Origin of the sequence: Kocuria sp. WN036 (assembly GCF_002287015.1) — a bacterium.
GTDB classification, from domain to species: Bacteria; Actinomycetota; Actinomycetes; order Actinomycetales; family Micrococcaceae; genus Kocuria; species Kocuria rosea.
On the sequence record NZ_NSKF01000001.1, the window covers coordinates 55,628 to 112,137 of the forward strand.

General features: G+C 74.2%; 52 protein-coding genes, 1 pseudogene and 1 riboswitch (2 of these 54 running past the window's edge). Of the genes and pseudogenes, 24 read left to right on the forward strand and 29 right to left on the reverse strand.

What is annotated here, in order from left to right; genetic code table 11:
* Positions 1-579, forward strand: the end of a protein-coding gene (gene paaZ / locus CK505_RS00260; RefSeq protein ID WP_017833095.1) for a phenylacetic acid degradation bifunctional protein PaaZ. Its footprint begins 1,512 nt before the window's first position; 579 of the gene's 2,091 nt are visible here — the last part of the coding sequence; its start codon lies beyond the left edge, outside the window; it ends in the stop codon at positions 577-579.
* Between the two features lie 144 nt (positions 580-723).
* Here the strand turns inward: paaZ and CK505_RS00265 are convergent, their stop codons facing one another.
* From CK505_RS00265 to CK505_RS00275, 3 genes and pseudogenes are all read right to left on the reverse strand, one after another.
* On the reverse strand, positions 724-1,347 hold the full coding sequence (locus tag CK505_RS00265) for a TetR/AcrR family transcriptional regulator (RefSeq protein ID WP_035927971.1): 624 nt from the start codon (positions 1,345-1,347) through the stop codon (positions 724-726).
* Between the two features lie 105 nt (positions 1,348-1,452).
* Positions 1,453-2,796 (reverse strand): phenylacetate--CoA ligase family protein, encoded by a 1,344-nt coding sequence (locus CK505_RS00270; protein ID WP_017833093.1) that lies wholly within the window; start codon positions 2,794-2,796, stop codon positions 1,453-1,455.
* 112 nt (positions 2,797-2,908) lie between these two features.
* Positions 2,909-3,301, reverse strand: a pseudogene (locus CK505_RS00275) (hotdog fold thioesterase); the annotation flags it as partial.
* A gap of 213 nt (positions 3,302-3,514) precedes the next feature.
* Between CK505_RS00275 and paaA the strand changes: the two are divergent.
* The 7 genes from paaA (at position 3,515) to CK505_RS00310 (ending at position 10,359) form a co-directional block, all read left to right on the forward strand.
* Positions 3,515-4,531, forward strand: a complete 1,017-nt coding sequence (gene paaA, locus CK505_RS00280; RefSeq protein ID WP_017833091.1) for a 1,2-phenylacetyl-CoA epoxidase subunit PaaA — start codon at positions 3,515-3,517, stop codon at positions 4,529-4,531.
* A 2-nt stretch (positions 4,532-4,533) separates the two neighbouring features.
* Positions 4,534-4,851 (forward strand): 1,2-phenylacetyl-CoA epoxidase subunit PaaB, encoded by a 318-nt coding sequence (paaB, locus tag CK505_RS00285; protein WP_017833090.1) that lies wholly within the window; start codon positions 4,534-4,536, stop codon positions 4,849-4,851.
* Positions 4,848-5,675 carry a 1,2-phenylacetyl-CoA epoxidase subunit PaaC gene (paaC, locus tag CK505_RS00290; protein ID WP_017833089.1) on the forward strand — a complete coding sequence of 276 codons (828 nt, stop codon included), beginning with the start codon at positions 4,848-4,850 and terminating at the stop codon, positions 5,673-5,675. The genes paaB and paaC overlap by 4 nt, the downstream gene beginning before the upstream one ends.
* 7 nt (positions 5,676-5,682) lie before the next feature.
* A complete protein-coding gene (gene paaD / locus CK505_RS00295; protein ID WP_017833088.1) occupies positions 5,683-6,228 on the forward strand; it encodes a 1,2-phenylacetyl-CoA epoxidase subunit PaaD in 546 nt (181 codons plus the stop codon).
* Positions 6,228-7,388 (forward strand): 1,2-phenylacetyl-CoA epoxidase subunit PaaE, encoded by a 1,161-nt coding sequence (gene paaE, locus CK505_RS00300; protein ID WP_095649813.1) that lies wholly within the window; start codon positions 6,228-6,230, stop codon positions 7,386-7,388. The genes paaD and paaE overlap by 1 nt, the downstream gene beginning before the upstream one ends.
* An 87-nt stretch (positions 7,389-7,475) precedes the next feature.
* Positions 7,476-8,252: an enoyl-CoA hydratase/isomerase family protein gene (locus CK505_RS00305; RefSeq protein WP_095649814.1), complete on the forward strand. Its 777-nt coding sequence runs from the start codon at positions 7,476-7,478 to the stop codon at positions 8,250-8,252.
* Between the two features lie 124 nt (positions 8,253-8,376).
* Positions 8,377-10,359 carry a M13 family metallopeptidase gene (locus CK505_RS00310; RefSeq protein ID WP_095649949.1) on the forward strand — a complete coding sequence of 661 codons (1,983 nt, stop codon included), beginning with the start codon at positions 8,377-8,379 and terminating at the stop codon, positions 10,357-10,359.
* A gap of 31 nt (positions 10,360-10,390) precedes the next feature.
* Here the strand turns inward: CK505_RS00310 and CK505_RS00315 are convergent, their stop codons facing one another.
* Both CK505_RS00315 and CK505_RS00320 read right to left on the reverse strand, forming a co-directional pair.
* Positions 10,391-10,747: a hypothetical protein gene (locus CK505_RS00315; RefSeq protein ID WP_017833084.1), complete on the reverse strand. Its 357-nt coding sequence runs from the start codon at positions 10,745-10,747 to the stop codon at positions 10,391-10,393.
* A gap of 90 nt (positions 10,748-10,837) precedes the next feature.
* Complete coding sequence (locus CK505_RS00320) at positions 10,838-11,644, reverse strand: carbon-nitrogen hydrolase family protein (RefSeq protein WP_095649815.1); 807 nt, start codon at positions 11,642-11,644, stop codon at positions 10,838-10,840.
* Positions 11,645-11,808: 164 nt separating this feature from the next.
* Between CK505_RS00320 and CK505_RS00325 the strand changes: the two genes are divergently transcribed.
* Both CK505_RS00325 and CK505_RS00330 read left to right on the forward strand, forming a co-directional pair.
* Complete coding sequence (locus CK505_RS00325) at positions 11,809-12,195, forward strand: YidH family protein (protein WP_095649816.1); 387 nt, start codon at positions 11,809-11,811, stop codon at positions 12,193-12,195.
* A gap of 1 nt (position 12,196) precedes the next feature.
* Complete coding sequence (locus CK505_RS00330; RefSeq protein ID WP_035927992.1) at positions 12,197-12,565, forward strand: DUF202 domain-containing protein; 369 nt, start codon at positions 12,197-12,199, stop codon at positions 12,563-12,565.
* A gap of 92 nt (positions 12,566-12,657) precedes the next feature.
* Here CK505_RS00330 and CK505_RS00335 read toward each other — a convergent pair whose 3' ends face one another.
* Entirely contained in the window at positions 12,658-13,944 is a 1,287-nt protein-coding gene (locus CK505_RS00335; RefSeq protein WP_095649817.1) for an adenylosuccinate synthase, read from the reverse strand.
* A 241-nt stretch (positions 13,945-14,185) separates the two neighbouring features.
* Here CK505_RS00335 and CK505_RS00340 point away from each other — a divergent pair, with 241 nt between their 5' ends.
* Complete coding sequence (locus CK505_RS00340; RefSeq protein WP_109221908.1) at positions 14,186-15,589, forward strand: amino acid permease; 1,404 nt, start codon at positions 14,186-14,188, stop codon at positions 15,587-15,589.
* Between the two features lie 82 nt (positions 15,590-15,671).
* Here the strand turns inward: CK505_RS00340 and CK505_RS00345 are convergent, their stop codons facing one another.
* Genes CK505_RS00345 through CK505_RS00355 form a run of 3 tightly spaced genes read right to left on the reverse strand, consistent with a single transcriptional unit; the run spans position 15,672 to position 16,945 of the window.
* Positions 15,672-16,088, reverse strand: a complete 417-nt coding sequence (locus tag CK505_RS00345) for a VOC family protein (protein WP_095649818.1) — start codon at positions 16,086-16,088, stop codon at positions 15,672-15,674.
* Positions 16,089-16,090: 2 nt separating this feature from the next.
* A complete protein-coding gene (locus CK505_RS00350) occupies positions 16,091-16,588 on the reverse strand; it encodes an SRPBCC family protein (protein WP_095649819.1) in 498 nt (165 codons plus the stop codon).
* 3 nt (positions 16,589-16,591) lie between these two features.
* Positions 16,592-16,945, reverse strand: a complete 354-nt coding sequence (locus CK505_RS00355; protein WP_095649820.1) for a helix-turn-helix transcriptional regulator — start codon at positions 16,943-16,945, stop codon at positions 16,592-16,594.
* Positions 16,946-17,210: 265 nt separating this feature from the next.
* Positions 17,211-17,317: riboswitch (SAM riboswitch) on the forward strand.
* A 70-nt stretch (positions 17,318-17,387) separates the two neighbouring features.
* Between CK505_RS00355 and CK505_RS00360 the strand changes: the two genes are divergently transcribed.
* Complete coding sequence (locus CK505_RS00360; protein WP_017833075.1) at positions 17,388-18,314, forward strand: methylenetetrahydrofolate reductase; 927 nt, start codon at positions 17,388-17,390, stop codon at positions 18,312-18,314.
* Between the two features lie 56 nt (positions 18,315-18,370).
* The gene (gene metE, locus CK505_RS00365; protein WP_095649821.1) at positions 18,371-20,776 is read left to right on the forward strand and encodes a 5-methyltetrahydropteroyltriglutamate--homocysteine S-methyltransferase; all 2,406 of its coding nucleotides are present in this window, start codon (positions 18,371-18,373) and stop codon (positions 20,774-20,776) included.
* Between the two features lie 73 nt (positions 20,777-20,849).
* On the opposite strand, the gene CK505_RS00370 is transcribed toward metE, so the two are convergent.
* On the reverse strand, positions 20,850-22,784 hold the full coding sequence (locus CK505_RS00370) for an ABC transporter ATP-binding protein (protein ID WP_095649822.1): 1,935 nt from the start codon (positions 22,782-22,784) through the stop codon (positions 20,850-20,852).
* Between the two features lie 73 nt (positions 22,785-22,857).
* On the opposite strand from CK505_RS00370, the gene CK505_RS00375 reads away from it, so the two are divergent.
* A complete protein-coding gene (locus CK505_RS00375; protein WP_035925585.1) occupies positions 22,858-23,358 on the forward strand; it encodes a MarR family winged helix-turn-helix transcriptional regulator in 501 nt (166 codons plus the stop codon).
* Positions 23,359-23,383: 25 nt separating this feature from the next.
* On the opposite strand, the gene ald is transcribed toward CK505_RS00375, so the two are convergent.
* Both ald and CK505_RS00385 read right to left on the reverse strand, forming a co-directional pair.
* Complete coding sequence (gene ald, locus CK505_RS00380) at positions 23,384-24,478, reverse strand: alanine dehydrogenase (RefSeq protein WP_095649823.1); 1,095 nt, start codon at positions 24,476-24,478, stop codon at positions 23,384-23,386.
* 75 nt (positions 24,479-24,553) lie between these two features.
* A complete protein-coding gene (locus CK505_RS00385) occupies positions 24,554-25,555 on the reverse strand; it encodes a D-2-hydroxyacid dehydrogenase (protein ID WP_095649824.1) in 1,002 nt (333 codons plus the stop codon).
* A 64-nt stretch (positions 25,556-25,619) separates the two neighbouring features.
* On the opposite strand from CK505_RS00385, the gene CK505_RS00390 reads away from it, so the two are divergent.
* From CK505_RS00390 to CK505_RS00405, 4 genes are all read left to right on the forward strand, one after another.
* Positions 25,620-26,891: an aspartate aminotransferase family protein gene (locus CK505_RS00390; RefSeq protein WP_095649825.1), complete on the forward strand. Its 1,272-nt coding sequence runs from the start codon at positions 25,620-25,622 to the stop codon at positions 26,889-26,891.
* A 115-nt stretch (positions 26,892-27,006) separates the two neighbouring features.
* The gene (locus tag CK505_RS00395) at positions 27,007-28,491 is read left to right on the forward strand and encodes an NAD-dependent succinate-semialdehyde dehydrogenase (RefSeq protein ID WP_095649951.1); all 1,485 of its coding nucleotides are present in this window, start codon (positions 27,007-27,009) and stop codon (positions 28,489-28,491) included.
* The gene (locus CK505_RS00400; protein WP_017833067.1) at positions 28,481-29,695 is read left to right on the forward strand and encodes a M24 family metallopeptidase; all 1,215 of its coding nucleotides are present in this window, start codon (positions 28,481-28,483) and stop codon (positions 29,693-29,695) included. Before CK505_RS00395 ends, CK505_RS00400 begins: the two co-directional genes overlap by 11 nt.
* 4 nt (positions 29,696-29,699) lie before the next feature.
* Entirely contained in the window at positions 29,700-30,995 is a 1,296-nt protein-coding gene (locus CK505_RS00405) for a PLP-dependent aminotransferase family protein (RefSeq protein WP_241975615.1), read from the forward strand.
* 59 nt (positions 30,996-31,054) lie between these two features.
* On the opposite strand, the gene CK505_RS00410 is transcribed toward CK505_RS00405, so the two are convergent.
* Positions 31,055-32,770, reverse strand: coding sequence for an alpha/beta-hydrolase family protein (locus CK505_RS00410; protein ID WP_095649826.1), 1,716 nt, complete (start codon positions 32,768-32,770; stop codon positions 31,055-31,057).
* 44 nt (positions 32,771-32,814) lie between these two features.
* Positions 32,815-33,213 carry a phage holin family protein gene (locus tag CK505_RS00415; RefSeq protein WP_158279192.1) on the reverse strand — a complete coding sequence of 133 codons (399 nt, stop codon included), beginning with the start codon at positions 33,211-33,213 and terminating at the stop codon, positions 32,815-32,817.
* A gap of 152 nt (positions 33,214-33,365) precedes the next feature.
* Between CK505_RS00415 and CK505_RS00420 the strand changes: the two genes are divergently transcribed.
* The 3 genes from CK505_RS00420 to CK505_RS00430 are packed head-to-tail and all read left to right on the forward strand — an operon-like array spanning position 33,366 to position 37,948.
* Positions 33,366-36,185 (forward strand): LuxR C-terminal-related transcriptional regulator, encoded by a 2,820-nt coding sequence (locus CK505_RS00420; RefSeq protein WP_255250851.1) that lies wholly within the window; start codon positions 33,366-33,368, stop codon positions 36,183-36,185.
* The gene (locus CK505_RS00425; RefSeq protein ID WP_035925572.1) at positions 36,182-36,655 is read left to right on the forward strand and encodes an SHOCT domain-containing protein; all 474 of its coding nucleotides are present in this window, start codon (positions 36,182-36,184) and stop codon (positions 36,653-36,655) included. Before CK505_RS00420 ends, CK505_RS00425 begins: the two co-directional genes overlap by 4 nt.
* Before the next feature lie 42 nt (positions 36,656-36,697).
* Positions 36,698-37,948, forward strand: coding sequence for a phosphatidylserine/phosphatidylglycerophosphate/cardiolipin synthase family protein (locus tag CK505_RS00430; RefSeq protein ID WP_051063743.1), 1,251 nt, complete (start codon positions 36,698-36,700; stop codon positions 37,946-37,948).
* 22 nt (positions 37,949-37,970) lie between these two features.
* Here CK505_RS00430 and CK505_RS00435 read toward each other — a convergent pair whose 3' ends face one another.
* Entirely contained in the window at positions 37,971-38,972 is a 1,002-nt protein-coding gene (locus CK505_RS00435; RefSeq protein ID WP_369680083.1) for an AI-2E family transporter, read from the reverse strand.
* Positions 38,973-39,066: 94 nt separating this feature from the next.
* Between CK505_RS00435 and CK505_RS00440 the strand changes: the two genes are divergently transcribed.
* On the forward strand, positions 39,067-39,804 hold the full coding sequence (locus tag CK505_RS00440; protein ID WP_017833060.1) for a trimeric intracellular cation channel family protein: 738 nt from the start codon (positions 39,067-39,069) through the stop codon (positions 39,802-39,804).
* 31 nt (positions 39,805-39,835) lie between these two features.
* Here the strand turns inward: CK505_RS00440 and CK505_RS00445 are convergent, their stop codons facing one another.
* The 14 genes from CK505_RS00445 to CK505_RS00510 all read right to left on the reverse strand — a co-directional run bounded on the left by CK505_RS00445 (position 39,836) and on the right by CK505_RS00510 (position 53,557).
* The gene (locus CK505_RS00445) at positions 39,836-40,498 is read right to left on the reverse strand and encodes a GntR family transcriptional regulator (RefSeq protein ID WP_035925743.1); all 663 of its coding nucleotides are present in this window, start codon (positions 40,496-40,498) and stop codon (positions 39,836-39,838) included.
* 219 nt (positions 40,499-40,717) lie between these two features.
* Entirely contained in the window at positions 40,718-41,137 is a 420-nt protein-coding gene (locus tag CK505_RS00450) for a DUF3151 domain-containing protein (protein WP_017833053.1), read from the reverse strand.
* A gap of 120 nt (positions 41,138-41,257) precedes the next feature.
* Positions 41,258-42,280, reverse strand: coding sequence for a class II fructose-bisphosphate aldolase (gene fbaA, locus CK505_RS00455; protein ID WP_035925569.1), 1,023 nt, complete (start codon positions 42,278-42,280; stop codon positions 41,258-41,260).
* 99 nt (positions 42,281-42,379) lie between these two features.
* Positions 42,380-43,033: a TrmH family RNA methyltransferase gene (locus CK505_RS00460; protein ID WP_035925566.1), complete on the reverse strand. Its 654-nt coding sequence runs from the start codon at positions 43,031-43,033 to the stop codon at positions 42,380-42,382.
* A complete protein-coding gene (gene pyrE, locus CK505_RS00465; protein WP_017833050.1) occupies positions 43,026-43,607 on the reverse strand; it encodes an orotate phosphoribosyltransferase in 582 nt (193 codons plus the stop codon). Before pyrE ends, CK505_RS00460 begins: the two co-directional genes overlap by 8 nt.
* A gap of 25 nt (positions 43,608-43,632) precedes the next feature.
* Positions 43,633-44,391 (reverse strand): SDR family NAD(P)-dependent oxidoreductase, encoded by a 759-nt coding sequence (locus CK505_RS00470; RefSeq protein ID WP_095649830.1) that lies wholly within the window; start codon positions 44,389-44,391, stop codon positions 43,633-43,635.
* Between the two features lie 65 nt (positions 44,392-44,456).
* A complete protein-coding gene (locus tag CK505_RS00475; protein ID WP_095649831.1) occupies positions 44,457-45,665 on the reverse strand; it encodes an acyl-CoA dehydrogenase family protein in 1,209 nt (402 codons plus the stop codon).
* Positions 45,666-45,789: 124 nt separating this feature from the next.
* The gene (locus CK505_RS00480) at positions 45,790-46,428 is read right to left on the reverse strand and encodes a sulfate/molybdate ABC transporter ATP-binding protein (protein WP_255250852.1); all 639 of its coding nucleotides are present in this window, start codon (positions 46,426-46,428) and stop codon (positions 45,790-45,792) included.
* A gap of 29 nt (positions 46,429-46,457) precedes the next feature.
* Positions 46,458-47,264 carry an ABC transporter permease gene (locus CK505_RS00485; RefSeq protein ID WP_095649833.1) on the reverse strand — a complete coding sequence of 269 codons (807 nt, stop codon included), beginning with the start codon at positions 47,262-47,264 and terminating at the stop codon, positions 46,458-46,460.
* Entirely contained in the window at positions 47,261-48,019 is a 759-nt protein-coding gene (gene modA / locus CK505_RS00490) for a molybdate ABC transporter substrate-binding protein (protein ID WP_095649834.1), read from the reverse strand. The genes CK505_RS00485 and modA overlap by 4 nt, the downstream gene beginning before the upstream one ends.
* Before the next feature lie 7 nt (positions 48,020-48,026).
* Complete coding sequence (locus tag CK505_RS00495; protein ID WP_017833044.1) at positions 48,027-48,425, reverse strand: molybdopterin-binding protein; 399 nt, start codon at positions 48,423-48,425, stop codon at positions 48,027-48,029.
* A gap of 61 nt (positions 48,426-48,486) precedes the next feature.
* Positions 48,487-50,292 carry a DNA helicase RecQ gene (recQ, locus tag CK505_RS00500; protein ID WP_095649835.1) on the reverse strand — a complete coding sequence of 602 codons (1,806 nt, stop codon included), beginning with the start codon at positions 50,290-50,292 and terminating at the stop codon, positions 48,487-48,489.
* On the reverse strand, positions 50,289-52,643 hold the full coding sequence (locus tag CK505_RS00505) for a glycoside hydrolase family 65 protein (protein WP_095649836.1): 2,355 nt from the start codon (positions 52,641-52,643) through the stop codon (positions 50,289-50,291). Before CK505_RS00505 ends, recQ begins: the two co-directional genes overlap by 4 nt.
* Positions 52,644-52,693: 50 nt before the next feature.
* Positions 52,694-53,557 carry an enoyl-CoA hydratase gene (locus tag CK505_RS00510; RefSeq protein ID WP_229587642.1) on the reverse strand — a complete coding sequence of 288 codons (864 nt, stop codon included), beginning with the start codon at positions 53,555-53,557 and terminating at the stop codon, positions 52,694-52,696.
* A gap of 153 nt (positions 53,558-53,710) precedes the next feature.
* Here CK505_RS00510 and nadE point away from each other — a divergent pair, with 153 nt between their 5' ends.
* Positions 53,711-54,535, forward strand: coding sequence for an ammonia-dependent NAD(+) synthetase (gene nadE, locus CK505_RS00515; RefSeq protein ID WP_095649837.1), 825 nt, complete (start codon positions 53,711-53,713; stop codon positions 54,533-54,535).
* A 115-nt stretch (positions 54,536-54,650) separates the two neighbouring features.
* Positions 54,651-56,510 carry the 5' portion of an HNH endonuclease signature motif containing protein gene (locus CK505_RS18985; protein ID WP_095649838.1) on the forward strand. Its footprint extends 3 nt past the window's final position, so the window shows 1,860 of its 1,863 coding nt (coding positions 1-1,860); its start codon is at positions 54,651-54,653; the stop codon falls past the right edge of the window.

Below are 56,510 nucleotides of genomic sequence, written 5' to 3' on the forward strand. Positions count from 1 at the left end.
TACATGCAGCGCACCGCGATCCAGGGACCCCCGGACATCCTCACGGCGGTGACCGGGGTCTGGCACCGGGGCGCCGCGGCGAACACCGTGACCCGCGAGGCGGTCGAGAACGGCACCGGCGAGCACCCGTTCCGCAAGTCCCTGGAGACGCTGCGGATCGGCGACCAGTTCGCCTCCGAGCTGCGCACCGTGACCCTCGAGGACATCACCGAGTTCGCCGAGAAGACCGGCGACACCTTCTACGCGCACACCGACGAGGAGGCCGCCACGGCCAACCCGTTCTTCCCGCGCCGGGTGGCCCACGGCTACCTGCTGGTCTCCTGGGCCGCCGGGCTGTTCGTGGAGCCCGCCCCCGGTCCCGTCCTGGCGAACTACGGCCTGGAGAACCTGCGCTTCATCACGCCGGTGACCTACGACGACCACATCCGGGTGACCCTCACCGCCAAGCAGATCACCCCGCGGGTCACCGACGAGTACGGCGAGGTCTGCTGGGACGCGATCCTGCACAACCAGCACGACGAGATCGTGGCGACCTACGACGTGCTGACCCTGGTCGCGAAGACCTGGCCCACCGCCTGACCCGGGCGAGACCCGCCCGGACTGCCGGGTCCCCCCGAAGCACGCGATCCCTCACGCACCGGGCGTGGGGGATCGCGTGCTTCGGGGGACCCGGCGGCGAGCGGCCTCCGCGGTCGGGGCTCGGCGGAGCGACCGGGCGAGGGCTCAGGAGGCCCGCAGCCCCGAGAAGGCGAGCGCGACCACGGTGTCGGCCAGCCCGTCGTCGGCCCTGTCCGGGTCCGGCCGGTACCAGTCGACGATCGAGTTGATCATGCCCAGGAGCAGCCGCGAGGCGGACCGGCCGCTGAGGTCGCGGCGCAGGTCGCCCTCCGCCTGCGCCTGCTCGATGAGCGCGCCGACCCGGCGGGTGACCGTGCGGCGGCGCTCGAGCGCCCTCGTCTCGACCTCCGAGTTGCCCCGCAGCCGCAGCAGCAGGGTCACGTACGGCATCTGCTCCACGAGCACGTGCACGGTCCCGCGGATCACCTGCTCGAGCCGCTCGACCGCCGGGGCCTGCGTCCGCTCGGCGGCGGCCAGGACCTCCTCGAGCGCGTCGAGGGCCCGGCCCAGCGCCTGCTCGAGGATCTCCTCCTTGGACTCCACGTGGTGGTAGATCGCGGACTTGGAGATCCCCAGGTGCTTGGACAGCGTGCCCATCGACGTGGCGTCGTAGCCGTGCACGTTGAAGACCTCCACGCACACGCCGAGCAGCGTCTCGCGGTCGTAGCCGGGCCGGCCCCGGCGCGGGGCCGCGCCGTCCGGAGGGGCGGGCGCCGGTGCGTGCGTCATGGGGACCTCGATCTCGGTGGGGACGGGCAGGACAACGATCTTATGCCGCGGCGGGCCCCCGAGCCGCCCCAGGGGCCCGCCGCGGCGCGGGTCGGCGCCGGGGCGTCACGCGTCCTTGCGGTGGTCGTAGACGCGGCGCAGCTTGCCGGAGGACCGGGCGAGGGTCCCCGGCTCGGCGATCCGGATCGAGGCCGAGGAGCCGATCTTCGTCTTGATGGCGTGCAGGAGCTTCTGGCCGCCCGCCTCGGCGGCCTCGACCGTCACCTGCTCGCGCCGCTCGATGTTGATGGTCATCTGGTCCATCCGGTGCGGGCGGGTGATCTCGAGCGTGAAGTGCGGGCTCAGCTCCGGCACCTGCAGGGCGAGCTCCTCGATCTGGGAGGGGAACAGGTTGACCCCGCGCAGGATGATCATGTCGTCGGAACGGCCCGTGATCCGGCCCATCCGCCGGTGCCCGGGCCGGTCCGTGCCGGGCAGCAGGCGGGTCAGGTCGTGGGTGCGGTAGCGGATGATCGGCAGGGCCTCCTTGGTGAGCGCCGTGAACACGAGCTCGCCGGGCCGGCCGGTGTCCTGGACCTCGTCCGTGAACGGGTCGATGATCTCGGGGCGGAAGTGGTCCTCCCAGATGTGCGAGCCGTCCTTGGACGCGGCGGACTCGCCGGCCACGCCGGGGCCCATGACCTCGGAGAGGCCGTAGATGTCGCACGCGTCGACGTCGAAGGCCGTCTCGATCTCCCGGCGCATCTCCTCGGTCCAGGGCTCCGCCCCGAGCACCGCGGTGCGCAGCGACGTCTCCCGCGGGTCCAGGCCGAGCTTCCTGAAGCCGTCGGCGATGGTCAGCAGGTAGGTGGGGGTCGAGAGGATGGCCTCGGGCTGGAAGTCCCGGATCATCTGGACCTGCTTCTCGGTCTGCCCGCCGGACATCGGGATGACGGCGCAGCCCAGGCGCTCGGCGCCGTAGTGGGCACCGAGCCCGCCCGTGAACAGACCGTAGCCGTAGGCGTTGTGCACCTTGTCCCCGGGGCGCACGCCCGAGAGCCGGAAGCAGCGGGCCACGAGGCCCGCCCAGGTGTCGATGTCGTTCTGCGTGTAGGCCACCACGGTGGGCTGCCCGGTGGTGCCGGAGGAGGCGTGGATCCGCCGGACCTCGGACATCGGCACCGCGAGGGACTTGAACGGATACGCCTTCCGCAGGAACTCCTTGTCCGTGTACGGGAAGAGCCGGAGGTCCTCGAGCTCCTTGAAGTCGCCGGGGTGCACGCCGTGCCCGTCGAAGAGCTCCGTGTAGGCGGCGACGTTCTCGTAGGCGTGGTGCAGGGTCCAGCGCAGCCGCTCGACCTGCAGGGACTCGACCTGGTCCCGGCTCATCGTCTCCTCGGGGTCCGGCTGCGACCGGTCCGCCGGGGCGGGGGCGGGGGTGTAGGGGTTCGGGACGGAGCACTCGGTCATGTCAGACTTCCTCGGGCTGCGGGGCGGACGGCTGGGCGGACTGCAGGACGGGCTGCGCGGCCGGGTCCCCGGCCGGGCGCTCCGCGGGCGTCGCCGCGCGGAGGGCGGGGTTGGGGATGGTGCGGCTGCGGCCCCGGAACTCGGCGATGAGCCGGCCGTCGGCCAGGACCTGGATGTCGTAGACGCCGCTGCGCCCCGCCTGGGCGCGCACGGTCCCCACGGCGGTGAGCTCCTGCCCGCGGTAGGCCGAGGCGAGGAAGTTGATGTCCACTCCCGCGGCCACCGTGATGGTGGTGCCGTCCCCGGCGGGGTCGTTGCAGGCGAGGGCGAAGCAGGTGTCCGCGAAGGCGAAGACCATGCCGCCGTGGGCGATGCCGAACCCGTTGAGCATCTCCTCCCGCAGGGTCATGCGGATCTGGGCGTGGCCGTACTCGGCACGGTCCACGGTGATGCCCATCCAGCGCGAGGTGTGGTCCCCCGCGAGGATCGGATGGCCCTGGGACATGTAACTCTCCTCACAGTTCACGACCGAATGTTCAGTAGACAATCCCACTCCGCCGCCCGTGTCAACCCGCACCGCCCCGGAGGAGCGCGGGAGCACTCCATCGGCGCAACCTGTTGACGCCACCCCCGGGGGGCTTATATTCTGAACGAACGGTCAGTTAGTCGCGTGCGGCCCTCCCGCCCCGCGGCGCCATCTCGTCGGAAGAGGGACACCATGACTACGCAGAACACGGGGCTCCACGCCGTGCCCGCCGCGGACGCGGCCGAGCAGGCGGAGCTGGACCGCGCGGGCGAGGAGCACTTCGACCGCATCATCGCCGAGGACTCCCGGATCGAGCCGCGCGACTGGATGCCCGCCGCCTACCGCAAGACCCTGGTCCGCCAGGTCTCGCAGCACGCCCACTCCGAGATCATCGGCATGCAGCCGGAGGGCAACTGGATCTCCCGGGCGCCGTCCCTCAAGCGCAAGGCCATCCTCATGGCCAAGGTGCAGGACGAGGCCGGCCACGGGCTGTACCTCTACTCCGCCGCCGAGACCCTGGGCACCCCCCGCTCCGAGCTCAACCAGCAGCTGCTGGACGGCCGGGCCAAGTACTCCTCGATCTTCAACTACCCCGCGCGCACCTGGGCCGACATGGGCGCCATCGGCTGGCTCGTGGACGGCGCGGCGATCGCCAACCAGGTTCCGCTGTGCCGGGCCTCCTACGGCCCCTACGGCCGGGCCATGGTCCGCATCTGCAAGGAGGAGTCCTTCCACCAGCGCCAGGGCTGGGAGATCCTCTACGAGCTCTCCCACGGCACGCCCGCCCAGAAGCAGATGGCCCAGGACGCCGTGAACCGCTTCTACGGCCCCTCGCTGCAGATGTTCGGCCCCCCGGACGACGACTCGCCCAACTCGAAGCAGTCCATGGCGTGGAACATCAAGCGCTTCTCCAACGACGAGCTGCGCCAGCGCTTCGTGGACATGATCGTGGAGCAGGCCGCGGCACTGGACCTGACCCTGCCGGACCCGGACCTCAAGTGGAACGAGGAGCGCGGCCACTACGACTACGGACCGCTGGACTGGGACGAGTTCAAGGCCGTCGTCGGCGGCCGGGGCCCGTGCAACCTCCAGCGCATGCAGCGCCGCCGCACGGCGCACGAGGACGGCGCCTGGGTCCGCGAGGCCGCCGCCGCCTACGCCCGCAAGACCGCCGCGGAGCGCGCCTCCGCCGAACTCATCGGAGCCTGAGCATGAGCGAGAACACCGTGAGCCCGATCGGCGCGCCCTCGGACGAGTGGCCCCTGTGGGAGGTGTTCGTGCGGTCCTCGCGCGGGCTCTCCCACGTCCACGCCGGATCCCTGCACGCCCCGGACGCCACGATGGCCGTGCGCAACGCCCGGGACCTCTACACCCGCCGCAACGAGGGGACCTCCGTGTGGGTGGTGCCCTCCGCGGCCATCACCGCCTCGGACCCCGACTCCAAGGGCGGGTTCTTCGAGTCCGCCCAGGGCAAGAGCTACCGCCACGCCACGTACTACACCAAGAGCGAAGGGGTGAAGCACCTGTGAGCTTCGCATCCCACGAGTCCGCGACCCGGCAGAGCGCGGGCGACGCAATCACCGCGGAGGACATCCGGGCCGGCGGCGCGAAGGCCCCCGAGGACGTGGCCCGCTACGCCCTGTACCTGGGCGACGACGCCCTGATGCTCGCCCAGCGCCTCGGCTGGTGGATCGCCCGGGCCCCGGAGCTCGAGGAGGACATCGCGCTGGCCAACATCGCCCTGGACCTGCTCGGGCACGCCCGCTTCCTGCTCACCTACGCGGGCACCGCGTGGGGGAAGACCGAGGACGACCTCGCCTACTTCCGCGACGAGGAGGAGTTCCGCTCCTGCCGCCTCGTGGAGCAGGAGAACGGCGACTTCGGGCAGACCATCGCCCGGCAGCTGATCTTCTCCTACTACCAGTACGAGCTCTACCGCCGCCTCGTCCGCTCCACCGACCCGACGCTCGCGGCCATCGCGGACAAGGCGCTCAAGGAGGTCGAGTACCACCAGGACCACGCGAGCCAGTGGATCCTGCGCCTGGGCCTCGGCACGGAGGAGTCCAAGCGCCGCGTCCAGGCCGGCCTCACCTACATGTGGCCCTACGTGGACGAGCTGTTCCACGACGACGAGCTCGTCGAGTCCCTCGGGGACGTCGCCGTGCTCCCGTCCTCCCTGCGCGCCGACTTCGACCGCCGGATCACCGCGATCCTCGACGAGGCAGGACTGTCCGTCCCCGAGGTCCTGGGTGCCTGGGGCGGCGACCGCTCGGGGCAGTTCAGCGAGCAGCGCGGCCACATCCTCGCCGAGATGCAGGTGCTGGCCCGCCGGCATCCCGGCGCCACCTGGTGAGGAGGCGATGACGATGACCGGCTCCGAGCAGACGGGCGCCACGCAGGTGACCGGCCGCGAGCTGCGCCCCCGGGACGAGGCCGCCGGCCGCGTCTGGGACATCGCCGCCACGGTGAACGACCCCGAGGTCCCCGTGCTCTCCATCGCCGACCTCGGCATCCTGCGGGACGCCCGGCTGGAGGGAGCGCGCGCCGTCGTCGTCATCACCCCGACCTACTCCGGGTGCCCCGCGATGGAGACCATCACCACGGACGTCACCCGGGCGCTCAACGCCGAGGGCTACGACGACGTGCGGGTCGACCTCGTGCTGCAGCCGGCGTGGACCACGGACTGGATGAGCGACGAGGGCAGGCGCAAGCTGGACGAGTACGGCATCGCCCCGCCCAGCGGCCGGGCCGCCGCCGGCCCCGTCCGGCTGGGGCTCACCGTCAAGTGCCCGCGCTGCCACTCCTTGAACACCCGCGAGCTGACCCGCTTCGGGTCCACCGCCTGCAAGGCGCTCCACGTCTGCAACGAGTGCCTGGAACCCTTCGACTACTTCAAGGTGCACTGATGACCGAGATCACCGCCCCCGCCCGGCGCCGGGCCACGTTCAACACCCTCGAGGTCTCCCAGGTCCGCAAGCTCACCGCGGACTCCGTCGAGGTGGCCTTCACGGTGCCCCCGGAGCTCGTGGACGACTACGACTACCTGCCCGGTCAGTACGTGGCGCTGCGCGCCCACATCGACGGGCAGGAGGTCCGCCGGTCCTACTCGATCTGCGCGGAGCCGCGGCCGGGCGAGATCCGGGTGGCGATCAAGCAGGACATCGGCGGGGTCTTCTCCACCTGGGCCAACAGCTCCCTGAGGGCCGGCGACACGCTCGACGTCATGAACCCGCAGGGCGCGTTCATCTCCAAGCTCGGTCTCACCAGCATGAACGACCCCGAACGGCTCGCCGCCGAGGAGGTCGCGAAGAACGCCTCGGTGCACCTCGTGGCCTTCGCCGCGGGCTCCGGGATCACCCCGATCATGGCGATCGCCAAGGCCGTGCTGCGCGCCTCGGAGTCCTCCACGTTCGACCTCGTCTACGCGAACCGCTCCGCGATGGAGGTCATGTTCGCCGAGGAGCTCGGGGACCTCAAGGACAAGTACCCGTCCCGCCTGGCGGTCCACCACGTGCTCTCCCGCGAGCAGCGGATCAGCCCGCTGATGTCCGGGCGGATCGACGCCGACAAGCTCCAGGACATCCTGGACCAGGTGCTCCAGGTGGACCGGACGGACGAGTGGTTCCTGTGCGGGCCGTTCGAGCTCGTCCAGCTGTGCCGGGACACCCTCGCGGAGCGCGGCGTGCCGGAGGAGAAGATCCGCTTCGAGCTGTTCAGCACCGGCCGTCCCGAGACCCCCCAGGGGCAGCAGGGACGCGTGGTCCCGGCGGACCCGTCGGGCGAGAAGTACGACATCACCTTCACCCTGGACGGGCTCTCCTCCTCGATCGAGTCCCCCAAGAACGCCCAGGAGACCGTCCTCAACGCCGCCCTGCGGGTCCGCCCCGACGTCCCGTTCGCGTGCGCCGGCGGGGTGTGCGGCACGTGCCGCGCGAAGGTCGTCTCCGGGGAGTTCGTGATGGAGGAGAACTACGCCCTCGAGAAGGACGAGATCGAGAAGGGCTACGTGCTCACCTGCCAGACGCGTCCCACCTCCGAGCAGCTCACCGTCGACTTCGACGCCTGAGCCGCTCGCTCCGGGGGCCCGGCACCGTGCAGGTGCCGGGCCCCCGGGCCGTCCCGCCCCCAGTCCCGACCTCACCGAGGAGCAGCAGTGATCGACCTGACCATCGACGGATCCGTGGCCGAAGTGGTGCTGAACGCACCCGGCAGGATGAACGCCCTGGACGAGGCCGCGCTCACCGAGCTCGGCGACGCCTACGCCGAGGCGGCGCAGGCGGGCGTCCGCGCCCTCGTGCTGCGCGGCGAGGGCCGCGGCTTCTGCGCCGGCCGGGACATCTCCGCCGTGGACCCCGCGAGCGACGACGCCCACGGCTACCTGGCCGGGAAGGTCACCCCGCTGCTGCGCGCCATGACCCGGTTCCCCGCCCCGACGTTCGCCGCCGTGCAGGGCCCGTGCCTGGGCGTGGGGCTCGGCCTGGCGATCGCCACGGACGTGGTCTACGTCGCGGACAGCGCCAAGATCGGCTCCCCGTTCGCGAACCTCGGGGCGACCCTCGACTCGGGAGGGCACGCCCTGTTCACCGAGCGGCTCGGCGCCCACCGGACCCTGGACCTCATCTACACGGCCGAGCTGATGAGCGGCCAGGAGGCCGTGCGCTCCGGGCTGTTCAGCCGTTCGGTGCCCGCCGACGAGCTGCTCGAGCTCACCCGGGCCAAGGCGGCGGCCGTGGCCGAGGGCGCGACCGGCGCGTTCCTCGCCTCCCGCGAGCTCGTGGCCCAGATCCGCGACGAGCGCCTGGGGCTGTGGGAGTCCGTCGAGAACGAGAACCGGGTGCAGGGCGAGCTGTGCCGCAGCGCCGACTACGCCGAGGGCTTCGCCGCGTTCCAGCAGAAGCGCCCGCCGCGGTTCACCGGCGGCCGGTCCTGACCCGGGAGGACGGTCCCGCCGGGTCCGGCCCCGGGGCGCACGCGGGCCGGACCCGGGACGAACCGGGTTAAGCGGTCGGGGAACAGCCCGCCCGCTCCGCCGGGAGCCGGTTAACGTGGTGGGCATGACATCCACGGTGACCTCTTCGGTGTTCGACCTCTCCGGCTTCGACCGCTCCGTCCGCCCCCAGGACGACCTCTACCGCCACGTCAACGGCACCTGGCAGCGCCGGACCGAGATCCCCGACGACAAGCCGTCCGTGGGCGCGTTCATCGAGCTGCGGGACCAGGCGGAGGCCGCCGTGCGCGAGCTCATCACCCGGGCCCGCGCCGGGGACCCGGAGGCCGTGGAGTCCAAGATCGCGAACCTCTACGCGTCCTTCATGGACGAGGAGCGGATCGAGGCGCTCGGCGCCTCCCCCCTCGCCCCGGACCTCGCGGAGGTGGACGCCGTGGCGAACGTCCCCGGCCTGGTGCGCCACCTGGGCCGGATGATCCGCCGCGGTGCGGGCGGCCTGGTCGGCGTGGACGTCGACGCCGACCCGGGCGACCCCGAGCGCCAGCTCGTGTTCGTGGGGCAGTCGGGGCTGGGCCTGCCCGACGAGGAGTACTACCGGGACGACCAGCACGCCACGATCCGCGGTAAGTACCTGGAGCACGTGCGGACCATGCTTTCCCTGGCCGGGGTCGAGGACGCCGAGGAGCAGGCCCGCGCCGTGGTGGACCTCGAGACGCGGATCGCCGCCCACCACTGGGACAAGGTCACGGTCCGCGACCTCACCAAGATGTACAACCCCATGGGCTTCGAGGAGCTCGCGGCCTCCACCGCGGTCCTCGACTGGCGGCTCCTGGCCGAGGGCGCGGAGCTGCCCGGGACGGCGCTGCGCACCGTGGTCAACGCCCAGCCGAGCTTCTTCACCGGGGTCGAGGAGCTGCTCGTCGACGAGCTGCTGCCGGCCTGGCGGTCCTGGGCCCGCTGGCACCTGGTCTCCGCGCGCGCCTCCTACCTGTCGTCCGCGTTCGTCGAGGAGGACTTCGCCTTCTACGGCACCGTGCTCTCGGGGACCCCGCGGCTCAAGGACCGCTGGAAGCGCGGGGTCGAGCTCGTCAACGGGGTCCTCGGCGAGGCCGTGGGCGAGCTCTACGTCGCCGCGCACTTCTCCCCCACCGCCAAGGAGCGGATGGACGAACTCGTGGCCAACCTCCTGGAGGCCTACCGCGTCTCGATCACGGGCCTGGACTGGATGACCGAGGAGACCCGCCAGGAGGCGCTGAAGAAGCTCTCCCAGTTCACCCCGAAGATCGGCTACCCCGAGAAGTGGAAGGACTACTCCTCCCTGCGGATCGACCCCGAGGACCTGGTGGGCAACCGGATCCGCACCACGGAGTTCCGGCTCGCCGAGCTCGTCCGCAAGGCGGGCCAGCCGGTGGAGAAGCACGAGTGGCTCATGACCCCGCAGACGGTCAACGCCTACTACCACCCGCTGCGCAACGAGATCGTCTTCCCGGCCGCGATCCTGCAGCCCCCGTTCTTCGACGAGGACGCCGACGACGCCGTGAACTACGGCGCGATCGGCTCCGTGATCGGCCACGAGATCGGCCACGGCTTCGACGACAAGGGCTCGACCTGCGACGGCGACGGCCGGCTGCGCAACTGGTGGACCGACGCCGACCGGCAGGCCTTCGAGGAGCGCACGGCGGAGCTGGTGCGCCAGTACGACCGCCTGGTCCCGGAGCAGCTCGCGGAGGAGGGCACGCACGTCAACGGCGAGCTCACCCTCGGGGAGAACATCGGGGACCTGGGCGGGCTCACGATCGCCCACCAGGCGTGGCGGATGTCCCGGGAGACCGGCAGCGCCTTCGGCCCCGGGGAGCTGATCGACGGCTACAGCCCCGAGCAGCGCCTCTTCCTGTCCTGGGCCTACGTGTGGCAGCAGAAGTCCCGCGACGAGGCGCTGCGCCACCGCATCGCCACCGACCCGCACTCCCCCAACGAGTTCCGGGCGAACCAGACGGTCCGCAACGTCCCCGCCTTCTACGAGGCGTTCGGGGTGCGGGAGACGGACGCGCTGTGGCTGCCCGAGGTGGAGCGCGTGCGCATCTGGTGACCGGGGGCCGGGATCCGTCCCAGCCCCCGGCTCAGCCGCCGGAGCTGACCAGGAACACGACGGCGACCAGCCACAGGACGAGGAACAGCACCAGGACGCCGAGCAGGACGGTGCCGACCCAGCCGAGCACCCGCCCGGGAACGGCGGGGGTGCCGAGCTTCTCGGCCTCCCGCGCCTGCCAGATCGCGAAGGGGCCCAGCAGGGGCAGCACCACCACGCTCAGGATGCCGAGGATCAGCGCGGTGTCGGCGTGGCTGCGGCCCACGGCGAAGCGCTCCGCCTGCCACGGCGGCGGTGGGCCCCACGGGGTCGTCGGGCCGCCGCCGGCGTGCCCGGACCCGCCGGGGCCGTCCGGGCGCGGCGGGGCATCGGAGCGGTCGTCGTCCACGGGGTCCTCCAGGGGTCGTCGGTGCAGTCGGTCAGACCGGTCGGTCGGTTCAGTCGGTCGGTCGGTTCAGTCGGTCGGTCGGCGGTCGCCTCAGCCCTCGTCGGAGGGCAGCAGCTCCGCCGGGCCGAACCGGCGGTTCGCGAGCACGGGCACGGTCTCGCGCACCTCGGCGATGCGCTCGCGCATGACGTCGGCGGTCAGCACGGTCTCGTCCTCCCCCGCCTCGGCGACCACCACGCCGAGCGGGTCGAGCACCGCGGAGCGGCCCACCGTGTGCTCGGAGCAGGTGTCCGCGGCCGCGACCCAGACGGTGTTCTCGATCGCGCGGGCCTTGAGCAGTGCCTGCCAGTGGTCCACCTTGTGCTCGCCGGCGAACCAGGCCGCGGGCACGGTGAGCAGCTCCGCCCCGGCGTCGACCACGGCGCGGCAGATCTCGGGGAAGCGCAGGTCGTAGCAGGTGATCATGCCGACCGCGAGCTCCCCGATCCGCACCACCGTGACGCCCTTGTCCCCCGGGCGGATCCGGTCGGACTCCCGGTGGCTGAAGGCGTCGTAGAGGTGGAGCTTGCGGTACGTGCCGAGGATCGCGCCCTGCGCGTCCACGGCCACGAGCGTGTTGTAGGGGCGCCCGTCGGCGGAGCCCTCGTAGCCGCCCGCGATCACGGCGACGCCGGTCTGCGCGGCCAGGAAGGACAGCTGCTGGACGAACCCGGACCAGCCGCGCAGCACCAGCTCCTCGAAGTCCTCCCCGAGGAGCTGCTCGGAGAACATGGCCTCCTCCGGGAACACCACCAGCTGCGCCCCGCCGGCCGCGGCCTGCTCGGTGAGCCGGCGCATGGTCCCCAGGTTCTCGGCCGTGTCGGCGGTGGGTGCGAACTGTCCGACGGCGATCTTCACGGGTGTCCTCCTCGGCGGGTCGCGGCTGGAGCTCCCACTGTATCCGCGACCGGTGCATCCGCGACCGGCCCGTGCGCCTGCCTGTGCCCCCGCCCGTGGCACAGCTCGCGGCACGGCCCGTGGCAGGATGGGGCCGACACGACCGTGCGAGCGAAGGGCAGGCGATGGGCGAGCAGTCCGAGACCCCGGGGCGACGCCGGCTGTCCGAGCGCGTGCTCGGCGGCGGGACCGCCCCCGACCCCCGGTTCACGCTGGCCAACGAGCGCACGTTCCTCGCCTGGATCCGGACCGCGCTCGCGTTCCTGGCCGGCGGGATCGCCATCGAGGCGTTCACCGCGGACCTGTTCGACGACGGCGTGCGGAAGTTCCTCGCAATCGTGCTGCTGGTGCTGAGCATGCTCCTCAGCGCGGGCGCCACGTTCCGCTGGATCGGGGTGGAGCGGAGCATGCGGCGCCAGGCCCCGCTGCCCCTGCCTTTGATCGCACCGGTGCTCGCGGTGGGCGGGGCGATCGCGGCGGGAGTGCTCGTCGTCGTCGTCCTGCAGGGCTGAGATGCCCCGCCCGCAGCTCCGCCGCCCTCCGGGGCCCCCGGACCCCCCTCGGCCGCCGCACGGGGACCCCGGGCTGCAGCCGGAGCGCACCACGATGGCCTGGGGCCGGACCCTGATGTCCTTCGTGGTGGTCTCGGCGATCTTCCTGCGCTGGCTGCCGCACCACGGGCCGTTCGTGCTGGTGCTGTTCGGCCTGGCGGTCCTCACGGCGGCGGCGATCTACGTCACGCAGCGCCCCCGCTACGTCCGCAGCGCCCGCGGCATCGTCGAGGAGGGCACGGAGCCGGAGGTCGGCGCCGTGCTGGCGACCTCGGCCGCGATGCTCGCCCTCGGCGCCCTCGGCATCTGGGTGGTCCTGGTCCTCGTCTGAGCGTTTCCCTGCCTGCCCGCGAGGTCGCACGTGCCGGCGACCGGGGCGCTCGAGGTCGCCGACGCGTGCAACCGCGCGGAGGAGAGGAGGGATCAGTTGATGAGGTCGCGCACCACGATGGTGTCGTCGCGGTCCGGGCCCACGCCGATCGCGGACATCCGGGTGCCGCTCATCGACTCGAGCGCCTCGACGTAGGCCCGGGCGTTCGCCGGCAGGTCCTCCAGGGTGCGGCAGCCGGTGATGTTCTCCTCCCACCCGGCGAAGTGCTCGAAGATCGGCTTCGCGTGGTGGAACTCGGTCTGGGTCATCGGCATCTCGTCGTGCCGGACGCCGTCGACGTCGTAGGCCACGCACACCGGGATCTGCTCGATGCCGGTGAGGACGTCGAGCTTGGTGAGGAAGTAGTCGGTGAAGCCGTTGATCCGGGAGGCGTGGCGGGCCATCACGGCGTCGTACCAGCCGGTGCGGCGGGGACGGCCCGTGTTGACGCCGAACTCGCCGCCGGTGGTGCGCAGCTGCTCGCCCATCTCGTCGAAGAGCTCGGTGGGGAACGGCCCGGCGCCCACGCGGGTGGTGTAGGCCTTGATGATGCCGATCGCCCGGGTGATGCGGGTCGGCCCGATGCCCGAGCCCACGGACGCGCCGCCCGCGGTGGGGTTGGAGGACGTCACGAACGGGTAGGTGCCGTGGTCGACGTCGAGGAAGGTCGCCTGGCCGCCCTCCATGAGCACCACCTTGTCCTCGTCGAGGGCCTGGTTGAGCAGGTAGGTCGAGTCCACGATCATCGGGGCGAGCCGGTCGGCGTAGCCCAGGAAGTACTGCACGACCTCCTCGACGTCGATGTCCCGGCGGTTGTAGAGCTTCACGAGCAGCTCGTTCTTCTGCCGCAGCGCGCCCTCGATCTTCTGCCGCAGGATCGACTCGTCCAGGACGTCCTGGACGCGGATGCCGAGCCGGCCGACCTTGTCCATGTAGGCGGGCCCGATGCCGCGGCCCGTGGTGCCGATCGCTCGCTTGCCGAGGAAGCGCTCCGAGACCTGGTCCATCGTCTGGTGGTACGGGGCCACCAGGTGGGCGTTCGCGGAGACGCACAGCCGGGAGGTGTCCGCCCCGCGCGCCTCGAGGCCGTCGATCTCCTCGAAGAGGGCCTGGGGATTGACGACGACGCCGTTGCCGATCACGGGGACGGCGTTGGGGCTCAGGATGCCCGCCGGCAGGAGCTTGAGCTCGAACTTGTCGCCGCCCACCACCACGGTGTGCCCCGCGTTGTTGCCGCCGTTGGGCTTGACCACGTAGTCCACGCGGCCTCCCAGCAGGTCGGTGGCCTTGCCCTTGCCCTCGTCGCCCCACTGGGCGCCGACGATCACGATTGCTGGCATTGAACGACTCTCCTGCCTGGATGGAACGGGACTTCTCCCGCGGGCCCCGGCGGAGGCGCGCACCGGCCGGGCACGACAACGCCCCTGCGTCGGCCCGCTCCCACCCGCGCGACCGGGACGGCGCGACGCCGGCAGGAGGAGACCCAGGGGCTCGTACCGTGCAAGTCTAGCGGGCCGTGACCCGGGACCGGCATCCGCCGCCCCGTCCGGCGGCCACCGCGGTCCGATACCCTCGATGCTCATGAGTTCCCCTTCCACGTGGACCCCGGGCGGGTCCCCGTCCTCCGCGCCCGCGGCCGCCCCGGGCACCCACCTCAAGGCCCGGCACCTCGTGATGATGGCCCTGGGCAGCGCGATCGGCACCGGCCTGTTCATCGGCACGGGCGCCGCGATCCGCACCGCCGGGCCGGCGGTGCTGCTGTCCTTCCTGGTGGCGTGCGTGCTGCTCGTGCTCGTGATGCGGGCGCTGGGCGAGATGGCCGCCGCGGATCCGTCCCCCGGCGCGTTCTCCACCTACGCCGAGAAGGCCATGGGCCGCACCGTGGGACGCACCCTCGGCTGGCTGTGGTGGGCGCAGATCGTGGTGGTGGTCGCGGCGGAGGCCACGGCCGCGGCCCAGCTGCTCGCGGAGCTGTGGCCGGTGGCCGAGCAGTGGGTGCTGGCGCTGCTGTTCATGGTGGTGTTCACGGCGATCAACCTGGTGCGGGTGCGCACGCTCGGGGAGACCGAGTTCTGGTTCGCGCTGATGAAGGTGCTCGCGGTGCTGGCCTTCCTCGCGGTCGGGATCGCCGTGCTCCTGGGCCTGACCGAGGAGCCCTCCCCGGGGCTCGCGAACCTCACCGCTCACGGCGGCTTCCTGCCCCACGGCCCGACCGGGGTGGCCGCCGCGCTGCTCGTGGTGGTCTTCGCGTTCGGCGGCACGGAGCTCGTGACCATCGCCGCCGCGGAGACCGAGGACCCGCAGCGCAACGTGGCCCGCGCCGTGCGCACCATCCTGGTCCGGATCCTCGTCTTCTACGTGGGCGCCGTGACCGTCATGGTCCTGGTGCTGCCGTGGAACGACGAGCAGCTCTCGGTCAGCCCGTTCGTGGCCGTGCTGGAGACCGCCGGGGTGCCCGGCGCGGACGTGCTGATGGCCGTGGTCATCATCCTGGCGCTGCTCTCGGCCCTCAACGCGAACATCTACGGCGCGTCCCGGATGCTCTGGTCGCTGGCCCGCCGCGGCTCGGCGCCGCGGGCCTTCGCCGACGTCTCCGACCGCGGGGTCCCCCGGAGCGCGGTGGTCGTCTCCGTGCTCTTCGGCTTCGCCGCCGTGGTGCTGAACTACCTGTGGCCCGAGACCGTGCTGCTGTGGATGCTCAACACCGTGGGCGCGACCTGCCTGGTCGTCTGGGGGCTCGCGCTGGTCTCGCAGATCGTCCTGCGCCGCCGCGCGGACCGGGACGGCACCGAGCTGCCCCTGCGGATGTGGGCCTTCCCGTGGCTGTCGTACCTGGCGCTGGCGCTCCTCGCCGGGATCGTCCTGCTCGGGCTGCTCGACGGCGCCGTGCGGGGCCAGCTCCTGCTCACGGCCGGGCTGGTGGCGCTCATCGCCCTGGCCTCGAAGGTGCTCGGCCGCCGGGCCGAGCACGCCCCGCAGGACTGATCCGGCGGAGCCGCGGCTCCGCCGGGGCCACGGGCACAGGACATGCCGCGGTGCGCGGCCGTCGCCGGCGCCGGTGACGGTGTCAGAGGCGGTGCTCCGGCGGGATCAGCGGGCGCTCGGCGCGGACCCGCAGCTCCTGGACCGCCCACGAGTTGCCGTCGGGGTCGCTGAAGCCGAAGACGGTGCCGCCGTCCCGCTCGTCGAGCACCGTGATCCCGCTCACCTCCACGCCCCGGGACAGCAGCTCCTCGCGGGCCGCCCGGGCGTCCGCGACCACCAGCTGGAGCCCGCGCAGGGATCCGGGGGCCATCTCCCGGTGGGCGGGGAGGTTGCCCACCACGATCGAGCAGCCGGACCCGGGCCGGGTCAGCTGGGCGATGTCCATCTGCTCGGTGGTGGTGTGGTGGTCGAGGTGGAAGCCGACCTGGTCCCGGTAGAACTCCACGGCCCGGTCGACGTCGCGCACCGGCACCAGCACCACCTCGAGCGTCCAGTCCACGGTCAGACCCCGCCCTGCGCGGTCCGCCCGCCCAGCAGCTCCTCGAGCCGCTCGTAGCCCTCGGCCACGCCCTTCTCCATGCCGGATCCGACCATCCCGTCGCGGGCCTCCTGGGACGCGTGGACGGTGTGCCCGCGCAGCCGGCACCGGCCGTCGCCCAGGTCCTCGAAATGCAGGTACTCCAGGTCCACGGCGTCGGGCCAGTCCTCGTACTCGAAGGTCTGGACCACGAGCTCGTTCTCGCGCACCGTGTGGAAGACGCCGCGGAAGGCGTACTCCTCGGTGCTGTCCTCGCCGCGCTGGACGAACCGGTAGGCGCCGCCGGGGCGGAACTCGAAGCCGTCGATCCGGGTCCGCAGCCCGCGCGGCCCGATCCACTGCCGGAACAGCTCGGGGTCGGCGTGGGCGCGGAAGACGTCGGCCACGGGGTGGTCGAACTCGCGCTCGAAGTCGATGAAGGGCAGGCCGTCGGGGACGGTCAGGTGCAGTGCGTGTCCCATGGTTCAGTCCTGGGTGTGCTGGCCGCGGTCCGCGGCTCGGGTGTCGAGCACGGCGTCGAGGCGGCGGAACTGCTCCTCCCGGACCAGCCGGTACCGGTCGATCCACGCGGTGAGCGCCTCGAGCCGTGCGGGGTCCAGGTGGACGGGCCGGCGCTGGGCGTCACGGGTGCGCGTGACGAGCTGCGCCTGCTCGAGGACCTGGATGTGCTTCGAGACCGCCTGGAGGGAGATCGCGAAGGGTTCCGCCAGTTCGGTGACCGTGGCCGGTCCGCGGCTGAGCCGGGCGACGATGCGGCGGCGGACCGGGTCGGCCAGGGCCAGGAAGGCCCTGTCGAGCTCGTCGTCGCCGGGGTCCACGGTGTTTGTCAACTGATTCCTTGATCAACCTGTTGGTTGTCAAAGACTAGGCCGCCCGCCCCGGCCCGGCAAGACCCGAGACCGGATCGTGACGGACCCGGACCTGCGCTCCGCATGGGCGTCGCCGCCGGTGCGTCGCCGCCGGTGCGTCGCCGCGCGTCCGTGTTGCGTCCTGTGACGCCGCGGTCGTCACAGTCGGCGCACCGGCGTCTTCTGGGCGCCCGCACTTGGCAGCGCGGCGGGGCAGCCGCTGGAATGGGTCCTGCATCTATCCAGAGCGGCCGAGAGACCTGGCTCGTCGACGCCGCAGCAACCATCCGCGCCCCCGCCACGGGGTGCACGGAACGGTGCTCCCGCCAGGACCGATGGAGCTGTCGCAGCCTCCCGGGTCCACTCCGGGACGGCTGCTGCCCTCCCTCGGGGTGACCCTTGGAGGAAGAACGTGACACCACGCCCGACCGCCCGGCCGGCGCCGCCGTCCCTGTCCTACGAGCTCTATCCGCCGCGCAGCGCGGCGAGCGCCGACACGCTGCTGCGGACCATCGAGGAGCTCGAGCCCACCCGTCCCGACCACGTCTCGGTGACGTACAGCGGGGACGAGCAGCGCCGGGACAGCTCGCTCGCCCTGCTCGACCACCTCCTGGCGCGCACGAGCCTGCGGCCCCTGGCCCACCTGACGTGCGTCGGCAGCACTCGGGCCGAGCTGGAGCAGACCGTGGCCGCACTGGTCCGCCGCGGCGTCCGGGGCGTCCTGGCCCTGCGCGGCGACCTCGACCCGGGGGCCGAGCCGGGCGAGCTGCGGCACGCCGGCGAGCTCGTGGAGCTCGTGCGCGAGGTCGAGCAGCGCCACACCGCGGCCCTGGCGGCCGGCCGGCTCGCCGTGGGCGTGGCCGCCTACCCGACCCGGCACCCGGAGTCGCCGTCCTTCCGGCACGACGTCGAGGTGCTGCTGGCCAAGCAGCGCTCCGGGGCGGACTTCGCGATCACGCAGGTCTACTTCCGCCCGCAGCGCTACGAGCGCCTGGTCGCGGCGGCGCGGGCGGCCGGGGTGACGATCCCGATCGTCCCGGGGATCATGCCGGTCACCGACCCGCGGCGGCTCCGGACGCTGTGCCGGCTGGCGGGCCTGGCGCCCCACCCGGGCCTGGCCGCCGCGCTGGAGGACGCGCCCGGTCCTGCCGAGCGGCACCGCGCCGGCGTGGCCTTCGCGGCGCGGCTGGCCCGCGCCGCCCTGGACGCCGGCGCCCCCGGGCTGCACCTCTACACCTTCAACGAGCACGGGGCCGCGCTCGACCTGCTGGAGCACGTGGACCTCCCGCGCGTCCCGCACGTGCCCGTCGCGCTCGAGGACCTTCTGCTCCCCGCCTGAGCACGCGCCCACCCACCGTTCCGCACGACCCCTCGACACCTCTTCAGGAGACCACCATGACCACTGTCCCGTTCCCCGCCGCCACCATCACCGGCTACCCCCGGATCGGCCGCCGCCGCGAGCTGAAGAAGGCCCTGGAGGCCTACTGGGCCGGGCGCTCGACCCGCGAGGAGCTCGAGTCTGCGGCCGCCGACCTGCAGCTGGCGACCCACCGCCGGCTCGTGGAGCTGGGCCTCGGCGCCCGGGACTCGTCCCTGCCCGCGGCGTTCCCCCTCTACGACCAGGTCCTGGACACCACCGTGGCCCTCGGGGCGGTGCCGGCCCGCTTCGCCGATCTCGCCGACGCCGAGGGCCGGCTCGGCCTCGACGCGAGCTTCGTGCTGGCCCGCGGCGACGCCGGGCGCGCTCCCCTCGAGCTGACCAAGTGGTTCGACACCAACTACCACTACCTCGTGCCCGAGATCGGCCCGGAGACCCCGCTCCGCGCCACCGCCGACCGGCTCGTGGCCGACGTCCGCCGTGCCGCCGCGCACGGCTTCACCGTCCGCCCGGTCCTCGTGGGCCCGGTGTCCTTCCTCCTCCTCGCCAAGGCCGACGACGACGCCCCCGCGGGCTTCGACCCGCTGCAGCGGCTCCCCGAGCTGCTGCCCGTGTACGCGCGGCTGCTCCAGGAGCTCGCCGCCGCCGGCGCGGACTGGGTGCAGCTGGAGGAGCCGGCCCTCGTGGCGGACCAGGACGTCACCGGCGAGCAGCTCGCCTCGTCCGTGTGGGACGCCTACACGGGCCTGACCGCCGTGACCGGGCGCCCGCAGCTGTTCGTCACCACGTCCTACGGCTCCCCCGGGCCGCTGCTGCACCCGCTGGCCTGCTCCGGGGTGGAGGCCCTGCACCTCGACCTCGTCAAGGGCGCCGCCCCCACCGCCGAGGAGCTGGAGCTCTTCCGGGGCGAGGACTCCGCCGTGCTCGTGGCCGGCGCCGTGGACGGGCACAACGTGTGGCGGGCCGACCTGGCCGGCCGGCTCGACCAGCTCGCGGAGCTGGCCCGCGGGGGCGCCCAGGTGTCCGTGGCCTCCTCCACGTCCCTGTTCCACGTCCCGCACGACGTGGCCGAGGAGACCCGGCTGGACCCGCAGCTGCGGAGCTGGCTCGCCTTCGCCGACCAGAAGGTCGGCGAGATCGTCACCCTGGCCCGCGGTCTCGCCGCCGGGACGGAGGCGGTCGCGCCGGAGCTGGCCGAGGCCGCCGAGGCCCGCCGCACCCGGCAGGACGCCGCGGGGGTCCGGGACGCGGCCGTGCGCGAGCGCGCCGGGTCGCTGACCGCCGCGGACATCGGACGGTCTGCCGCGGAGGTCCGCCGGAGCGCCCAGGACGGCCGGGCCTTCACGGCGTCCGGCCCCCTGCCCCCGCTGCCCACCACCACGATCGGATCCTTCCCCCAGACCGCCGAGGTCCGTGCCGCCCGCGCCCGGCACCGCGCCGGCGCCCTGACGGACGCGCAGTACGACGCCTTCCTGCGGGAGGAGATCGAGCGGGTCGTGCGGCTGCAGGAGGAGCTGGGCCTGGACGTGCTGGTGCACGGCGAGCCGGAGCGCAACGACATGGTCCAGTACTTCGCCGAGCACCTCGACGGCTTCGCGACCACCGTCCACGGCTGGGTCCAGTCCTACGGCTCCCGCTGCACCCGCCCGTCGATCCTGTGGGGCGACGTCAGCCGGGAGGGTCCGGGCCTGCGCGGCGAGGCGTTCACGGTGCCGTGGATCGGCCACGCCCAGTCCCTCACCGACAAGCCGGTCAAGGGCATGCTGACGGGCCCGGTGACGATCCTCGCGTGGTCCTTCGTGCGCGACGACCAGCCGCTCGGCGAGACGGCGAACCAGGTGGCGCTCGCGCTGCGGGACGAGGTCGCGGACCTCGAGGCCGCCGGGATCGGGATCATCCAGGTGGACGAGCCGGCGCTGCGGGAGCTGCTGCCGCTGCGCCGCGCGGACCAGCCCGCCTACCTCGGCTGGTCGGTGGACGCGTTCCGCCTGGCCACCTCGGGGGTGCGGGACGAGACCCAGATCCACACCCACCTGTGCTACTCGGAGTTCGGCGAGGTGGTGGGGGCGATCGACGGCCTGGACGCCGACGTCACGAGCATCGAGGCGGCCCGGTCCCGGATGGAGGTGCTGACCGACCTCGAGGCCGCCGGCTTCTCCCGGGGCATCGGGCCGGGCGTGTGGGACATCCACTCCCCGCGCGTGCCCTCCCAGGAGGAGATCGAGCAGCTGCTCGAGCGGGCCCTCGAGCACGTCCCGGCGCGGACCCTGTGGGTCAACCCGGACTGCGGCCTGAAGACCCGCGGCTACGAGGAGACGAGGGCGTCGCTGGAGCACCTCGTGGCGGCGGCCCGGACGGCGCGCGAGCGGGTGGCGCAGCCCGCCGGCCGGCCGCTGATCGTCCAGCACGGCACGCGCGGCTGACCCCGGGCGCACCGGCCGACCCGCGGGAGCCCGCGTGACCACGGACGTCCGTGGTCACGCGGGCTCCCGCGGGTCAGGAGGCGGCGCCGGGGCGCGGGCCGGCGCCGCCGGCCGGGCCGGTCCGGGCGGCCAGCCGGGCGAACGGGCCGCCGGCCGCGCGCAGCTCCCGCGGCGCGCCCCGCTCGACGATGCGTCCGCCCTCGAGCACCACGACCTGGTCGGCGTTCTCGACCGTGGAGAGCCGGTGCGCGATGGTCAGGGTCGTGCGGCCGGCGGCCAGCCGGTCGAGGGCCTCCTGGACCTGCGCCTCGGTGGTGTTGTCCAGCGCGCTGGTGGCCTCGTCGAGGACCAGCACGGGCGGGTTGCGCAGCACGGTCCGGGCGATGGCCAGGCGCTGCTGCTCCCCGCCGGAGAAGCGGTGGCCGCGCGCGCCGACCACGGTGTCCAGCCCATCCGGCAGCCCGGCGACGGTGTCGGCGACGCGCGCGGCGCCCAGGGCGGCCCACAGCTCGGCGTCGGAGGCGTCCGGATCGGCCAGCAGGAGGTTCGCGCGCACCGTGGCGTGCACCAGGTAGGTCTCCTGGGAGACGACGCCCACGATCCGGGCGAGGTCCGCCGGATCGATCTCCCGCACGTCGACGCCGTCGATCGTCACCCTGCCGTGGGCGACGTCGTTGAGCCGCGGCAGCAGGGAGCCGAGGGTGCTCTTGCCCGAGCCGGTGGGTCCGACCACCGCCGTGGTGGTGCCCGCCGGCAGCACCAGGTCGAGCTCGTGCAGGACGTCGGCCCCGTCGTCGTAGGCGTGGCGCACGCCCTCGAACCGGACCTCGCCGCGCACGGCGGCCGGGTCCAGCCGGACGGGCGCGGCGGGCGGGACGATCTGCGGCTCGAGGTCGAGGTACTCGAAGATCCTGCTGAAGAAGGCCAGCGCGGACACCCACTGCACGCCGATGTTCAGCAGACCCATGACGGGCCGGAAGATGGTCCCCTGCAGGGCGGTGAATGCCACGAGGGTGCCGATGGTCATGCCGCCGCTGGTGGCCGGGAAGCCGGCGGCCAGGTAGATCACGGCGGGGATGGCGGCGAAGACGATCTGCATGGTGGCCATCCGCCAGCGCCCGGCCAGCTGGCTGCGCAGCTCCAGGCCCACGAGCCGGTCGGAGCGCTCGGTGAAGCGCTCCGCGTCCCGCGCGGTGGTGCCCAGGGTCTTGGCCAGGCGGACCCCCGAGACGGACAGCCCCTCCTCCACCTGGGTGTGGAGCGCGGCGAGCTCCCGCTGGCGCTCGTCGGTGACGTCCCGGCGGATGAGGGCCACGCGGCGGGAGAGCCAGATCGCCGGCGGCAGCACCACCAGGGAGACGAGGCTCATCGCCGGGGACAGCGCCACCATGGCCACGGCCGTCGCCACGGCGGTGGTGAGGTTGGACGCCATGCCCGTGGCGGAGCTGGTGACCACGGACTGCATCCCCGCGATGTCGTGCGTGAGCCGCGACTGCACCTCCCCGCCCCGGGTCCGGGTGAAGAACCCCAGCGACTGGGCCTGCAGGTGGGTGAAGAGCTGCACGCGCAGCGCGTGCATCACCTGCTGGCCCATGGCGGTGGCCATCCAGGTCTGGACCACGCCGATCACGGAGGTGAGCGCCGCGACCCCGACCATCGGGGCGGTCAGCAGCACCAGCAGGCGGGTGTCGCCGCTCGGCAGGGCGTCGTCGATCACGCCGCGGACCAGGAACGGCTGGGCGAGGTTGACGACCGAGGACGCGGTGATGAGCACGACGACGAGCGCGATCGTGCCCCGGTGCGGGGCGAACAGCGCCGCGATCCGGCGCGGGCTGACGGGGTGCCGGGCGAGCTGCGTCCGGTCCGCGGGGTTCTGGCGCGCAGGCCGACCTCCGCCCCCGCCGCCTCCGGGACCGGCACCGGACAGGACGCCCGGGCTGTCGACCGGGGTGCCTCCGCCGTCGTGCGCCGGGGTGCGGACGCGCGCGGGGTGATGGGTCGTCGCCATGGGATCCTCCTCGGGAACTATCAAGGAGGTTACCTCTCTATGAGGTAGCCCGCAACGGGGATAGGATGACGCCATGCCCTACGACGCTCCCGATCCGGCCCGCCTGGGGGACCTGCTGCACGCCGTCTTCCGCCGGCTGCGCCGCCGGTGGGCCGAGCAGCTGGCCCCCTTCGGACTGACCCCGCACCAGTTCCGGGCGCTCGACGCCCTCGCCGGGTGCGCCGGCGGGCCGGGACACCGGCACGGCCCGGCCGGGACCTGCCGCCACGGCGGCGGGTCCGCCAGCCTGCGGGTGAAGGACCTCGCCGAGGCCCTGCGCATCGCCCCGCGGTCCGCCACGGAGGTGGTGGACCTGCTCGAGCAGAAGGGGCTCGTGGAACGGGTCCCGGACCCGTCCGACCGGCGGGCCACGCTGGTGGCGCTGACGCCCCGGGGCACCGGCCTGCGCGAGCGGGTCCGGGAGGACCGGCGCCGGGAGTCCGAGGAGTACTTCTCGCGGCTGGCCCCGGAGGACCGGGTCGAGCTGGAGCGGCTGCTCCGCCTGCTCACGGCGGACGGCCCGGCGCCGGACTGAGCCCCGGCGGGACGTCCGCCGGGACTCAGTCCAGCTGCGCGGGCAGGTCCGCGAAGGCCTCCGCCACCCCGGCGTGCCGGATCCTGCCGGCGGCCGTGTTGAGCCCGGCCGCGAACTCCGGATCGGCGGCCAGGGCCTGCTCCGGGCCGCGGGCCAGGCGCCGCAGATAGGGCGTGGTGGCGTTGGCGAGGGCCCGGGTCGCGGTGCGCGGCACGGCGCCGGGCATGTTCGCCACGCAGTAGTGGGTGATGCCGTCCACCTCGAACGTCGGGTCGTCGTAGGTGGTCGGGTGGGAGGTCTCGAAGCACCCGCCCTGGTCGATGGCGACGTCCACGAGCAGGGCGTGGTCGTGCAGCACCGCGAGGTGCTCGCGGCGCACGAGCTTGGGCGCCGCCGCCCCCGGGACGAGCACCGCCCCGATCACCACGTCCGCCCCGGAGATCTCCTCCTCGAGCACGTGCTCGTCGCTCATCAGCACGCGGGCCCGGTGCCCGAGCAGGTCGGTGAGCTCGCGGATCCGCACGCCGTTGGCGTCGAGGACCGTGACGTCGGCCATCAGCCCCGAGGCCATCAGGGCGGCCTGCGTGCCCACGACCCCGCCGCCGACCACCACGACCTTGGCCGCGGCGACGCCGGGGACCCCGCCCATCAGGAGCCCGGGGCCGCCGGCGTTGGACTGCAGGTGGTGGGCGGCGGACTGCGCGGCGAGCCGGCCCGCGATCTCGGACATCGGCTGGAGCAGGGGCAGGGTCCGGCCGGCGCGGACGGTCTCGAAGGCCACGGCGGTGGTGCCCGCCTCCAGCAGCGCCTCGGTGAGCGGGCGGTCGGCGGCCAGGTGCAGGTACGCGAAGAGCGTGAGGTCGGGGCGCAGGAACCCGTACTCCTCGGCCACCGGCTCCTTCACCTTGACCAGCAGCTCCGCCCGCTCCCACACGGCGGACCGGTCGACCACCTCGGCCCCCGCGGCGGTGTAGGCGTCGTCGTCGAACCCGGAGCCCTCCCCCGCGCCGGTCTCCACGAGCACCTCGTGGCCGTCCCGCACGAGCTGGGTCACCCCGGCGGGCACGAGGCCCACCCGCCGCTCGGCCGGCTTGATCTCTCTGGGAACTGCTACGCGCATGGTCCGTGCTCTCCTCTCGTCGTGGCCCGCCGGCACGGGACCCGCGGCGCCGTCGCCGGCGGTCCCGCCGCCCCCTCACCGGGAGCGGACGTAGCCGGCGTCCTTGTCCACCTGGTCGACCAGCCGCTCCCCGGCCGTCCAGCGCCGGAGGTTGTCCTCGAACTGGGCGGCGAGCTCGTCCCGCCACCCCTCCACGTCCCCGCACATGTGCGCGGACACGTGCACATTGTCCATCGCCCAGAAGGGGTGGTCCCGCGGAAGGGGCTCCGTGTCGAAGACGTCCAGGGTCGCGGCGGCCGGACGCCCCGCCCGGAGGGCCTCCAGCAGCGCGTCCTCGTCCACCAGCGCGCCCCGGCCCACGTTCACGAGGTGGGCGTGCGGGGACATCGCCGCGAGCACCCGGGGGCCCACGATCCCGTGCGTCCGCCCGGTCAGCGGGGCGGCCAGCACCACGTGGTCCGCCCACCCGGCGTGCTCGGCCAGCTCGGCGGCGGGGACGACGGTCCCGAAGTCCGGGTCCTCCGTCCGCGCCGTGCGCCCGGCGCCGCGGACCTCCACCCCCACCGCCCGCAGCAGCCTGGCGGTGGCGCGGCCGATCCCCCCGGTGCCCACGACGAGGGCCGTGGAGCCCTGGGTGCGCCGCAGCTCGCGGTGCACCCACCGGTGCTCGCGCTGCAGCCGCGCGCTCCGGTGCAGCTGCTTGTCCTGGGCCAGGACCGCGGCGAGGACGAACTCGGCGATGGGCCGGTCGAAGACGCCGTGCGCGTTGGTCACCAGCACCGCCGAGGAGCGCAGCGCCGGGAACAGCACGGCGTCCACCCCGGCGGCCGCGACGTGCACCCAGCGCAGCCCCGTCGCGGCGTCCCACGCGCCGGCGAGCGCGTCCGAGAAGAAGTCCCACAGCAGCAGCACCTCCGCCGGGCGCCGCCCGCCGGTCCCCGCGAGGGCGTCGGCGAGACCCTCGCGCGTCACCACCGTGACGTCGGCGAGGGCACGGAGGGCGTCCTCGTTGCCGGGCGGTGGCGTGCCCTCGGCGGTCAGCACGACGACACGGGGCGGCTCGCGCACGGTGCTCATGGGGCCACCCTACGGGGGCGGTCCGATTGTTGACAATCTGCACGGGCTGTTCCCATGATGAGCCATGACCTCACTGAGTCCGCTTCTGAAGCAGGCGACCCCGGTCGTCGTCGACTCCGCCCGGGGCTGCTGGATCTCCGGCACGGACGGGCGCGAGTACCTGGACTTCACCACCGGGATCGGGGTGACCAGCACGGGCCACTGCCACCCCCGGGTGGTCGAGGCGGCCCGCGAGCAGGTCGGCCGGGTCATCCACGCCCAGTACACGACCGTGCTGCACCCCCCGCTGCTCGAGCTCACCGAGAAGCTGGGCGAGGTCCTGCCGCCGGGCCTGGACTCCGTGTTCTACGCCAACTCCGGCTCCGAGGCGGTCGAGGCCGCGGTGCGGCTGGCCCGGATGGCCACGGACCGGCCCAACGTGGTGGTCTTCCAGGGCGGCTTCCACGGCCGCACGGTGGCCGCGGCGACCCTCACCACAGCGGGCACCCGGTTCTCCGCCGGCTTCTCCCCGCTCATGGGCGGGGTGCACATGGCCCCGTTCCCCTACGCCCACCGCTACGGGTGGGACGAGCGGACGGCGGTCGACTTCGCCCTGCGGGAGCTGGACTACCTCCTGGTGACCCGGACGGCGCCCGAGGACACCGCGGCCCTCCTGATCGAGCCCGTGCTCGGCGACGGCGGCTACCTGCCCACCCCGCCGGCCTTCCTCGAGGGGCTGCGGGAGCGGGCCGACCGGCACGGGATCCTGCTGGTGCTGGACGAGGTGCAGGCCGGGGTGGGGCGGACCGGGCGGTTCTGGGGCCACCAGTTCGCGGACGTGGTCCCGGACGTGCTGATCACCGCGAAGGGTCTCGCCTCGGGCTTCCCGATCTCGGCGATCGCGGCGCCGACCGCGCTGATGGAGCGGGGCTGGCCCGGCTCGCAGGGCGGGACCTACGGCGGCAACGCCGTGGCCGCCGCGGCGGCCTGCGCCACCCTGGACGTGGTCCGCGACGAGGACCTGGTGGAGAACGCGCGGGTCCGCGGGGACCAGCTGCAGGCGGGGCTGCGGCCCCTGCAGCAGCGCTACCCCGGGATCAGCGACGTCCGCGGCCGCGGGCTGATGCAGGGCGTCGAGTTCGCGCAGGAGGACGGCTCCCCGGACGCCGCCGCCGCGCTCGCGGTGCAGCAGGCCACCACCGGCCACGGGCTGCTCACCCTGACCTGCGGGCCGGCCGGCAACGTGGTCCGGCTGATCCCCGCCCTGGTGGTCTCCGAGCAGGAGGTCCGCACCGGCCTCGAGCGCTTCGAGGCCGCCCTGGCCGAGGTCCTCGCCGGGGCGGCGGCGACCGCATGAGCCCCGCCCCGTCCCGCACCGCGCCCGGACGCACCGGATCCCGCCCCGCACCCCGCGCCGATCCCGACCGGAAGGACACCCCGTGACCGACTCCGCCGCCCCCACCACCGCCCCCATCACCGCCTCCGAGAACGTCCTGCGCCGGTCCCGGGAGGCCGTTGCCGGGGTCAGCACCGGGGTCTTCGTCGACGGCGAGTGGGCCGAGGCCGCCTCCGGGCGCCGCTTCGCCGTGGTGGACCCGGCCACCGAGGAGGTCGTCGCCACGGTGGCGGACGGCGGCCCGGAGGACGCCGCCCGGGCGATCGAGGCCGCGGGGCGGACCCAGAAGGACTGGGCGCGGACCGCGCCCCGCGAGCGCGGGGAGATCCTGCGCCGCTCCCACGACCTGATCATGGCCCGCCGGGACGAGCTCGCGCTGGTGATGTCCACGGAGATGGGCAAGCCCCTGGCCGAGGCCCGCGGGGAGGTCGCCTACGCCGCCGAGTTCTTCCGCTGGTTCTCCGAGGAGGCCGTGCGGATCGGCGGGGACATGACCCTCTCGGGCGACGGGAGGACCCGGATCCTGGTCTCCAAGGAGCCGGTGGGGCCCTGCGTGCTGGTCACCCCGTGGAACTTCCCGCTGGCCATGGGCACCCGCAAGATCGGCCCGGCCGTCGCGGCCGGCTGCACGATGGTCTTCAAGCCCGCGAACCTCACACCGCTGTCCTCCCTGGCCCTCGTGGACGTCCTGGTGGAGGCCGGGCTGCCGGCGGGGGTGCTCAACGTCGTGTGCACCTCGAGGGCCTCCTCGGTGGTCGGGCCCTGGATGTCCTCGGGGATCGCCCGCAAGATCTCCTTCACCGGCTCCACCGAGGTGGGGGTGCGGCTGCTCGAGCAGGCGGCCCAGCACGTCATGCGCTCGTCCATGGAGCTGGGCGGCAACGCCCCCTTCATCGTGTTCGAGGACGCCGACCTCGACGTGGCGGTCGAGGCCGCGATGACCGCGAAGATGCGCAACATGGGCGAGGCCTGCACGGCGGCCAACCGCCTGTTCGTCCACCGCTCCGTGGCCGGGGAGTTCTCCGCACGCCTCGCGGAGCGCATGGGCTCCCTCACCGTGGGCCACGGCGTGGCCGAGGGCACCCAGGTGGGCCCCCTCGTCGAGGAGAAGGCCCTGGCCAAGGTGGAGGAGCTCGTGGACGACGCCCTGGCCCGGGGGGCGTCCGTGCTGTGCGGGGGACGCCGGGCCGGGGGCCGGGGCTGGTTCTACGCCCCCACCGTGCTGTCCGGGGTCAGCCCCGAGGCCGCGCTCATGTCCCAGGAGATCTTCGGGCCGGTGGCGCCCGTGGTGGCGTTCGACTCCGAGGAGCAGGTGCTCGGGTGGGCCAACGACACCCCGTGGGGGCTCGTGGGCTACCTCTTCACCCGCGACGTGGACCGCAGCTTCCGCGTCAGCGAGGCCCTCGAGGTCGGCATGGTCGGGATCAACACGGGGCTGGTCTCCAACCCGGCGGCGCCCTTCGGCGGGGTCAAGGCCTCGGGCCTCGGGCGCGAGGGCGGCCGCACGGGCATCGAGGAGTTCCTCGAGACGAAGTACACGGCGGTGCCCCGTGGCCGATGACACCGTGGCCGGTCCGGACGTCCGCCCCGCGCTGTTCCCCGACGCGGAGTACGCCGCCCGGCTGCGCGCGGTGCGGGGGCGGATGGCGGAGCAGGGCCTGGGCGCGCTGCTGGTGACCGACCCCGCGAACCTGTTCTACCTGACGGGCTACGACGCCTGGTCCTTCTACACCCCGCAGCTGCTGTTCGTGCCGGCGGAGGGCGAGCTGCTGCTGTTCCTGCGGGAGATGGACGCCAACGGCGCGTTCCGCACGGCCCGGCTGGACCCCGGGCAGATCGTCGGCTACCCCGAGCGCTACGTGCACCGCCCGCACCTGCACCCCTTCGACTGGGTGGCCTTCGCCCTGCGCCGCCGCGGCCGGGTCGCCCCGGCCGCCCGGGGGTGCGTGGGCCTGGAGATGGACTCCCACTTCTTCTCCCCCAAGGGCTACCGCTCGCTCGTCAACGCCCTCCCGGAGTGGACCCTCGTGGACGCCTTCGACCTCGTGAACTGGGTGCGGGCCGTGAAGTCCCCGGCGGAGATCCAGTACCTGCGCACGGCCGCCCGCGTCACGACGGCCGCGATGCAGGCCGCGATCGACACGATCGAGCCCGGGGTCCCGCAGCACCTCGTCGCGGCGCAGGTGGCCCGGGCCCAGGTCGAGGGGGTCGACGACGCGTGGGGGGACTTCCCGGCCATGGTCCCGATGCTCCCCACCGGGGCCTCCGCCGACACCCCGCACCTCACGTGGTCGGACCGGGTGCTGCGGGAGGGCGACGCCGTGGTGGTGGAGCTCGCCGGGGTGCACCGGCGCTACCACGTGCCGCTGGCCCGCACGGTGATGCTCGGCCCGCCCACGGCCGAGCTGGGCCTGCTCGAGGAGGCCGTGGCCTCGGGGCTCGAGGCCGTGCTCGACGTCACCGCCGCGGGCGTCCCGGTGCGCGAGCTCGCGAGCACCTGGAACTGGGCGCTCGCGGAGTTCGGGCTCGAGAAGCCCAGCCGGCTCGGCTACTCCGTGGGCATCGGCTATCCCCCCGACTGGGGCGAGCGCACCATCAGCATCCGCTCGGAGGACGAGAGCGTGCTCGCCGAGAACATGACGTTCCACCTCATCTGCGGCATGTGGATGACCGGGTACGGCTACGAGGTCTCCGAGTCGATCCGCATCACCGCCACCGGGACGGAGGCCCTGACCTCCTTCCCCCGAGCCCTCATCAGGAAGTGATCCCATGACCACCACCGCCGCCTCCCTCACCACCGTGGCCGGCCTGCGCACCACCCCCACCGCGGGGGTGGGCGGCGACCCCGCCCGGGGCCTGCTGCCCCTGGCCCGCCGGGCGGACGGGCTCGTGGGGTCGGTCATCGACTCCTCGACGTCCCTGCTCGCCGCCCAGACCCACGACATCGTCCGCTTCGCGATGGGCGCCCCGGCCGCCGAGGTGATCCCCACGGAGCAGTTCCGGCGGATCGCCGCCGAGGTCCTCGGCGCCGGCTCGTTCACGTACGGGGCCACGGAGGGCGAGCCCGGTCTGCTCGAGACCGTCGTGGCCCACCACTCCACGACCCCGGAGCCGACCCGGCCCGAACGGCTCGTCATCACCTCCGGCGGCATGCAGGGCCTCGACCTCGCGTTCAAGCTCTTCGTGGACCCTGGCGACCTCGTGGTGGTCGAGTCCCCCACCTACACGAACGGCTCCGGCACCGCCCTCAGCTACGGCGCGGACCTGCTCGAGGTCCCCGTCGACGAGGACGGCATGGACGTGGACGCGCTGGAGACGCTGGTCGCCGAGACCGGGCGCACCCCGCGGGCGGTCTACACGATCCCGAACTTCCAGAACCCCTCCGGCACCACGCTGAGCGAGCCGCGCCGGCGGCGCCTCCTGGACCTCGCGCACCGGTGGGGCTCCGTGATCATCGACGACGACCCGTACGGGGGCCTGCGCTTCGCCGGCGAGGACGTCCCCGGGTTCCGGGAGATCAGCCCGGACGACCCGCTCGTGTTCTCGGTGCGGACCTTCTCCAAGGTCCTCGCCCCGGGGCTGCGCGTGGGGTGGGTGGACGCCGACCCTCGGCTGCGGAGGCTGCTGATCGCAGGCAAGCAGGCCATGGACACCTGCACGAACGTCCCCGGTCAGCACATCGTGGAGCGGTTCGTGCGCCAGGGCGGCTACGACGACCACCTGGCCGGCCTGCGCACGGAGTACCGGCGGCGCAAACAGGCCATGGACGCCTCGATCGCCCGTCACCTGGGCTCCCGGGTGGTCACGACCGACCCCGAGGGCGGCTTCTTCCTGTGGGTGACCCTGCAGGGCGACGACGCGGCCGTGGCCACGCCCCGGCTGTTCGAGATCGCCCTCGCCGAGGGGGTCGCCTTCATCCCCGGTCCCGCGCTGTCCCCCTCGGGCCGGTTCCAGGACGCCTTCCGGCTGTGCTTCGCCTCCACGAGCCCGGAGCGCACGGAGGTGGGCGTGCAGCGCCTGGCCCGGGCCCTGGACCTCGCCCGGGCGGAGCTGACGGGGCGGTAGCACCGGGCCGGCCCGGGACCCGGCGGCAGGGACGACCGCGCCCCGCCCGGCCGCCGGCCTCAGTCCGCCCCGGCGTCCTCGTAGGGGTAGGCGGCGATGACCTCCCGGACGCGGTCCAGGGCCGGCCCGTCCAGGCCGTGGTCCGGCAGGACGGCGGCCCACGCGTCCACGGCGACGTCCCCGTAGTTGTGCCCGTGGCCGGCCGGGACGGCCTCGCCCAGGACCATGTCCACGGCCAGCTGGAGGTAGGTCAGGAGCGGGATCCACACCATCGCGTCGCTCACGTCCGCGGCGCGCCCGCCCTCGGCCTGCGGTCCCGCCAGCCACTCCGGCCGCTGCCAGATCACGGCGGGGTCCAGCCAGGTGATGGGGTCCGTGGCGTGCTGGAGGTAGGCGATCCGCGGGCGCTCCCACGGCCCGGGCACGGCGTCGAAGTCCCCCGGGACGGAGAGCCAGCGCACGGTCCGGCCCTGGTCCAGGACCGGCTGCCACACGGGGCTGCCGGGGTCGCGGCCCTCCTGCAGGCTCCGCCAGGGCTGGGCGTTGTTCGGCGGGCCGGTGAACACGGCGCCGTCCGTGCGGCGGGTCATCTCCGGGACGTCGGCGAACACGGACTGCATCCCGGAGGCGCCGAGGCTCAGCCCGTACACCACCAGCCGGGGACGGTCCCCCGCCGGCATCCGCGCCCACTCGGCGTGCACGGCGTCGAACAGCGCCCGGCTCGAGGCGCGGGGCAGCTCCGGGGCGAAGAGGAAGGAGACCCAGCTGGGCTGGTAGGAGTACTGCGTGGCCACGATCGCCGTGCGCCCCGCGTTGAGGTACTCCACGGTGTCCACGGACTGGCGCTCGAGCCAGCCCGACCCGGTGGGCGCGGCCACCACCAGCACCTCCCGCTCGAAGCCGCCGGTGCGGCGCAGCTCGTCCACGGCCAGGGCGGCGCGCTCCTCGGCCGTCTCGGCCTGGTCCAGCCCCACGTAGACCCGCACCGGCTCCGCCGCGGGACGGCCCGTGACCTCCTCGATCTGCGCCGAGGTGGGCCCGCCGCCGACGAAGGCGCGGCCCTGCATGCCGAGCGCCTCCCAGCGCACCGGCGAGTCCCCGCCCGCCGAGCGCCACCGGGAGCCGGGCTCGGCCACGCCCTCGGGGGTCGTCGCGTCCCGTGCCGCGTAGACCCGGTCCGCCGCGGCCAGCACGCCGAGCACCACGAGCAGGACGGCCAGGAGGACGGCCGTGCCCGCGGCGGCCACGGAGACGGCCGAGGCCGCGCCCGCGCCGGCGCCGCGACGGCGGGCGAGGTCGCGGGCGCGCCGCCGCACGGCGCCCAGCGCGCCCAGGAGCCCCAGTCCCGCCGCGGAGGTCAGCGCCCAGGACAGCAGGAACGGGCCCAGCCCGGCGGCGGCCCGAGGGGGCATGTCCACGTTCGCGCGGACGTCGTTCTGCCACTCGACCACCAGGGCGGACAGGGCCAGCGAGCCCAGGACCACGAGGACGGCGGCCGCCGCCCACTCCCGCACGGCGGTCCGGCGGGAGCCGCGCCCGGAGCCCCGGGCCGGTGGGAGTCCGCCGGTGCGGCGGGCGGCAGCGGCCCGGAGCACGAGCCCCACGAGCAGGACCCCCAGGCCGTGGCCGAGCGTGAAACCGACCCCGGCGAGAAAGCCCTGGAAGACGGGCGGCCGCGGCAGCAGGGAGGGCGTCACCGCCGCCACGGAGAGGCCGAGCCCGAGCACGAGGCCGATCGAGCGCGCCACGGCGGGGGCGCTGGAACCGGGGTCCATGGCACGAGCGTAGTCGCCGCCCCTCCCGGCGCCTGCGGGGCGCCTCACCCGCGAGTGGCGGGGGCCGGACCGGTGCGCTGGGCGCGCGCGGCCAGGAGCCGATCGGCCACCAGGGACAGCACGGCGGCGAAGACCGAGATGAGCAGCGCCGCCAGCGCGGCGACGAGCAGCCCGGAGACGGCCAGCAGGCCCGTCAGGGCGGAGAAGACCCAGATGAGCACCGCGTTCACCGCCAGGGTGAGCAGCGCCAGCAGCACCACCGACCCCGGCTGGGGCAGCCGGGCGGTGACGAGCGGCACGAGCACGTTGCAGAGGCCGATGAACAGCGCCACCACCAGGTGGGAGAGCAGACCGCCCTGGATGGAGAACCCCGGGAGCAACCACGCGGTGAGCTCGACCGCCCCCGCCAGCACCGCCCACCGCACGAGAAGCGACACGACCATGGCTGTCTCCTGTCCTGCTGCGCCCCGCTGCCTGCCGGACGGTGCTCCCACTGTCGCGCCCACGGCCGGGCCCCGCATCACCCGCGACGGGTGATGCGGCGGGCCGGCCGGACACAATTCCGGCATCCGGGCTCCTGGAGTAGCCTCCAAGCATGACGGGCGAACGGAGCGGGGCTCGTCCACCGCCGCCGGAACCGCTGTCCGCCACGCGCTCCTCGATCCCCCGGGTGCCCGCCAGGACGGTGCGCCGCCCGCGTCTCGAGCGGATGCTCGACGCCGGGGTGGCCGCCGGCACCGTGGTCGTCTCCGCCCCGGCGGGGGCGGGCAAGACGCTGCTCGTGTCGGGGTGGGCCGCACCGCGCCGCCCGCCCGTGGCCTGGCTGTCGGTGGAGCCCGAGGACCGGGACCCCCAGCAGCTCTGGGCCCGCGTCCTGGCGTCCCTGCAGGCCGCGCCCGACGTCGGCCCCGGGAGCGCCCTGGCCGGTCTGCGCGCCCCGCCGACCCACGATCCCCGCTTCGTCGACCTCCTGGTGGAGGCCTGCGGGCTGCTCCCGGCGCCGCGGGTGCTCGTGCTCGACGACCTGCACCGCATCGCGGGCTCGCCCGCCGAGGAGACCCTGGCCGCGGCGGCCCGGAAGGACCTCGGCGCCCTCCGCCCGGTGATCGCCACCCGCAGCGACCCGGACCTGCCGCTGCAGCGGCTGCGGCTGAGCGGCCGGCTGACGGAGCTCCGCGCCGACGCCCTCCGCTTCGACCCCGCGGAGGCCCTGGAGCTCCTCGCCGCCCAAGAGGTCGCCCCCACACCGCCGCAGCTGGCCGTGCTGCTGACGAGGACGGAGGGCTGGGCGGCAGGGCTCCGTCTCGCCGCGCTGGCCCTCGAGGGCGCCGAGGACGTGGGCGCGGCCGTCCGCGGACTGGCCGGGGACCAGCGCGGTCCCGCCGACTACTTCACCGAGGAGGTCCTCGCGCAGCAGGAGCCCGCGCTGACCCGGTTCCTGCTCGACACCTGCGTGGTCCGGCGCGTCTCGGGCGAGCTCGCCGACACCCTGACGGGCCGCAGCGACGGCCAGCGGCTGCTGGCCAGGCTCGAGCACGAGAACCTCTTCGTGGTCGCCCTCGACGACCGGCGGGAGTGGTACCGCTACCACCACCTCTTCGCCGACCTGCTGCGCCACCGGCTCAGGGCGGAGGACCCCGCGCGGCAGGCCGTCCTGCACCGGCGCGCCGCGGGCTGGTTCGCGGCCCACGGGGAGCTGCTCGAAGCGGCCCGGCACCTGCGCGCGGCGCAGGACTGGCCGGCGCTGGCCCGGTTCGTCCTGCGCAGCGCCGGCGCGGAGGTCCTGGGCACGGACCGCGCGGCCGTCGTCGCGCTGCTCAGCGGCGTGCCGGACGAGCTGGTCGCCCGGGACTGCGAGGTGGCCGCCGCGGTCGCCGCCGTGCGCTACGCCGCCTACGACCCGGTGGGGGTCGCCTCCCACGCCGCGCGCGCCCGCGAGCTGCTGCTCCGGCTGTCCGCGCAGGACGCCCGGCTGACCACGGTGGTGCTCTCCACGCTCGACGCCGTTCTGGCGTGGATGCACGCGGACGCCACCGAGCAGGTCCGCCGTTCCAGGACCGCGATCCGGCAGCTGGACGAGGTGCTCCCCGAGGAGCTCCCGGCCGCCCCCGTGTACCGCATCGCCACCGCCACGGTGCTGGCCATGGGCCTCCTGTGGACCGGTGAGCTCGGCGCCGCCGAGACCACCCTCACCCGGACGGTGGCAGCTCTCGCGGACCGCTCCGCCATGACCCCGGTGCTCGCGCTGCACCTGCACGGGAACCTCGCCGCCCTGAAGGCGATGCGCGGCCGGCTGCGGGAGGCTCGCCGCGAGGTGGACGTCGCACTGGCCGTCGCGGAGGAGTCCGGCTGGACCTTCCTCCCGCTGACGGCCACGGCGTTCCTGGCGGAGGCGGTGATCCGGCTCCTGGAGCACGACGTCGGGGCCTGCGCCGCCGCCCTCGACCGCGGGAGGGCGTGCGTGGGCCGGGTGCCGGACCGCTACGCGGAGACCGGCCTGGCCCTGGTGGGCGTGCGGCTCGAGCTCTCGAAGGGGGACGTGACCGCGGCCCGGCACCTCCTGGGGCGGCTGCGCGGGAGCACGCAGGACTGGGCGATGCCGGACTTCCTCGCCCAGTGGTGCGAGCTGGTCCGGGCCGAGATCCTCCTGGCGGAGGGACGGCCCGCCGCCGTCCCGGCGCTGCTCGGCGACCCGCCCGTCACCGCCCCGTCCCGGGGGCGGCCCCACGGGCACCGGATCGTCCTGCGGGCCCGGGCCCTGCTGGAGACCAACGACCCCGCGCAGTGCCTGCGGCAGCTGCAGCACCTGTTCCGGGAGACCGAGGTGGACGGAGGACCCGCCGTCGAGGCCTGGCTGCTGGCGGCCCTCGCCCACGACCGGCTCCGCGACGAGGTGCAGGCCCATGCCTGCCTCGGGCGTTGTCTGGCCGTGGCGGCCCCCGAGCACATCGTGCGCCCCTTCCTGCTCGTGGACGGGCAGCGGGTCAGGAGACTGCTGGAGCTGCACCGGCGGGCCGTGGGCACGCACCGGGAGTTCGTCGGGACCGTCCTGGACCTCCTCGGCGGCAGCACCCCCACCCGCGCACCGGCCGTGCTGGAGTCGCTGACCAGCCGCGAGCGCAGCGTGCTCCTGCTGCTGCCGACGATGATGAGCAACACGGAGGTCGGCGCCGAGCTGTACTTGTCGGTGAACACCGTCAAGGCGCACCTGAAGTCCCTGTACCGCAAGCTCGGCGTCAGCACCCGGCGGGAGGCCGTGCTCCGCGCCCGGACGCTCGGCCTCCTGGAGCACACGACCCTCGACGGGTCCCCTGGATCACCCGCGCCGGGTGAGGCCCGGCCCGCGGCGGAGCGGGACCCTGGAGGTGAACCCGGGGACGCCGAGAGCCCCGCCGGACCGGGGAGGACCTCATGAACTTCTGGGAGTTTCTGTGGCTGCTGGTGATCTGGACGCCGCTGGCCCTGCTCTGGGGCGTGGCGCTGGTCGACATCACCCGCCGTGAGGACATCAGGGGCGGGACGAAGGTGCTGTGGGCGCTCGTGATCGTCCTGCTGCCGTTCGTGGGACCGCTGGTCTATCTCCTCACCCGGTCCGTCGGCGCCGCCGAGGAGCAGCGCCTCGCGGCGGCCCGGTCGCGTCCGGGGCCGGGTGACGGGGGCCGTGCCCACCAGCTGACGCTCCTGGCGGACCTCCGGGACCGCGGCGCGCTGACCGCTGGGGAGTTCGAGGCCGAGAAGGCCCGGCTCCTGGGCGATGGCTCCCCGGGCGCGGACGGGCCGGCCGCCGGCGGCACGACCGCAGCGCCGTCGTCGTCGACGGGCGGCGGCGCGGAGGACGGTGCGGAGGACGACGCCGCGGGCCGGGCGGCGGCGCGGACGGTCTGAGGCCGCCCCGCACCGCCGGCGGCGCCCGGGTAGGCTTCGCGGATGAGAATTCCTCGTTCCTCCGGGCCGCGCCTGCTCCGTTCGTTCGCCGTCCGCTCCGCCCTGGGCATGGTGGCCGTGCAGGCGGCGGTGGTGGCCACCCTGGTGGCCACCGACGCGATCAAGCGCCGGAGCCGCTCGCGGCGCTCCGGGTTCCCCCGCCCGGGCACGTTCGAGCACACGGTCGCGGAGACCGGCACCACGATCTACACCTACGGCGAGGACCTCTACCGGGATATGCTCGCCGCGATCCGCGGCGCCCGGCACCGGGTGCTGCTGGAGACCTTCATCTGGAAGGACGACGAGGTCGGGCGCGAGTTCCTGGACGCCGTCAACGACGCCGCCGCCCGCGGTGTCGAGGTGCACGTCATGTACGACGGCTTCGGCAACCTCGTGGTGCCCCGCGGCTTCTACCGCTTCCACCCGGACGTGCACGTCTTCCGGTTCCCCGTCCTGCGCCCGCGCCTGCTGCTGAGCCCGCTGCAGGCGACCGGGCTGACCCACCGCAAGCTGCTGGTGGTCGACGACGAGGTCGGGTTCGTGGGCGGCTACAACCTCGGCTCGCTCTACGCCACGCAGTGGCGGGACACCCACGTGCGGCTCACCGGCCCCGCCGCCTTCGAGCTGGGCCACTCCTTCGCCGCGGTGTGGAACCACCCCTCGGCGCGGCGGCCGAAGCTCCCGCACGTGAACCCCGGCTCCTGGGACTCGCGGGTGCGCGCGATCAACAACATCCCGGCCAGCCTCGTGTACCCGATCCGCAGCGTCTACCTCGACGCGATCCACCGGGCCACGGACCACATCTACCTGACCACCGCCTACTTCATCCCCGACCAGCAGATCCTCTCCGCCCTGATCGAGGCGTCCCGGCGGGGCGTGGACGTGCGCGTCATCCTGCCCGAGGACTCCAACCACGTGCTCGCCGACTGGCTCTCCCGCGGCTTCTACTCGACCCTGCTGGCCGCGGACATCACCGTGCTGCTCTACCGCCACGCCATGATCCACGCCAAGACCGCGACGATCGACGGGCAGTGGTCGATCGTCGGCACCGCCAACATCGACCGGCTGAGCCTGGGCTTCAACTACGAGACGAACCTCGAGATCCACGACCGGGACGTCGCCGCGGACATGGAGGCGGTCTTCGCCGCCGACAGCGAGAACTGCCGGGAGCTGACCGCGGGCCGGTGGGACGAGCGGTCCCCCGCGGCCTGGTTCGCCGAGACCGTCCTGGTGCCGCTGCGCCCCTTCCTGTGACGCCGTGGCCCTCCGGGGCCGCTCAGGCCTGCCCGTCCGGCTCGTCCCCGGCCGGGGCGGGCCCGTCGTGCGGCCGCCCGCGGGCGTCGTGCTCCGTGGCCCCGAGCCGGCCGCCGGGGCGGTGCTGGTAGCGCATCCGCTGGTACTTCCACCGCTCGGCCATGCTCGCCTTGGACCGGGCGGTGTCCTGGGGGTCGAGCGGGTCCGGCCCCAGCACCGGGTCCTCCCCCGCCTGGTACCGGTCGCTCCACACCTGGATCACGGCCCAGCCCACCGCGGTGATCGGCACGGCGAGGATGGCTCCGAAGATCCCGCCGACGATGGTGCCCACCGTGAGGGCCAGGAGCACGACGATCGCGTGCAGGCTCAGGGTCCGGCCCATCACCACGGGCTGGAGGAGGTCGCCCTCGATCTGGTTGACGACGACGACGACGCCGGCCACGATCAGGGCGGTCCACGGGCCGTTGGTCACGAGCGCGACCAGGGCGGCCAGGATCCCCGCGGCCGTGGCGCCGACGATCGGGACGAACCCGCCGATGAACACGATGACGGCCAGCGGCAGCGCCAGGGGCACCCCGAGCAGGGCCAGGGGCACCCCGATGAACACCGCGTCGACGGCGGCGACGATCGCGGTGCCGCGCACGTAGCCGCCGAGCACCTGGACCGCCCGGTCCCCGGACTCGGCGAGCCGCGCCCGGGTCCCGCCGTGGAACCAGCGCAGCGTGAAGTTCCACATCTTCGCGCCGTCCTTCAGGAAGAAGAACAGGACGACGGTCATGAGCACCACCCCGGCGAGGAACTCGGTGGCGGCCGTGAGCCCGCTGATGGCTCCCCCGGCGAAGGCGCTGGACGTGAGGAAGTCGGTGGCCCGCTGGAGCAGCGCGTCCAGGGAGGCGGTGTCCACGGGCAGGGGCCCGGACATGATCACGCGCTGCAGCTCCTCCCACCCCTCCACGGCCGAGGCCGAGAGGTTGTCCCACTCGCTGCGGACCGCGAGGACGATGCCCGTCACCACCCCGCCCACCAGGGCGAGGATGCCCAGGAACGCCGCCGCGGTGGCCAGCAGGGGCGCGGGAGACGGTGCTACCCTCGGGCGTCGGCGTGACGCGGGAGAGGCGGTGGTGGTCGTGGTGGCCGTGGAGGATCTCGACCCGAGCGCGGCCTTCGACGCCGTCGACCTGCTCGGCGTGCTGACCAACGGCGTCCTGGGCGGGGTGGTGGCGCGCCAGCTGAAGATGGACCCCGTCGGCTTCGCGTTCCTGGCCGTCGTCTCCGCGCTCGGCGGGGGACTGCTGCGCGACACCCTCCTGCAGGTCGGCTTCCCCGTGGCCCTGACGAACCCCGCGTACCTGATCACGGCGATCGCCGGCGCCACCATCGCGTTCTTCCTGCAGTTCCGGGGGAAGTGGACCAACCGCGTGCTGGTGGTGGCCGACGCCCTGGCCCTGGGCTGCTGGGCGGCGACGGGCACGGGCAAGGCCCTCGACGTGGGACTGACCTGGCTGCCGGCCGTCATGATCGGGGTGATCACCGCCGTGGGCGGCGGGATGATCCGCGACATCGCGGTGGGGCGGGTGCCGATGATCTTCGGCGGCAACACCCTCTACGCGACCGGGGCGGTGATCGGCAGCGCCGAGATGGCGGTGCTGCACGGTCTGGGCTACCCCAACTGGGGCATGGCCGCGGCGATCCTCACCGCCGCCACGGTCACCGTGGTGGCCCGGCGCCGGGGGTGGCGGCTGCCCGGGGCGGGCGAGTGGAACGTGCGCCTGCCCCGCAGGGACTGGCCCCGCCCGATGTGGCGTCCTCGCCGGCCCGGCGGTCCCGGCCGCGGCGAGGAGCCCGGCGCGTCCTGACGCCCCGCGCGCGGGCAGGGGCGCGGCCCGGTCAGGCGCCCAGGACCCGCTCGAGTCCGTCCTGCATGTGGGCCCGCAGCAGCGTGTCCGCACGGTCCGCGTCCTGCGCGTCGAGCGCCTCGGCGATCTCGGTGTGCTCCCGGAGGCGGGCGTCGGCGGACCCGTAGGTCCCCTGCATGCCGGTCAGGGACATCCGGATCTGGGTGAGCAGGGTCCGGTGCATGCCGAGCAGCCGGGGGCTGCCGGCGAGCTCCACGAGCAGCTCGTGGAAGTGCAGGTCCGCCTCCGACATCGCGCGCCCGTTCGGCTCCGGGGCGGCGGCCCGCATCTCGGCCAGCGGCACGGCCAGCGCCTCGGCGGCCCGGGGCCCGGTGCCCGTGGCCACGATCCGGCGCACGGCCGCGCACTCCACGGCCTCCCGGGCGAGGTACATGTCCCGGACCGCGTCCTCGGTCAGCTCCATCACGAACAGCCCGCGGTTGCGGTGGCCCACGAGCAGGCCCTCCTGCGTGAGCCGCTGCATGGCCTCGCGCAGGGGTCCCCGGCTCACGTTGAGCTCCCTGGCCAGCTCCTGCTCCACGAGCTGGCTCCCGGGCGGGAAGCGGCCGTCGGCGATGGCCTCCCGCAGGATCCTGGCGATGAGCGCAGGGGTCGACTCCTGGACCACGGGGGGAAGGGCCGACCGGGCTGCCATGCTGCTCTCCATCTCTCGTCCGGGTCTCTCCTCCGGCCCGGGGCGAGTGGACCCGGTGCGGCTTGATTGTCGACAATCAAACTGTAAGCCGGTGCCGGACGAGATCCAACTCCTCAGGTCCGAGGCGGCGCTCGACGGAGGCCTCCGGGGAAGGACGCGGACACGACGAGGGCCCGGGAGCCGTCCTCCGACGTCCCCCGGGCCCTGGCGACCGCCGGGTCAGCGCTGCAGCTGCTCCGCGGCGGTGGGGTCCGAGTCGTTGAGGAACTTCTGGATCCGCTCGGCCTCGTCGAACTCGCCGATGGCCGCGGCGGCCCGGCCCAGGGCCGCGAGCGCCCGCAGGAAGCCGCGGTTGGGCTCGTGGGAGAACGGGACGGGCCCGTGGCCCTTCCACCCGTGGCCGCGCAGGGCGTCGAGGCCGCGGTGGTAGCCCACGCGGGCGAAGGCGTAGCCCTCGAGGACGCGGCCCTCGGCGAGGGCGTCCTCGGCGCACATGGCCCACGCGAGGGAGGCCTTCGGGAAGCGCGCGGCGAGGTCCTCCGCCTCGTCGCCCGCCTCGATGCGCTCGACCAGGCCCGGGTCCTCGGTGAGGTAGGTGGGCTCGGGGCCGCCGAGCAGGTTCTTGCCGGTGAGGCTCATGAGGGACGGGGTCCTTTCGATGCGCGGGACTGCGGGGCGTGCAGGACGGGCGCGGGAACGACGGCGGCGCCCCGCTCGGGCAGGACGCCGCCGTCGTGCTCCGCGGCCGCGGAGGGGCGGCTACTTGACGGAGGTCCCGGCGGAGCCGAGGTTCTGGCAGGCCTCGACCACGCGGGCGGCCATGGACTCCTCGGCCAGGGCCCCCCACACGCGCGGGTCGTACTTCTTCTTGTTGCCGACCTCGCCGTCGATCTTCAGGACGCCGTCGTAGTTGGCGAACATGAACCCGGCGATGGGGCGGGTGAAGGCGTACTGGGTGTCGGTGTCCACGTTCATCTTGACCACGCCGTAGGAGACGGCGTCGGCGATCTCCTGCGCGGAGGAGCCGGAGCCGCCGTGGAAGACGAGGTCGAACGGGCGGTCCTGGCCGAGCTTCTTGCCGACCTCCGCCTGGATCTGCTGCAGCAGCTCGGGGCGCAGCTTGACCCCGCCGGGCTTGTACACGCCGTGCACGTTGCCGAAGGTCAGGGCGGTGAGGTAGCGGCCGTTCTCGCCGGCGCCGAGGGCCTCGACCGTGGCGAGACCGTCCTCGACGGTGGAGTACAGCTTCTCGTTGATCTCGTTCTCGACGCCGTCCTCCTCGCCGCCGACCGCGCCGATCTCGACCTCCAGGATGATCTTGGCCTTGTTCGTGCGGGCCAGCAGGTCCTGGGCGATCTTCAGGTTCTCGTCGAGCTCGATGGCGGAGCCGTCCCACATGTGGGACTGGAAGATCGGGTCCTCGCCGCGGGCCACGGCCTTCTCCGACTCCTCCAGCAGCGGCAGCACGAAGCCCTCGAGCTTGTCCTGCGGGCAGTGGTCGGTGTGCAGGGCGATGTTGACGTCGTAGTTCTTGGCGACCTCGCGCGCGAAGGCCGCCATGGCGAGCGAGCCGGTGACCATGTCCTTGACGGAGGCCCCGGACCAGTAGGCGGCGCCGCCGGTGGAGGCCTGGATGATGCCGTCCGAGCCGGCCTCGGCGAAGCCGCGGATGGCCGCGTTGAGGGTCTGGGAGGAGGTGACGTTGATGGCCGGGTAGGCGAAACCCTTCTCCTTGGCCCGGTCGATCATCTCGGCGTAGACATCAGGGGTTGCGATGGGCATGCTGGCTCCTTCGGTTCGGGTGTGGCCTGGCTCCCACTCTAGCCAAAGCCGCGCCGCGGGACGACGGGGGGACGGCGGGTGGACGCGGCGGGTCGCCCGTCAGGCGACCGGCTGGCCGAAGACGTGGCGCCGGATCCAGGCGTGCATCGCCACCGCGGCCGCCGCGGAGGCGTTGATGGAGCGGGTCGAGCCGAACTGGGCGATCGACAGGGTGGCCCCGGCCGCGGCGTGCATCTCGGGGCTCAGCCCCGGCCCCTCCTGGCCGAGCACCAGCACGCAGCGCTCGGGCAGGTCGTAGGTCTCGAGCCGCTGCGAGTCGGGGAAGTTGTCGATCCCGATCACGGGCAGGCCCTCGGCGTCGGCCCAGGCGGCGAACTCCTCGACGCTCGCGTGGTGGCGCAGGTGCTGGTACCGGTCGGTGACCATCGCGCCCCTGCGGTTCCAGCGCCGTCTGCCGACGATGTGCACCTCCCGGGCGAGGAACGCGTTGGCGGTGCGCACCACCGAGCCGATGTTCAGGTCGTGCTGCCAGTTCTCGACCGCCACGTGGAACCCGTGCCGGCGGGTGTCCAGATCGGCCACGATCGCGTCCATCGTCCAGTACCGGTAGGCGTCCACGACGTTGCGCCGGTCCCCGTGCTCGAGCAGCTCCGGGTCCCACTGCTCCCCCACGGGCCACGGGCCCGCCCAGGGGCCGACGCCCACCGCGGGGGCCGGTCCCGCGGTGCCGTTCCCGTCGACGGGGTCAGTCAAGCCCGAGCTCGTCCTTCGTGAAGGCGTAGAGGCACGGCACACCCGCCGTCTCCTCGATGCGCTCCTTGGCGCCGGTCCGCCGGTCCACGATGATCGCCACGGCCACCACGTTGGCGCCGGCCCGCTGCAGGGCCTCCACCGCGGTGAGCGCGGACCCACCGGTCGTGGAGGTGTCCTCCACGACGACGACGTCGCGGCCCTGCACCGGAGGGCCCTCGACCTGGCGGCCCATCCCGTAGCTCTTCTGGGCCTTGCGGACCACGAACGTGTCGACGGCCCGGCCCTGGTCCCCCGCCGTGCGCATGATCGCGTGGCCCACGGGGTCCGCCCCCATGGTCAGCCCGCCCACGGCGGCGCAGGAGATCCCGGCCTCGTCGAGCAGCGCCAGCATCACCTGGCCCACGTAGCGCGACGCCTCGTGGTGGAGGGTCACGCGGCGCAGGTCCACGTAGTAGTCGGCCTCGATGCCGCTGGCGAGCGTGACCCGGCCCCGCACCACGGCGAGGTCGATGATCAGCTGGCGGAGGCGGTCGCGGGCCGTCGCGAGGTCGACGGGCGAGAAGTCGGTGGTCATGGGCCCCAGTCTATGGGGCGGGCTCTCAGCGGGGCGCCATGCGCAGCGCCCCGTCCATCCGGACGGTGGTGCCGTTGAGGTAGTCGTTGTCGAGGAACGCCGCCACGAGCTGGGCGAACTCCCCGGGCCGGCCGAGCCGGCGCGGGAACGGCACACCCGCCGCGAGCGCGGCCCGGAACTCCTCGCCCACCGCCGCGAGCATGGGCGTCTCGATCACGCCGGGGGCGATGGTGTTCACCCGGATGCCGGCGCTCGCGAGGTCCCGGGCCGCGGTGAGCCCTAAGCTGTGCACCCCGCCCTTCGACGCCGCGTAGGCGGCCTGCCCCACCTGCCCCTCGAACGCGGCGACGGAGGCCGTGTTGACGACCAGCCCGCGCTGGCCGTCGTCGTCGACGGGGTCGGTGGCGGCGATCCGCTCCGCGGCCAGGGCGAGGACCGTGAAGGTGCCGAGGAGGTTCACGCGCAGCACGGTCTCGAACAGGTCGAGGTCGTGCACCCCCTTCTTCCCCAGCACCCGGGCCGAGGGGCCGATGCCGGCGCAGTTGACCACGGTGCGCAGGGGCCCGGCGCCGGCCGCGGCCGCCACGGCCCCGCGCACCTGCTCCCGGTCGGTGACGTCGGCGGGCACGCAGGTGACGCCGGGGACGTCGGGGGCGTTCTCGAGCGCGGCCGGGAGGTCCACGCCGAAGACCCGCACGCCGCGCCCGGCGAGCATCGCGGCGGTGGCCGCGCCGAGGCCCGAGGCGGCGCCGGTGACGAGGGCGGAGGTGTCGGTGACGTCCATGCGGGGTCCTTTCGGAAGGGGCTGCTCGGGGCGGTGGGGGGCGGGCGGTGGTGCGGGGACCCGGCTCAGACGAACGCGGAGACGCCGGTGACGGCGCGGCCCACGATGAGGGCGTTGATCTCGTAGGTGCCCTCGTAGGTGTAGAGGATCTCGACGTCGTTGAAGAGCTTGGCCATCTCGTGGTCGGTGACCACGCCGTTGCCGCCGAGCAGGTTCCGGCCCAGGGCCGCGGACTCGCGGGCCAGGGACGTGGTGGTGGCCTTGGCCAGCGCGGCGTGGGGCATGTCGAAGCCCCCGTCCTCCTGGAGCCGGGCGATCTGGGCCATGAGGCCCAGGGCGGCCGTGGCGTTGCCGAGGATCCGGGCGAGGGGCTCCTGGACGAGCTGGAACTTCGCCAGGGGCTTGCCGAACTGCCGCCGGGTCAGGGCGTAGTCGCGGGCGACGTCGAAGATCGCGAGCTGGACCCCGGCGCTCTGCCAGCCCACCCAGGCGCGGGAGTTGCGCAGCATCACGTTGGCCGCGGCGAAGTCCTGCGCCCCGGGCAGGGCGTTGGTCGCCGGGATCCGGACCTCGTCCAGGACGATGTCGGCGTTCTGCATGATCCGCAGCCCGATCTTGTGCTCCATCTTCGTGGCGGACCAGCCGGGCCGGTCGGTCTCCACGAGGAAGCCCTTGACCTTCCCGTCGGCGGTGTCCCGGGCCCAGACGATCGCGACGTCGGCGATCGTGCCGGCGCCGATCCAGCGCTTGGTCCCGGTGAGCACCCACTCGTCCCCGTCCCGGGTCGCGGTGGTGGCCAGGCCGCCGGCGATGTCGGAGCCGTGCTCGGGCTCGGTGAGGGCGAAGGCGCCGAGAGCCCGGAAGCGGCGCAGGTCGGGCAGCCAGCGGTTCTTCTGCTCCTCCGAGCCCAGCGCGGCGATCAGGTCGACGATGAGCTCGTTGTGGATCCCCACGAGGGCGCTCAGCGACACGTCGGCCCGGGCGACCTCGGCGTAGGCCAGGCCCCGGAACAGCCGGCTCGCCCCGGAGAGCTCGAGCTCCCCCAGCCCGTGGGCGGCCAGCGCCGGGAGCAGGTGGGACGGGAACTCCTCGCGGTTCCAGTAGGGCGTGACCACGGGGCGGACCTGCTCCTGGAGGAAGGTGTGCAGGTCGGCCAGCCGGGCGCGCTCCTCCGGGGGGAGCAGGGCGGCGAAGCAGAAGAGGTCGGCGTCCGGGAAGGGGATGCCGGGGTGCTGCTCCACGGACGGGGATTCGCCGCGCAGGACGGGAGTCATGGGTGGTCCTCTCGTCGGCCCGTCACGACGGGGTGGGTCGTGTGAGCCGGGTCATACGAAAACGGTGGTGGTCCCGATCGTACTGCGCGGACCGGGAAGGCGCCGGAGCGCTCCGGCGCGGTGCTCAGCCCGCCGCGACCCGGCCGTGCTCGAGCACCACGACGTGCTCGGCGAGGGCGGCGGCGTCCCCGGGGTCGTGGCTGATGACCAGGGCCGTGCGCTCCGCCAGGACCCGGACGAGGAGTTCGCGGACGAGGGGCCGGGCGGCCGCGTCCAGGGCGGAGAACGGCTCGTCCAGCAGCAGCAGCCGCGGCTCGGCCGCGAGGGCCCGGGCGATCGCCACGCGCTGCGCCTGGCCGCCGGAGAGCTGGGCCGGGCGGCGGTCGGCGAACTGCTCGGCGCCCACCTCGGCGAGCCAGTGCCGGGCGGCGGCCCGCGACCGGGCGCGGCCCGCCCCGCGGCTGCGCAGGCCGAAGGCCACGTTCTCGAGCACGCTCAGGTGCGGGAACAGCAGCGGCTCCTGCGCCATGAGCGCGATGCCGCGCTCGTGCGGGGGCACCCAGCGCCCGCGCCCGGTGGCGTCGAGGTCGAAGAGCACGGTCCCCTCGAGGGTGCACCGGCCGGTGTCCGGCACGAGCAGCCCGGCGAGGACGGCGAAGAGGGTGGACTTCCCCGCGCCGTTGTGGCCGGTCACCGCCACGGTGGCCCCCGGGGGGACGCTCAGCGAGAGGTCCACGTCCCGGGCGGCCAGCCGGGCGGTCACGGACAGCCCCTCCGTCGTCGCCGTCCCGGTCACCGCCGGCCCGCCGTCCGGCGCACGGGGGCGGAGAGCCCCACGACGAGGACCGCCACGACCACGAGCACGAGCGAGAGGGCGACGGCGGCGTCCGGGTCCGTCTCCCGCAGCAGGTAGATCTCCAGGGGCAGGGTCCGGGTGGTCCCCTGCAGGCTGCCGGCGAAGGTCAGGGTGGCGCCGAACTCGCCCAGGCAGCGGGCGAAGGAGAGCACCGCGCCGGAGGCCAGTCCCGGCAGCACCAGCGGGAGGGTGACCCGGCGCAGCACGGTGGTGGGCCGGGCGCCGAGCGTGGCCGCGACCTCCTCGTAGCCCGCCGCCGCGCTGCGCAGCGCCCCCTCGAGGCTGACCACGAGGAACGGCAGCGCCACGAACGTCTGGGCGAGCACCACGGCCACGGTGGTGAAGGCGATGCTGATCCCCGCCAGCTCGAGGTGGCGCCCCACGAGCCCGTGGCGCCCGAAGGTGTGGAGCAGGGCGATCCCGCCGACCACGGGCGGCAGCACGAGCGGCAGCAGCACCAGTGCCCGCAGCAGCCGCGCCCCGGGCAGCCGGGCGCGGGCCAGCACCAGGGCCAGCGGGGTGCCCAGGAGCACGCACAGCGCGGTGGAGACGGTCGCGGTGCGCAGGCTCAGCCACAGCGCGGTGCGGGAGGACTCGGAGGTGATCAGGCCGAGGAAGCCGCCCCCGTCCACCCGGGCGAGCATCCCGAGGACCGGCAGGACCACCACCAGGGCGCCCAGGGCCGCCGGGATCCACACCCAGCCGGGGACGGTGCTGAACCCGCGGGGACGGCGCCGGGTCACGGCGCCCCGAACCCCGCCCCGGCCAGGACCTCCCGGCCGCGGTCGCCGGCGACGAGCTCGGTGAACTGCCGGGCGAGCTCCGGCTCCTCGGAGTCCGCGAGCGCGGCGACGGGGGAACGGGTGACGGCCTGCGCCGCCTGCGGGACCTCGACGACCTCGACCGCGTCCCCGGCCGAGCGTGCGTCCGTGGCGTAGACCAGGCCGGCGTCCGCCTGGCCCGAGACGACCTTGCCGAGCACGTCCGTCACGGAGCCCTCCTCGCTCACCGGGCTCAGCCGCACGCCCGAGAACTCCTGGGCCCGCTCGCCGGCGGCGCCGCACGGCACCTGCGGGGCGCACACCACGACCTGCACGCCCGGCTCCGCCAGCTCCCGGAAGGACGCGACGCCGGCGGGGTTGCCGGCGGGCACGACCACGGTCAGGACGTTGGTCGCGAAGACCTCGGGCTCGCCGTCGACGAGGCCGGCCGCCACGGCCCCGGCCATGCTCCGCTCGTCCGCGGTGGCGAGGACGTCGGCGGGCGCCCCCTCCGTGAGCTGCTGGACCAGGGTGGAGGACCCGGCGAAGCTCAGGGACACCTCGACCCCCGGGTGCTGCGCCTCGAACCGTTCGGCGAGCTCGGTGAAGGTGCCGGTGAGGGAGGCGGCGGCGTGGACGTCGAGAACGGTCGCGGGGTCCCCGCCGGCCCCGCACCCGGTGGCGCCGAGGCCGAGGGCGGCGAGGAGGACGGCCGCGGCGGGGGCCCTGGTGCGCACCGCCGCCTCACGCCCCGGGGGTCTCGACGACGACACTGGTCGACTTGACGACGGCCGTGGCCACGCGGCCGGGCTCCAGGCCCAGGTCCCGGACGGCCTCGGTGCTCATGAGCGAGACCACCCGGTGCGGGCCGCACTGCAGCTCCACCTGGGACATCACGGTGTCCGAGACGACCTCGGTGACCAGTCCCACGAACCGGTTGCGCGCCGAGCTGGCGACGTGCGCGGGGTCCTCGGGCCGGACGGCGCGCTCCTTGAGCAGGCGGGCCAGCTCCAGTCCGTCCACCACGGTCTGGCCGGTCGCGCTCCGGGTGCTGTGCAGCGCGCCCTGGTCGATCCAGCGCCGGACGGTGTCGTCGCTGACGCCGAGGAAGCGGGCGGCCTCGGCGATCCTGAGCTCGGTCATGGCGCCATGCTATCCGCATCTACGGTCATTCGTCCGGCACGGCATCCGCAGGTGCGGATCATCAGGCGTCGGCGACGACCTGGCGGACGGCCTCGCCGTAGCGCTCGAGCTTGGCGTCGCCGACACCGGAGATGCCGCGCAGCTCCCCCAGCGAGCTCGGCCGGGCCTGGGCGATCGCGGCGAGGGTCGCGTCGTTGAAGACGACGTACGCGGGCACGCCCTGCTCCTTGGCCACGGCGGAGCGCCAGGCCCGCAGCTGCTGGAAGAGCTCCTGCTGGGGCTGGTCGAGGACCGGCGGCGCGGCGGCGGTCCTCGGCGTGCGGACGGTCCTGGCCCGCTCCGGCTCGCGCCGCAGGCGCACCTCCCGCTGCCCGCGCAGCACCTCCCCGGCGGCCTCGGTGAGCGCCAGGACGCCGTACTCGCCCTGCACCTGGAGCAGGCCCTGGGCGAGCAGCTGGCGCACCACCCCGCGCCACTCCTGGTCGCTCAGCTCGGTGCCGATGCCGAACGTGGTGAGCTCGGTGTGGCGCATCCGCACCACCCGCTCGGTCTCCCGGCCGAGCAGGATGTCCACCAGGTGCCCGGCGCCGAACTGCTGGCCCCGCTCCCGCTGCAGCCGCACGATCGTGGACATGAGCTTCTGCGCCGGGACCGTGCCGTCGAAGGCCTCGGGCGGGTCCAGGCACGTGTCGCAGTTGCCGCACGGCTCGCTCGCCTCGCCGAAGTAGCGCAGCAGCTGCCGGCGGCGGCACTGCACCGTCTCGCACAGCGCGAGCATCGCGTCCAGGTGCAGCGTCTGGGCGCGCTTGCGCTGCCGGTCCCCCTCGCCGTCCTCGATCATCCGGCGCTGCTGGACGACGTCCTGCAGCCCGTAGGCCAGCCACGCCGTCGACGGCAGCCCGTCGCGCCCGGCGCGCCCGGTCTCCTGGTAGTAGCCCTCGACGCTCTTGGGCAGGTCGAGGTGGGCGACGAAGCGCACGTCGGGCTTGTCGATCCCCATGCCGAAGGCGATGGTCGCGACCATGACGACGCCGTCCTCGCGCAGGAAGCGGGTCTGGTGCTGCGAGCGCACCTCGGCGGGCAGGCCGGCGTGGTACGGCAGCGCGGTGACGCCCTGGCCGGCCAGCCACTCCGCGGTGCGCTCGACCGAGGCGCGGCTGAGGCAGTAGACGATGCCGGCCTCGCCGTCGTGCTCGGTCCGGATGAGCTGGAGCAGCTGCCGGCGGGCGTCCTTCTTGGGCCCGACCCGGTACTGGATGTTGGGCCGGTCGAAGCTGGAGACGAAGACCCGGGCGTCGTCCAGGCGGAGGTTGCGGACGATCTCCTCGCGCGTCTCCGCGGTCGCGGTGGCGGTGAGGGCGATGCGCGGGACCCCGGGCCAGCGGTCGTGGAGGATCGTCAGCCCGAGGTAGTCGGGGCGGAAGTCGTGGCCCCACTGGGCCACGCAGTGCGCCTCGTCGACGGCGAAGAGCGCGATGCGGGCGCGGTCGAGCAGATCGGCCGCGACCGGGAGGCGCTCGGGAGCGAGGTAGAGCAGGTCGAGCTCGCCGGCCAGGAGTCGACGCTCCACGTCGCGGCGCTCCTCGAGGGTCTGGGTGGAGTTGAGGTACGCGGCGCGCACGCCGACCTGCTCGAGGGCGTCGACCTGGTCGTGCATGAGCGCGATGAGCGGGCTGATGACCACCCCGGTGCCCTCCCGGACGAGCGCCGGGATCTGGTAGCACAGGCTCTTGCCGCCGCCGGTGGGCATGAGCACGAGGGCGTCCTCGCCGCCGGTGACCGCGTCGATGATCTCGGCCTGCTGCCCGCGGAAGGCGTCGTAGCCCCAGACGCGGGTGAGCACCTCGAGGGGCACGGGGCGCGTCACGGCGTGCGGGGGGCGCGCGGGGCGCGTCCCGGGGGCTGGTGCGGGGCGGGGGTGGGCGGGTGCGGCGTGTGCAGCGGCGCGGTCGCGGGGCGCGCGGCCGTGACGGCCAGGGCCTCGCCGTCGATCCGCAGCGCCACCTCGCCGGCGTCCCCGTCCAGGACCCGCACGGTCGTGCCCGAGCGGGTGATCTCCACGCCGAGCCGGCGGCCGTGCCACCGGAGGCGGAAGGCGATCCGGTGCAGGCGCTCCGGGAGCCGGGGGGCCAGGCGCAGCTCGCCCCCGTCCGTGTCCAGTCCCCCGAACCCGCAGACCACGGCCAGCCACGACCCGGCGGCGGAGGCCAGGTGCAGGCCCTGCTCGGCGTCCTGCTGGATGTCCCGCAGGTCCACGAGGGCGGACTCGCGCAGGTGCTCGAGGGCGAGGTCCAGGTGGCCCACACGGGCGCAGACCACGGCCTGCACGCAGGCCGAGAGGGACGAGTCGCGGACGGTGCGCTGCTCGTAGTAGTCCAGGTCCCGGGCGGTCTGCTCCGGGGTGAACGCCTCGGCGCACCACCACAGGGCGAGGACCAGGTCCGCCTGCTTGACGATCTGGCGGCGGTAGATCTTGGCGTAGTGGAAGTGCTCCTCCACGGGGTAGCCGTCGCGCTTGGCCTCGAAGTCCCACTCGCGGTAGGTCGTGAACCCCTCGTTGGAGGGGTGCACGCCGCGCACGGCGTCGTAGGGGATGTGGATCGCGTCCGCCAGGGCCCGCCACCGCTGGAGCTCGTCCGCCGTCACGGAGAGCCGCCCCACGTGCTCGGGGTGCTCCTCGCACGCGTCGGCGGCCGCCCGGAGGTTGCGCCGGGCCATGAGGTTGGTGAAGACGTTGTCGTCCACCACGCCGGTGTACTCGTCCGGCCCGGTCATGCCGAGGAGGTGGATGCCGCCCTCGTGGTCCTCGTGCACCATGGCCGCCCACACGCGCGCCGTCTCCACCAGGACGTCGACCCCGCCGACCTCGGTGAGGTCCTCGCCGGTGGCGTCGGCCCACCAGCGGAAGGCCCGCGCGATGTCGGCGTTGACGTGCATGGCCGCGGTGCTGGCCGGCCAGTACGCCGACGTCTCGTGCCCGTCGATGGTGCGCCACGGGAAGGAGGCGCCGCCCAGGTCCAGGACCTGCGCCCGCTCCCGGGCCCGGTCCAGGGTCGAGGAGCGCCACTGCAGGAGCCGGGCGGCGTCCCGGGGGCGCAGCAGCGCCAGGGCCGGCAGCACGAAGCCCTCGATGTCCCAGAAGGTGTGCCCGCTGTACCCGCCGCCGGTCAGCCCCTTCGCCCCGACCGGGGCGCGGCTGACGCAGGCCGCCGCCTGCAGGAGCTGGAACAGGTCGAAGCGGATCGCCAGCTGCAGCTCGGGGTCGCTGTCGATCTCCACCTCGGCGCTGTCCCAGTACTCGTCCAGCTCCGCCCGCTGGTCGGCGAGCAGCCCGTCCCAGCCGCGCCGCCGCGCCCCGGTCATCGCGGCGAGCACCTGCTCCCGCAGGTCGGCCGAGGGGTCCGCGTCCGAGGACGCGTGGCAGAGGTACTTGACGAACCCCACCCGCTGCCCGGGCCGGAGGTCGGTCACGAGGGTGGTGACCACCTGGTCGTCGTCGCACTGCGTGCTCACGGCGCCGCCGGCCGGCATGTCGACCTCGTGCTCGACCGCCGCGGCCACCCCGATCTCGCTCCCGTGGGTGCGGTGGACCAGGACGCCGCCGGTCTCGTGGCAGCGGCTGAGGCGGGCGTGGAACGGCTGCTCCAGGACCGCGGCCACGCGCGGGTCCTCGTTCTCCACCTTGGGCGGGGTGCCGTTGACGACCAGGTCGGAGCGCAGCACCGCCTGGACCGTGCGGTCCAGCGCCTCGACCTCGTAGCGGATCGCCGTGACGGAGCGCTGGGTCAGCGAGACCAGGCGGGTGGACGTCAGGCGCATCCGGGCGCCGCGCGGGGTGACCCACTCCGTCTCGCGGCGCAGCGTGCCCGCGCGCAGGTCGAGCACGCGGTCGTGCTGCTCCGGCGGGGACTCCCGGACGTCCAGCGGCACCCCGTCCACCTGCAGGCGCACGGTGCTCCCGTCGGCCACGCCGATGATGGCCTGCCCGTGCTCCGGGTGCCCGTAGCCGCCCTCGGGGTAGGACAGCGGGTGGTACTCGTAGACCCCGGCCAGGAAGGTCCCGCGGGAGGCGCTGGGCTGCGCCTCGTCCAGCGTGCCCCGGATCCCGACGTACCCGTTGGACAGGGCGAAGACGGACTCCAGGGCGCCGTGCGCGCCGGGGTCGAGGGCGGACTCGCGGACCTGCCAGGCGGAGGCATCGTTCGACGGTTGAGGCATGGCACCACGTTAGCTCCCGCGGCCGGGCGGCACCCGGCCGCGGCGGGGGTTCAGCGGTGCGTGAACCGCGGCTCGCGCTTCTCCGCGAACGCGGCCATGCCCTCCTTCTGGTCCTCGGTGGCGAACAGCGCGTGGAAGAGCCGCCGCTCGAGGTGCACGCCCTGCGCGAGGGTGGTCTCGAACGCGGTGTCCACGGCTTCCTTGGCCGCGAGGACCGAGGGCAGGGACTTCGCCGCGATGGTCCCGGCGACGTCCAGGGCCTCCGCCAGCAGGTCCGCCGCGGGCACCACGCGGGAGACGAGACCCGCCCGCTCCGCCTCCGCGGCGTCGAGGTGCCGGCCGGTGAGGACCATGTCCATGGCCTTGGCCTTGCCCACCGCACGGGCCAGGCGCTGGGAGCCGCCCATCCCGGGGATCACCCCGAGGTTGATCTCGGGCTGCCCGAAGCGGGCCGTGTCCGCGGCGATCAGCAGGTCGCACATCATCGCGAGCTCGCACCCCCCGCCCAGGGCGTAGCCCGAGACCGCGGCGACCACGGGGGTGCGCACCCGGGTGAAGGCGTCCCAGCCCGCGAACCAGTCCGCGAGGTACATCTCCGGGGCGCTGCGCCCCGCCATCTCCTTGATGTCGGCGCCGGCGGCGAAGGCCTTCTCCGAGCCGGTGAGGACGATCGCCCCGATCCCCGGGTCGGTGTCCAGGGCGGTGGACGCGGCGACGACCTCCCGCAGGGTCGCGGCGTCGAGGGCGTTGAGCGCCCGCGGCCGGTTCAGGGTGATGATCCCGACCCTCCCTCGGGTCTCGACCAGGATGTTCTCGTACGTGCTCCCCGAGACGTTCCGTGAGGTGTTCCCGGAGGTGTTCCCAGGGGTGTCCTCGGCGGTGTTCCGGCGGTCGGTCCCGTGCTGCTCGCTCATGCTGCGCTCCTGGTTCGCTCGGTCGGTCGGATCCGGTGCTCCCGGGGGCGGCTCCGGTGCGGGGGCATGGCCCGCATCCTACGCAAGGGCCCCGCCGTTCCGGGACCGTGTTCCCCTTGCCCGCCCGGGCGCGGCCCGCACTAGCATGGGCCCATGCGGACACTGCAGGCAGCAATCATCGAAGAGATGGGCGTGAAGCCCGAGATCGACCCCGAGCAGGAGATCGAGGCGCGCGTCGGCTTCCTCTGCGACTACCTGCGGGCCAGCGGCACGAAGGGCTTCGTGCTCGGCATCAGCGGGGGCCTCGACTCCACGCTGGCCGGCCGGCTCGCCCAGCTGGCGGTCGAGCGGGTGCGCGCCGAGGGCGGCGAGGCGGAGTTAGTGGGCGTGCGCCTGCCCCACCGGAAGCAGCACGACGAGGAGGACGCCCAGGCGGCCCTGCGCTTCGTCGCCGCCGACCGCACCATCACCTACGACATCGCCCCGGCGGTGGACGGCTTCGAGCACGGCTTCGAGGGCGCCACGGACCGGGAGATCTCCGACTTCAACAAGGGCAACATCAAGGCCCGGATGCGGATGATCGCGCAGTACGCGATCGCCGGGGAGCACAACTACCTGGTGATCGGCACCGACCACGGCGCCGAGTCCGTGACCGGGTTCTTCACCAAGTACGGCGACGGCGGGGCGGACGTGCTGCCGCTGTTCGGGCTCGACAAGCGGCAGAACCGGCTCCTCGCGAAGACCCTCGGCGCCGAGGAGCGGCTGTGGGCGAAGGCCCCCACCGCCGACCTGCTCGACGACGCCCCGGGCCAGACCGACGAGGCCGAGCTCGGGCTGTCCTACGACGACATCGACGACTACCTCGAGGGCCGCGAGGTCGCCGACGCCGTGGCCGAGCAGATCGAGCACCGCTGGCGCATCACCCGGCACAAGCGCACGACCCCCGCCACGATCCTCGACGACTGGTGGCGCTCCTGACGCCCGGAGCACCCGCACCACCACGGAGCCGCGCACCCCGATCGGGGTGCGCGGCTCCGTCGTCGTCGGGGCCCCCACGGCTTAGCGAGTCTGAGGTGCTGGGGAGAATGGTTCCATGACGGCGACGGCGCAGCGGCGGACCCGGACCCCGGTGGCCGGGGAGGAGTCTCCGGCGCGGCCGGTGCTCGCCGAGGCGGCCGGGCACGGACCCCGCAGCGTCGCGGCGCACGACACCGCGGGGCAGGACGCTCCGGGGCGTGCCTCCGTGGTGCAGGCCATGAAGGTGCAGGACGCCGTGGCGCAGGTGGCTCAGGGGCGGGACGCTCAGGTGCAGGGTGCTCAGGGGCCTGCCGCCGAGGTGCGGGCTGCCGCGGCGGGTCTGGTGGAGGCCGCGGCGGCGGAGGCGCGGGCGGTGGGCGCGCAAGTGCGCTGCATCCACCGGTTGTGGCTGGCCGGGCAGGCGGCGCGCACGGCGGCCCGGTTCCAGGCGATGGCGCAGGCCGAGGCCGAGATCGCCGCCGGCGGGTTCCTCCGCCCGGACCCGCTGAGCCCGCTGGCCGAGGCGGAGCACCAGCTGCTCGTGGACGTCGCGGCCGAGGTCGGTCCGGCCCTGCGGCTGCCGGCGGGCACGGCCCGGCGGCGGGTGGAGGACGCCGTGCTGCTGGCCGAGATGCTCCCGGAGGTCCTCACCGCCCTGGAGGAGGGCCGGATCGGCTCGCCCCAGGCCGCGGTGCTGGTCGATCAGTGGCGTGAGCTGATCACCCAGGCCCCGACCTGGGCCCCCGGCCGGTGCGACCCGCCGCCGGTGGCGGCCGTCGGCCGGCTGATCGCCGAGCTGCTGGACCGGGCCCCGCACGCCACCGCCGCGCAGCTGCGCGCGACCGCCCGCACCCGGCGGGCCGTGCTCGTGGCCGGCGCCGAGGAACGCGCCCGCCGCGCCGCGCGCAGGGCCCGGGCGGTGTGGGTGGAGCCGGCCGCCGACGGCACGGCCTGGCTGCACGCCCTGCTGGAGGCCCCGGTGGCCCTGGCCGTGCACGACCGGCTCGAGGACCTGGCCCGGCTGCTGGGCCAGGACGTCCCGGACCCCGCACGATCGGGGCGGCCGGGACCGCAGGATCAGGAAGAGTCCGTGCCGCGCTCGGTGTCGGAGCTGCGGGCCGACGTGCTGGCGGACCTGCTGCTGGACGGGGTCCTGCCGGAGAAGCCGGGCTTTCCGCGCGGAGTGCGGGCCCGGGTGAGCGTGCTGGTCCCGGTCTCGGTGCTGACGTGCGCCGGCACGGCCGGGGGCGAGTCGGCCGGGGACGGGGTTCCGGTGCTGTCGGGCTACGGGCCCATCAGCGCGGAGGTGGCCCGTCAGCTGGCCGCCGGGGCCGGGGCGTGGCACCGGGTGCTGACCCACCCCGTGACCGGAGTGGTCCTCGACCACGACCGGACCGTCTACGCCGTGCCCCGGGACCTGCGCCGGCTGGTCGAGCTGCGCGACGGGACCTGTCGCTTCCCCGGGTGCCGGCGCCGGTCCGAGGCCTGCGATCTCGACCACACGGTGGCCTGGGCCCGGGGCGGGCCCACGGCCGAGCACAACCTGGCCGCCCTGTGCCGCCACCACCACCGGGTCAAGCACCGCCACGGCCACCTCGGGGCCTGGTCGGTGCGGCGGATCACCCCCGGCCCGCACGACGGCACCGCCCCGGGCACGGACGGCAGCCCGCCCGGAGGAACGGCCGGGGGCGCGGCCGGGCACGCCGCGGTCCTGGAGTGGACCTCACCGGGCGGGCTCGTGCACCGCACCGCACCCGAGCACACGGCTGCCCGCCCCGAACCCGAGCACACCGCTGCCGGCACCGCACCCGACTGCCGGAGCGCCCCGGCCACCGGCCGGCCGCCCGGCAACCCTCCGCCCGTGGGTCCGGCCGCTGATCCTCCGCCCGGCGGCCTCCGGCTCGACGACCTCCCGCCCGATGACCCCCCGCCGTTC

Coding starts and splice junctions, on each gene's coding strand:
- CK505_RS00265 (WP_035927971.1), bottom strand. CDS start 1,347: ATGACGCACGCACCGGCGCCCGCCCCTCCGGACGGCGCGGCCCCGCGC.
- CK505_RS00270 (WP_017833093.1), bottom strand. CDS start 2,796: ATGACCGAGTGCTCCGTCCCGAACCCCTACACCCCCGCCCCCGCCCCG.
- paaA (WP_017833091.1), top strand. CDS start 3,515: ATGACTACGCAGAACACGGGGCTCCACGCCGTGCCCGCCGCGGACGCG.
- paaB (WP_017833090.1), top strand. CDS start 4,534: ATGAGCGAGAACACCGTGAGCCCGATCGGCGCGCCCTCGGACGAGTGG.
- paaD (WP_017833088.1), top strand. CDS start 5,683: ATGACGATGACCGGCTCCGAGCAGACGGGCGCCACGCAGGTGACCGGC.
- paaE (WP_095649813.1), top strand. CDS start 6,228: ATGACCGAGATCACCGCCCCCGCCCGGCGCCGGGCCACGTTCAACACC.
- CK505_RS00310 (WP_095649949.1), top strand. CDS start 8,377: ATGACATCCACGGTGACCTCTTCGGTGTTCGACCTCTCCGGCTTCGAC.
- CK505_RS00325 (WP_095649816.1), top strand. CDS start 11,809: ATGGGCGAGCAGTCCGAGACCCCGGGGCGACGCCGGCTGTCCGAGCGC.
- CK505_RS00330 (WP_035927992.1), top strand. CDS start 12,197: ATGCCCCGCCCGCAGCTCCGCCGCCCTCCGGGGCCCCCGGACCCCCCT.
- CK505_RS00335 (WP_095649817.1), bottom strand. CDS start 13,944: ATGCCAGCAATCGTGATCGTCGGCGCCCAGTGGGGCGACGAGGGCAAG.
- CK505_RS00340 (WP_109221908.1), top strand. CDS start 14,186: ATGAGTTCCCCTTCCACGTGGACCCCGGGCGGGTCCCCGTCCTCCGCG.
- CK505_RS00350 (WP_095649819.1), bottom strand. CDS start 16,588: ATGGGACACGCACTGCACCTGACCGTCCCCGACGGCCTGCCCTTCATC.
- metE (WP_095649821.1), top strand. CDS start 18,371: ATGACCACTGTCCCGTTCCCCGCCGCCACCATCACCGGCTACCCCCGG.
- CK505_RS00370 (WP_095649822.1), bottom strand. CDS start 22,784: ATGGCGACGACCCATCACCCCGCGCGCGTCCGCACCCCGGCGCACGAC.
- CK505_RS00375 (WP_035925585.1), top strand. CDS start 22,858: ATGCCCTACGACGCTCCCGATCCGGCCCGCCTGGGGGACCTGCTGCAC.
- ald (WP_095649823.1), bottom strand. CDS start 24,478: ATGCGCGTAGCAGTTCCCAGAGAGATCAAGCCGGCCGAGCGGCGGGTG.
- CK505_RS00385 (WP_095649824.1), bottom strand. CDS start 25,555: ATGAGCACCGTGCGCGAGCCGCCCCGTGTCGTCGTGCTGACCGCCGAG.
- CK505_RS00390 (WP_095649825.1), top strand. CDS start 25,620: ATGACCTCACTGAGTCCGCTTCTGAAGCAGGCGACCCCGGTCGTCGTC.
- CK505_RS00405 (WP_241975615.1), top strand. CDS start 29,700: ATGACCACCACCGCCGCCTCCCTCACCACCGTGGCCGGCCTGCGCACC.
- CK505_RS00410 (WP_095649826.1), bottom strand. CDS start 32,770: ATGGACCCCGGTTCCAGCGCCCCCGCCGTGGCGCGCTCGATCGGCCTC.
- CK505_RS00415 (WP_158279192.1), bottom strand. CDS start 33,213: ATGGTCGTGTCGCTTCTCGTGCGGTGGGCGGTGCTGGCGGGGGCGGTC.
- CK505_RS00420 (WP_255250851.1), top strand. CDS start 33,366: ATGACGGGCGAACGGAGCGGGGCTCGTCCACCGCCGCCGGAACCGCTG.
- CK505_RS00425 (WP_035925572.1), top strand. CDS start 36,182: ATGAACTTCTGGGAGTTTCTGTGGCTGCTGGTGATCTGGACGCCGCTG.
- CK505_RS00430 (WP_051063743.1), top strand. CDS start 36,698: ATGAGAATTCCTCGTTCCTCCGGGCCGCGCCTGCTCCGTTCGTTCGCC.
- CK505_RS00445 (WP_035925743.1), bottom strand. CDS start 40,498: ATGGCAGCCCGGTCGGCCCTTCCCCCCGTGGTCCAGGAGTCGACCCCT.
- CK505_RS00450 (WP_017833053.1), bottom strand. CDS start 41,137: ATGAGCCTCACCGGCAAGAACCTGCTCGGCGGCCCCGAGCCCACCTAC.
- fbaA (WP_035925569.1), bottom strand. CDS start 42,280: ATGCCCATCGCAACCCCTGATGTCTACGCCGAGATGATCGACCGGGCC.
- pyrE (WP_017833050.1), bottom strand. CDS start 43,607: ATGACCACCGACTTCTCGCCCGTCGACCTCGCGACGGCCCGCGACCGC.
- CK505_RS00470 (WP_095649830.1), bottom strand. CDS start 44,391: ATGGACGTCACCGACACCTCCGCCCTCGTCACCGGCGCCGCCTCGGGC.
- CK505_RS00475 (WP_095649831.1), bottom strand. CDS start 45,665: ATGACTCCCGTCCTGCGCGGCGAATCCCCGTCCGTGGAGCAGCACCCC.
- CK505_RS00495 (WP_017833044.1), bottom strand. CDS start 48,425: ATGACCGAGCTCAGGATCGCCGAGGCCGCCCGCTTCCTCGGCGTCAGC.
- CK505_RS00505 (WP_095649836.1), bottom strand. CDS start 52,643: ATGCCTCAACCGTCGAACGATGCCTCCGCCTGGCAGGTCCGCGAGTCC.
- CK505_RS00510 (WP_229587642.1), bottom strand. CDS start 53,557: ATGAGCGAGCAGCACGGGACCGACCGCCGGAACACCGCCGAGGACACC.
- nadE (WP_095649837.1), top strand. CDS start 53,711: ATGCGGACACTGCAGGCAGCAATCATCGAAGAGATGGGCGTGAAGCCC.